Genomic DNA, 56,672 nt, shown 5'->3' on the forward strand with positions numbered 1-56,672 from the left:
AAGGCGGGCGGAGCCCGTTCACGCCCTCGCGAGTTTAGCGGCGTTTCGCTCCCCGCGAATGCGAGTCCACCCCATCGGACAGGCTTGGTGGGGCGCGTTGCGGTTGGGCGGGTGGGCGCGTTGCGGTTGGGTGGTGGGTGGGTGGGTTGCTTAGGGGGTGTGGGTTGCTGTTGCTGTTGCTGTTGCTCGGTGGAGCAGGGTGGCGAAGGTGACTGCGATGGCGGACCAGAGGACTGTGCTGGTGCCTAGGGAGGCTATGCGGAAGTCCCAGAGGAGGTCTGCGGGGAAGGTTGGGGGGATCTCGTTGTAGGTGGGGAGGAGTTTGGCGATCGTGGTGATCAGGGCTGCGTAGGTGGTTGCGGCTAGGAGGGTGGTGGGCCAGGAGTTGCGTTTGGCCGCGAAGGTTGTTGCGAGGATCGCCGCGATCGTGGATATGGCGATCATGGTGAAGTACAGGGTGGTTCGTTCCTCGATGGTGGAGCCCTGGCCCACCGCTGGGGGGTTGGGTGGGTAGGTGAGGAACGGGACCAGGGTGACGGTGAGGAAGCCGAGGGCGGCCAGGGAGAGGGCGGTTGCCCTGGGGGTGAGGGTGCCTAGGCGGCCGTGGGTGAAGGCGTAGGTGATGGCGAACAGGCCGCCTAGGGCTAGGCCGAAGGCGATGGTGCCGATGGCCAGGCCCGCGGTGGCTTGGAAGGGGCGGGAGACCGGCTCCTCGCCGTGGGAGTGGGTTTGGCCGTTGGAATTGGGCTCGCCGTGGGTGTGGGGGGTGGGTTCCTCCAGGGCGATGGCCTGTTCCACCGGGGGTTCGCCGAAGGCGGTGGCGAAGGCGAAGGCGAGGATGCCGCCGACCAGGCCTGCCAGCAGGCCCCAGACGAGCAGCGAGCGGACGGTCAGGGGGCGCGGCCGGGTCAGTGGCACGGGAAGCCCAGCAGGTGCCGCGCGTCGTGGACCAGCTCGTGGACGGTGGTTCCGTCGAAGAGGGCGATCGCGCCCTGCTCGGTGCTGACGAAGTACATCACCAGCAGCGACAGGACGCCGACGAACACGGCGTAGGGCAGGATTTCGCGGATCGGGATGCGCAGCGGCGATGGGGTGGCGACGGCGTGCGTCATGAGGACCTCCGTCCGGGCAGCCCGCGGCCCGGTGTCAGGGGGAAGATGGCAGGGGGTCTGACTGGGGCCCGCGAGCGGACCAACACAGTGGCGCGGCCGTGCCGGAATCGCACCGGCTTCCTCGTACCATCAGGGTCGATCTAGAAACGTATGGGAGCGGTGGTCGTGGTGTCAACGCGGCAGTTCCCCACGGCGACGCTCGTTCTCATCGCCCACCTGCCGACCGCGGCGACGCGGGTCGCGGCCTTCCCCGATGACGAGCCGGTCGAGCGGCCGGTGGCGGTGGCCGCGCCGCGGGTCGATCTGGCGGTGCGGGGGCCGGAGGTGCGGTGCGCCGACACCGCGCGCTGCCTGGGATTGGCGGCCGAACCCGTGGCCGCACTCCGGGATCTGGACGCCGGGGCGTGGCGGGGGCGGGAGCTGGCGCAGGTCGACGCGGCGGAGGTGGGGCGGTGGGTGGCCGATCCCGCGGTGCGGGCGCCCGGTGGGGAGTCGGTGGCCGATGTCGTCGCGCGGGTCGCCACCTGGTTGGCCCAGCCGCCTCTCGCGCGGCGGGTGGCGGCCATAACCCATCCGGCGGTGATGCGCGCGGCACTCCTGCACACGATCTCCGCAACCGATCGCTCATTCTGGCGAATCGATGTCTCCCCCGGGGCGCAGATCGTTCTACGCGGGGGTCCTGGGCGGTGGACTGCGCTTTTCCGTTGATTTCGGGCACGAATTGAAACCGTGCGGGCAGAGCGCGCGCACATCCTGGGGGTAGAGGCGGAAGACCTCGACCGGGGCAGGCGGATTCCCCGTCCGGGCGAACGATCGGCACGCGCAGTCACCCTCGTCTGACGCACGGTGGCCGCGGTCGGGCGATCACACCACCGCCGCGCAACCGGGAAATCGTCAACCATGCGGAGTGACGAATTCGTCCGATTGGGGACGGAAATGGCTCGGGGGTGTATCAATCGTGGCATTGCGAACGATCCCATCAACAGGTGCACCCCGGCAGGCGGGCGCGATGGTCGAGTGGAGGCCGAGCTGGACACCGACGTGCGTGACGCGAGCGGGCCGGGGGCGGTCGCCGTCCGGGCCCGCCGAGCGAGCGATCCCCTGCTGTCCGCGGTGCTGGCCATCGGGCGCGAGCTGTCCGCGGGCACCGTCCTCGACCAGGCCGTCACCGCGGCGCTGGAGCTGACCCACGCCACCCGCGCCGAGCTGACCGTGCTCGGGCGCGACGGCGAGGTCGCCGACCGGGCCGCCGCGGGCCCCGCCCTGCCCGGGCTCGCGGGGCTCACCGAGCCGATCACCCTCGCGGGGACCGCGGTGGGCGCGCTGCGCGTGGTGCGCACGGCCGAGGAGCCCGCCTTCACCGACGCCGACGCTGACACGCTGGCCGTGCTGGCCGAGGCCGTCGGGGCGGCGCTGGCCAACGCCCACCGCTACGAGCGCGGGCACCGCCGCGAGGAGTGGCTGCGCGCCACCAACGAGGTCACCGCGGTGCTGCGCACCGGCCCGCCCGCCGCGGAGGGGTTCGGCCTGCTGGCCCGCCGGGCCCGGGAGATCCCGGGCGCGGTGCTGGCCATCGTCATGGTCCCCGACGGCCCCGAGACGCTGGTCATGCACACCGTCGACGGGATACTGGCCGAGGAGCTGACCGGCGCGCGGCTGGGCATGACCGACAGCATCTCCGGCGACGTCTACAGCACCGGCCGCCCGCGCGCCTTCGAGGCCGTCGCCGAGGCGACGCTGCGCCGGTCGGCGCGCACCTTCCGCACGCTGGGCGCGGGCATCGGCGTGCTCGGCCCCGCGGCCTTCATCCCGCTGGGGCAGCAGCCCATCGGCGTGCTCATCGTCGCCAAGGGGCACGGCGCCGCCCCCTTCGACGCCGACGACATCGCCATGATCGCCAGCTACGCCGGGCACGCCGCGCTGGCCGTGGAGTTCGCCGAGGCCCAGCAGGACCGCCAGCGGCTGGCGCTCTACGAGGAGCGCGACCGCATCGCGCGCGACCTGCACGACCTGGTCATCCAGCGGCTGTTCGCGATCGGCCTCGGCCTGCAGGGCCTGGGCCGCACCGGGCCGGGCGCGCCGGTCGCGGACGCGCTGGCCGGGTTCGTCGGCGAGATCGACACCACCATCCGCGACATCCGGCGCAGCATCTTCTCCCTGCAGCAGCCCGCCAACGGCCCCTACAGCCTGCGCGGGGAGATCCTGCGGGCGATCTCCGAGGCCACCGTCACCCTCGGCTTCGAGCCCAGCGTCAGCCTGGACGGCCCGCTGGACTCGGTGGTGCCGCCGGAGATCCAGCTCGACCTCATCGCAACCCTGCGCGAGACCCTGTCCAATGTGGTGCGCCACGCGCTGGCCAGCCAGGTGGTGGTCAGCGTCGTCGTCGACCGCACCGCGACCCGGCTGGTGCTGGGCGTGCGCGACGACGGCGCGGGCCTGCCCGCCGAGGTCGGGCACCGCGGCGGGCTGACCAACATCGCCCGGCGGGCCGACCGCTGGGGCGGGCGCTGCCTGGTCGACAGCCCGGGCGGGCGCGGCACACGCATCGACTGGCAGGTCCCCTTGCGCGGACGGGAGAACTGATGGCGATCTCGGTGTTCGTGCTCGACGACCACGAGGTGGTCCGGCGCGGCCTGCGGCAGCTGCTGGAGGCCGAGCCCGACATCGACGTCGTCGGGGAGGCGGCCACGGCGGCCCAGGCGCTGGCCAGGGTGCCCGCGCTACGGCCTGCGGTGGCCATCCTGGACGTGCGGCTGCCCGACGGCGAGGGCGTCTCGGTGTGCCGGGACCTGCGCTCGGCGGTCAGCCCGCCGCCCGCCTGCCTGATGCTGACCTCGTTCTCCGACGACGAGGCCCTGTTCGGGGCGATCATGGCGGGCGCGGCGGGGTACATGCTCAAGCAGGTCAGCGGTAACGACTTGGTATCGGCGGTGCGGACGCTGGCGGGCGGGGGCTCGCTGCTGGACGCGGGCGTCACCGCGACCGTCCTGGACCGGCTGCGCGCAGGTCGGGTCGAGGACCCGAGGTACGCCACGCTGAGCCCGCAGGAGCGCAAGATCCTCGACCTCATCGCCGAGGGCATGACCAACCGGCAGATCGCCATGCAGCTCTACCTGGCCGAGAAGACGGTCAAGAACTACGTGTCCACGCTGCTGCACAAGCTGGGCTTCGACCGGCGCACCGAGGCCGCGGTCTACGCGACGCGGCTGCGCTCGGGCAGGCGCGTGCCCTGAGGCGGCGTGTCGGCTGCGGGGTGCGCGCACCGGAGGTACCGTCGGTGGCCAGTGGAAAGGGGGCGCCGTGGCACCGTGCACTTTGGTCCCCCTCCCCGCGCTGGCGCGCGCGGAACCGCTGGTGTGCCTGGTGGCCACCGACGCGGCCGCCGCGGTCCGGCTGTCCCCCCTGGCGCTGCGCCTGCGCGCGCACGGTCGCGTGCGCGTGCTGCTGACCGCCTGCGGCCCGGCCGCGGCCGACACCGTCTCCGCCCTCGGCGCCGCGCCCGATGCGGTGGTGCCGCTGGCGGAGCAGAACCTGCACAGCGCGCCCGCGCTCATGTCCGCTGTGGACCGTGTGCTCGCCGACAGCGACGCGGACGCGGTGGTGGTGGCCGGGGACTCGGCCGTCGCGTTCGGAGCGGCGCTGGCGGCGTTCTGGCGGCGCATCCCCGTGGTCCACCTCGACGCCGGGGTGCGCTCGCACGACCTCACCGCGCCCTTCCCCGAGGAGGGCCACCGCAGGCTCATCGCCCAGGTCGCCTCCCTGCACCTGACCTCGACGCCGGAGGCGAGCGCGAACCTGGCCGCCGAGGCCCATGCCGGGCGGACGGTCGTGACCGTCGGCAGCACCGCGGTCGACGCCGCCCGGCTCGCGCTGGCCCGCCGCAGCCGCTCGTCGTTCGCCGACCTCGAAGACGCCGCGCGCCGCGGGGACTGCCGGGTCGCCCTGGTCGCCCTCGATCCGCTGCGCCACGGCGAGCGCGGCCTGTCCCGGGTGCTGCCCGCGGTGTCGGACCTGGTCCTGGCCACCCCCGACCTGGAGGTGGTGCTGCCCGCGCCGCGCGACAGCGCGCTGCGGACGCTGGCCGAGGCCGCGCTCGGCCGCCTGGTCCGGATCGTGGTGACCGACGCGCTGCCCCCGCCGGACCTCGTCGGCCTGCTCTCGGTCGCCTCGGCCGCGGTCTGCGACCCGGGGCCGCTGGTGGAGCAGGCCGCCGCGCTCGGCGTGCCGACGCTGCTGCTCAGCGGCGCCCGCGGGAGCTGGACCGAGCCCGAGCACCACGGCGAGCCGTGGACCGCGGGGCTGGACCGGGCGGTCATCGCCCGCATCGCCGAGAAGCTGGTGCTGACCGGCGCGCGCACCCCGGCCACGCTCGGCGACGGGCACGCCGCCGAGCGCTGCGAGCAGGCGGTGGAGTGGCTGCTGGGCATGGCCGAGCGGCCGCGGGAGTTCGCGGGCTGAGGGGCTATCGGCGGACCCGTCGAGTTCGTATGCTGACGCGAACTTCCTTCATGTCTGGGGGTCGCGGTGGGTGTGCGCACGGTCGGGGCCGGGGTGTCCGCGCGGTGGACGGCCGCGCTCGTCCTGACCACGACCGCGACCTTCGTCGGCTGGTACGGGCCGCTGCAGATCCTGCTGGCCAAGCAGGCCGACCTCATCGACCCGTTCGGCAAGGAGGCGCTGCTGGCCACCGTCGCGGCGCTGGGCGCGATCTGCTCGATGGTCGCCAACCCGCTGTGGGGCGCGCTGTCGGACCGCACGACCGGCCGGTGGGGCAGGCGGGCGCCGTGGGTGCTCGGCGGCTCGGTGGCCGGGGCGGCCGGGCTGGTCGTGCTGTCGCTGGCGACCTCGGCGGCGGGCATGGTCCTGGGCTGGTGCCTGGTGCAGGTCGCGCTGAACGCCCCGCTGGCCGCGCTGAGCGCCGCGATCCCCGACCAGGTGCCGCAGGAGCGGCGCGGGGTGGTCGGCGGCTGGTTCGGCCTGGCCCAGACCGTCGGCATCATGGCCGGGACGGGGCTGGCCGTGGCGGGCGGGACCATCGCGGGCGGGTACCTGGTCTGCGCGGCCGTCGTGGTGGTCGGCGCGCTGCCGTTCACCCTGGTCAGGGACGCGCCCGCGGTCGAGCGCCCGCGCGGGCCGCTGCTGCGCGGCTTCATGATCAACCCGCGGCGGCACCCGGACTTCGGGTGGGCCTGGCTGACCCGGTTCCTGATGAACCTGGGCAACGCCATCGCCCTGCTCTACCTGCTGTACTTCCTGGACGACGCCGTGGGCATCGAGGACCCCGAGGGCGGCGTGCTGGTGCTGACCGTGCTCTACGCCCTGGCGCTGCTGGCCACGGTGGTCGTCGCCGGGCTGTGGTCGGACCGGGCGGGGTCGCGGCGGGTGTTCGTGGCGGGCTCGGGCGCGGTGATGGCCGCGGCCTCGGTGCTGCTGGCCGCCTGGCCGACCTGGCCGGGCGCGGTGACCGCCGCCCTGGTGCTCGGCGTCGGGTTCGGCGCCTACACCGCGGTCGACTTCGCGCTGGTCACCCAGGTGCTGCCCGCCGCGGCCGACCGGGGCAAGGACCTCGGCCTGGTCAACATCGCCAACACGCTGCCGCAGGTGCTCGCCCCGGTGATCGCCGCGCCGATCGTGCGCACCTACGGTGGGTACCCGGTGCTGTACGCGGTCGCCGCGCTCGTCGGGCTGCTCGGCGCCGTGCTCGTGTTCCGCATCCGTTCGGTCCGATGAGGAGTGGTGGCATGTTTCCCGAAGGCTTCCTGTGGGGCGCGGCGTCGGCCGCCTACCAGGTCGAGGGCGCGGTGGCCGAGGACGGGCGCGCGCCGTCGGTGTGGGACGCCTTCACCGCCCGGCCGGGCGCGGTCCGCAACGGCGAGACCGGCGCGGTGGCCTGCGACCACTACCACCGCTACCGCGAGGACGTCGCCCTGCTGCGCGACCTGGGCGTCGACGCCTACCGGTTCTCCGTGTCGTGGCCGCGGGTGCTCCCCCACGGCGAGGTGAACCCCGCGGGTCTGGACTTCTACGACCGGCTGGTGGACGAGCTGGTGGCCGCGGGCATCGCGCCCGCGGTGACGCTGTTCCACTGGGACCTGCCCCAGGAGCTGGAGGACGCGGGCGGCTGGCGCAGCCGCGACACCGCCTTCCGCCTCGCCGAGTACGCCGCCGTCGTGGCCGAGCGGCTCGGCGACCGGGTGCGCCTGTGGATGCCGCTCAACGAGCCGGTCGTGGTGACGATGTTCGGCTACGCCCTGGGCAGCCACGCCCCCGGCCACAGCCTGGGCCTGGCGGCGCTGCCCACGGTCCACCACCAGCTGCTCGGCCACGGCCTGGCCGTGCAGGCGCTGCGCGCGGCGGGCTGCACGGGCATCGGCATCGCCAACAACCACGGCCCGGTGTGGCCCGCCTCCGACGACCCGGCCGACGTCGACGCCGCCGACACCTACCGCACGCTGGTGAACTGGCTGTTCGCCGACCCGGTCCTGCGCGGGGCGTACCCGGCGCCCGAGCTGGCCGCGGCCATGCCCGGCCCGGTCGCCGCGGACCTGAAGACCATCGCCGAGCCGCTGGACTTCTACGGGATCAACTACTACCAGCCGTCGCTGGTCGGCGCGCCCAGCGGCGAGCCGGTCGCGGTGGAGGGCGCGCTGCTGCCCCCGGGCCTGCCGTTCGAGCCCCGTCCCATCGACGCCCCCAAGACCGACTTCGGCTGGCCGATCGTCCCGTCCGGCCTGCGCGAGACGGTGACTATGTTCGCCGAGCGCTACGGCGCGGACCTGCCGCCGATCTACATCACCGAGAGCGGCTGCTCGGTGCACGACCCGGACCCGGTGGACGGGCGGGTGCCCGACCAGGCCCGGATCGACTACCACGCCGCGCACCTGGCCGAGCTGTCCGCGGCGATCGAGGCCGGAGTGGACGTGCGCGGCTACTTCGTCTGGTCGGCGACGGACAACTTCGAGTGGGCTGCGGGCTACACCGAGCGGTTCGGCCTGGTGCACGTCGACTACGAGACCCAGCAGCGCACGCCCAAGGACTCCTACCACTGGTACCGCGACCACATCCGCCGCCACCGCGGGGCGTGACCGGTCAGCGGGCGGCCAGCACCTGCGCGTCCGCGGGCACCCGCACCGGCAGCCGGACGACCTGGGCGGCGTAGGTCAGGCCCGCGCCGAAGCCGACCAGCAGGGCCAGCCCGCCCGGTGCGGCCGCGCCGTCGGCCAGCAGGCGGTCGATGGCCATCGGGATGCTGGCCGCGGAGGTGTTGCCCGCGTCCACCACGTCGGTGGCCACGGCCGCGCCCGGCGCGCCGATCTTGGCCGCCAGCGCGGTGATGATCCGCAGGTTGGCCTGGTGCGGCACGATCGCGGCCAGGTCGGCGGGCCGCACGCCCGCGCGCTCGCACGCCTGCAGGGCGATCGGGTGGATCTCGGTGGTGGCCCAGCGGAAGACCGACTGGCCCGCCATGTGCATCAGGCCGCCCGCGGGGATGTGGATGAGGTCGGCTGCCGAGCCGTCGCTGCCCCACACCACCGGGCCGATGCCCGGCTCGTCGGCCGCGGTCACCACCGCCGCGCCCGCACCGTCGCCGAAGATGATGCTGGTCCCCAGGTCGGCCGGGTCCACCCAGGCGGTCATCCGCTCGGTGCCCACGACCAGCACGGTGCCTGCCGAGCCCGCCCGGATCGAGTCCGCGGCTACGCCGAGGGCGTAGCAGAACCCGGCGCAGGCGGCGTTGAGGTCGAACCCGGCCGCGTGCCCGGCCCCCACCGCGGCGGCGACCCCGGCGGCCAGGCCGGGGATCGGCGCCTCGGCGCTGCACGTCGCCACGATCACGAGGTCGACGTCAGCCGGGCTCAGTCCACTGTGGTCCAACGCCCGGCGGCCTGCGGCGGCGGCCATGGCCGCCGCCGACTCCGATTCGCCCGCCACGCGGCGGGACACGATGCCGGTGCGCTCGCGCACCCACTCCCCGGTCCGGCCGAAGCGGCTGGCGATGCCCGCGCTGTCCACGGCGCGATCGGGCCGGTACGACCCGACCCCGACCAGTTGCGCTCCTGCGGCGCCCGTGGTCCGGCGCAATGCGATGACTGCCACCCGTGCAAGGTTGGACAACTACCACCCGGTAGCGCGCAGCTTGTGACTAGGTTCTCATCGAATGCCTACGCACTGGTGAGTAGGTTTCGCCGCCGGCCCATCATGTCGCGTGTGACCTATCGCGACCCAGACCACGAACGCGCCACCCGCATGGCCGTCGCCGCCAACGCCGCGGGCGACCGGCACTGGTTCGAGCGGCTGTACGAGGAGGCCGACGGCGGCGGCCCCGCGGTGCCGTGGCACCGCACCGAGCCCAACCCGCGGTTGCGGGAGTGGTCGGGCGGGCGGGCGCTGGTGGTCGGCTGCGGCTACGGCCACGACGCCGCGCACCTGGCCGCGCGCGGCTACCGCGTCACCGCCTTCGACCTGTCCCCCACCGCCATCGCCACCGCCCGCGAGACCTACCCGGAGATCGACTTCCACGCCGCAGACGTGCTGGACCCGCGCGCGGAGTGGACGGGCGCGTTCGACGTGGTCTTCGAGGCCTACACCATCCAGGTCCTGCGCGGGGCCGACCGCGAGCGGGCCATCGCCGCGATCGCGGGCTTCGTCGCCCCGGGCGGACGACTGCTGGTCGTCGGCTTCCGCGCCCGCCCAGACGACGAACCCGACCGCATCGCCCTGGCCCTGACCGCCGCGGAACTGGCCGCCTTCACCACCCACGGCCTCACCCTGCTCTCCCTAACCGAAGAACCCCCACGCGACGACGCCCCACCACCACGCTGGCACTACATCGCCGAGTACCGCCGCCCCTGACCGGCCAGGGCGTTCCCCGGCGATCTGGATGTTGTCCACAATGGCCGAGACCACCACTATGCGGACGATGCGGGACGGCTCAAACCGCGGGGGTGACCTCGACCTCCGTCGTCAGGACCCGGTCGTGGCCGACGGGGCGGGTGGGGCCCGTGAGGTGGAGTGTGGCGGTCAGGCGGAGGTCGGTGCTGGAGGCGCCTACGTGCACGCCCAGCTCCCCCGGCTCGACGATCAGCCCGCCGCCCACGCCCGCGAATGCGGTTCGGTCGGCGTGCACGTGCATGGTGACGCGCTTCGCCTCGCCCGGGGCGAGTGGGACGCGGGTGAAGCCCGTCAGCCAGCGGACCGGGCGGGCGACCGAGGCGACCGGGTCGCTGAGGTAGAGCTGGGCGACCTCCGTGCCCGCGCGCTCCCCGGTGTTGCGCACCGTCCACGAGACGGTGAACGCACCGTCGGTGGGCACCTCGGTCGCGTCGACGGCCAGGTCGGCGTACTCGAAGGTCGTGTAGGACAGGCCGTGGCCGAAGGCGTAGGCCGGGGTGGTGTCGGCGGCGGTGATGCCGCTGGGCGCGTCGAGCCGGGTGTGCAGGTAGCCGTGGGGCTGGCCGCCGGGGTGCCGCGGCACCTGGATGGGCAGCCGCCCGGACGGGTTGATCCGCCCCGACAGCACGCCCGCGACCGCGGCCCCGCCCGCCTCGCCCGGGAAGAACGCCTGGACGACGGCCGCCCGCCCGGCCACGTCCAGCGCGTAGGGCCTGCCGGAGAGCACGACCAGCACCACCGGGGTGCCGGTGGCCAGCACCTGCTCCAGCAGCTCGCCCTGGCAGCCGGGCAGCGCCAGGTCGGCGGCGTCGCAGCCCTCGCCGGAGGTGCCCCGGCCGAACAGGCCGGACACATCGCCCAGCACGGCGACGCACACCTCCGCCGACGCCGCCAGCTCGACCGCGGCGGGGATGCCCGAGCGGTCGTCGCCGTCGACGGCGCAGCCGGGCTCGTGACGCACCTGGGCCGCGGGGAACTCCGCGCGCAGGGCCGCCAGCACCGTCGGCGCGTCCACCCCCAGCGGGACGTCCGGGTGCTGGGTGCCGACGTGGTTGGGGAAGGCGTAGCAGCCGAACAGCGAGAGCACCTCGTCGGCGCACGGTCCGACCACGGCGAGGCTGGCGGGCGCGGCCAGCGGCAGCGTGCCGTTGCCGTCGAGCAGCACGACGGACTTCTCGGCCAGCTCGCGGGCCACCGCGGCCAGCGCGGGCGGGGCCAGGTCCACGGCGTCGGCCGACGCGGGCTCCCAGTCCGCGTCGAGCAGGCCCAGCTCGCACTTCTGCCGCAGCACCCGGGTCAGCGCCCGGTCGACCAGCTCCTCGGCGACCGCGCCGGAGCGCACCAGCTCGGCCAGCGGCTCGCCGTAGCAGCGCACGCTGGGCAGCTCGACGTCGATCCCCGCGGCCAGCGCCAGCCCGGCCGCCGCGCCCGGCGAGTCGGCCACCCCGTGCATGGTCTCCAGGAACGACACCGCGAAGTAGTCGGCGACGACCACCCCGGTGAAGCCCCACTCCTCGCGCAGCAGCGCGGTCAGCAAGCCCGGGTCGGCGGCGGGCGGCACCCCGTCCACGGCCGCGTAGGAGTTCATCACCGACCGGGCCCCGCCCAGCCGCAGCGCCATCTCGAACGGCGGCAGCAGCACGTCGCGGAACTCGCGCGCGCCCACCGAGACCGGCGCGTGGTTGCGCCCGCCGCGCGAGGCCGAGTACCCGGCGAAGTGCTTGAGCGTGGCGACGATCCCGGCCGACTCCAGCCCGCGGGTGTAGGCCGCGCCGATCGAGCCGACCAGGTAGGGGTCCTCGCCGATGGTCTCCTCGGTGCGCCCCCACCGCGGGTCGCGGGCGACGTCGAGCACCGGGGCCAGGCCCTGGTGCACGCCGACCTCGCGCATGGTCGCGCCGATGAGCGCGGCCATCCGCTCGACGGCCGCCGGGTCGAAGGCCGCGCCCCAGGCCAGCGGGACCGGGCAGACCGTGGCCTGCCACGCGGTGAAGCCCGCCAGGCACTCCTCGTGGGCCATCGCCGGGATGCCGTGGCGGGAGTTGGCCACCAGCCGCCGCTGCGTCTCGGCGAGCACCTTGGCCCCGACCGCGGGCTCGACCGGGCGGGTGCCGAAGACCCGGGTGAGCTGGCCGAGGCCGGGCCGGGTCAGCACGTCCCACGGCGGCAGCGGCTCGGCGAACTCGTGCTGGGCGGGGGCGACCTCCTGGTCGGTGTCGGACACGCCGACCCACACCCCCACGAGTTGGGCCAGCTTCTCCTCCAGCGTCAGCTCGGCGACGAGCAGCGCGACGCGCTCGTCGACCGGACGGGCCGGGTCGGCCCACGCGGCGCCGCTGGTGCGGGCGGGGATGGTCACAGCACTCCTCGGGCAGGGCGGATGCAGGCGCGGTCGGGTGGACCGCGCCTTGCATCCGCGTCGATCGGTCGTTCTAGGCGGGCTGGGGCGGCGCGGTGGTGGCGCGCACGATGAGCGGCGTGGCCAGCTCCAGGCGGTGGCTGCGCGGCGGGGTGCCCGCGATCAGGTCGGCGAGCATGCGCCCGGCCAGCCTGCCCATCTCGGCCAGCGGCTGGCGCACGGTGGTCAGCGGCGGCGCCGACCAGCGGGCCACCGGCAGGTCGTCGAAGCCGACCACGCTCAGCGCGCCGGGCACGTCGAGGCCGAGGCCGCGCGCGGCCTCGATCACCCCCATCGCCTGCTCGTCGTTCCCGGCGAAGATCGCCGTGGGCGGCGCGGGCAGGGCCAGCAGCTCCAGGGCGTGCCGGTAGCCGCTCTCGTGGTGGAAGTCGCCGTGGCGCACCAGGTCGGGGTCCACGGCGATGCCCGCGCGCTCCAGCGCGGTGCGGTAGCCGTCGATGCGCGCCTTGCTGCACAGGAAGCCGAACGGGCCGCCGATGACGGCCACGCGCCGGTGGCCCAGCTCCAGCAGGTGCTCGGTCGCGGCCAGCCCGCCCGCCCAGTTCGTCGCGCCGACGCTGGGCACGTCCGGGCTGGGCAGGTCGGCGGGGTCGACGACCACCAGCGGCACCCGGGCGCGTTCGAGCAGCCGCAGGTCGGCCTTGGTCAGCTCGGAGGTGACCAGCAGCGCGCCCGCGCGCCGGGAGCGGACCAGCTTGGCCGCCCAGTCGCGGTTGCTGGACATCGCCGAGACCACCGGCTCCACACCGGACTCGACCACGCCGCGGATTATCTCCACCGCCCACGGGCTGTCCAGCGCGGTGAACACCAGGTCGACCACGATCGTGTCGGTGGCGGCCCGCCGCGCGCCGACCGGGACGTAGGCGTGCTCCTCCAGCAGCCTGCGCACCCGGGCGCGCGTCTCGGCGGCCACGTCGTCCTTGCCGTTGAGCACCTTCGACACCGTGGGCAGGGACACCCCGGCGGCCTGCGCGATGGTGGCCAGCGTGGGCCGTCGCGAGCGCGGTCCGGTCATCGCTGCGCCTCCCCGAAAACGTCCATCGCTCCTCCTCGCGGATCTGGAAGGGGAGTTTTCTCGAAACCTCTCCGAAACACAAGGGCCAAGAGTTTCGGCTGCCGCAACCGCCAGGAACCTGCGAAATTAGCCCTGAGCAGGGGATACCCGAAACTGTTGCGAGACCATGTGAGTCTTGACACGCTATTTCGACGGTCATAGGTTCCCAGCCGAGTCGGGGTTGTATCGAAATACTTTCGGAAGGTGGGCGGTGCGATGAGGCGCCGAATTGGGACACGGCTCAGGGCCGTCGGCGCGGTGGTCGCCGCAGCCGCGCTCGCGGCGTGCGGCACGGCCGGTCCGGGCGCGGGTGGGGGCGGGGCCCAGGAGCCGGTGGTCGTCTGGGCGCTGCAGGACGAGGCGCTCAACAAGATCGAGCAGGACTCGATCACCCGCTTCGGCGCCGACCGCGCCAAGCTGGAGACCTTCGCCAACGACCCGTACAAGCAGAAGCTGCGGGTGGCCCTGGGCTCCCCCCAGGCCCCGGACGTGTTCTTCAACTGGGGCGGCGGCAACCTCAAGGAGTACGTCGACGCGGGCAAGGTGGCCGACCTGACCGGGCTGCTCGACGGCAACCCGGAGCTGAAGGCGGCGTTCCTGCCCAGCGTGCTGGACGGGGCGAAGATCAACGGCAAGCACTACGGCATCCCGATGCGGGGCATGCAGCCGGTGGTGCTCTTCTACAACAAGAAGCTGTTCGCCGAGGCGGGCGCGCAGCCGCCGAAGACCTGGGACGACCTGCTGTCCCTGGTCGACACCTTCAAGGCCAAGGGCGTCACCCCCATCGCGCTGGCCGGGTCGCAGGCGTGGACCGAGCTGATGTGGGCCGAGTACGTGCTCGACCGCATCGCCGGGCCCGAGGTGTTCCAGAACATCCGCGACAACGGCCCGCAGGGCTGGAAGGACCCCAAGGTCGTCGAGGCGATGACCGTCCTCAAGGGCCTGATCGACAAGGGCGCCTTCGGCGACAACTTCGCCTCGGTCGGCTACGACATCGGCGGCGCGTCCACCCTGCTGGCCCAGGGCCGCGCGGCCATGCACCTGATGGGCTCCTGGGAGTACACCAACCAGCTGAGCCAGAGCCCGGACTTCGTCAAGGCCGGTGACCTCGGCTGGGTGGCGTTCCCGTCGATCGCGGGCGGCAAGGGCGACCCGGGCAACGTCGTGGGCAACGCGACCAACTACTACTCGCTGACCGAGGGCTCGGCGCAGCTCGACGCCGCCAAGGAGTTCGTCTCCACCCAGCTGACCACGCCGGAGTACGTCAAGGCGCTCATCGACGCAGGCGACGTCCCCGCGGTGGCGGGCATCGAGGAGCAGCTGAAGTCCGCGCCGAACGCCGACTACACCACGTGGGTCTACGAGCTGGCCAAGGACGCGCCGGTCTTCCAGCTGTCCTGGGACCAGGACCTGCCCGCCGACCAGGCGGAGTTCATGCTGACCCAGCTGCAGGAGTTCTTCCTGGGCAAGCTGACCCCGCAGGCGTTCGCCGACTCGCTGGCGAACCGCGCCTGACCGATCACCACCTCCGCGCAAAGAGGCGACACAGATGACCACCGCCCGCCCGTCCCCGGCCTACGCGCTCCCTGCGTTCGCGTTCTTCGGGATCTTCGCCGCCCTGCCGATGGCCCTGGTCGTGTACCTGAGCCTGACGGCGTGGGACGGCCTGGGCACGCCCGAGTTCCTGGGCCTGGACAACTGGTCCCGGCTGCTCACCGACGCCGCCGCCCGGGACTCGCTGGGGCGCACGGCGGTGTTCATCGTGCTCACCTGGGCCGTCCAGACCCCCGTCGCGCTGCTGATGGGGGCCTGGTCGGCGGGCAAGCAGCGCAACCGGGCCGTCCTCAGCGCCCTGTTCTTCATCCCGCTGCTGCTGTCCACCGCCGCGATCGCCCTGCTGTGGCAGGTCCTGCTCGACCCGAACTTCGGCCTGCCGCAGTCGGTCACCGCCCTGCAGTCGATCGGCTTCCTCGGCGACCCCGAGATCGCGCTCTACACGGTGGTGTTCGTGGTGAGCTGGCAGTACATCCCGTTCCACGCGCTGCTGTACCAGGGCGCGGCCCGCAACATCCCGGCCGTGCTCTACGACGCCGCCCTGATCGACGGCGCCTCGCGCTGGGGCCGCTTCCGGTTCGTCACGCTGCCCCAGCTGCGCTACACCGTGGTCACCTCGTCGATCCTGATGGTCGTCGGCTCGCTGACCACGTTCGACACGGTGCTGATCCTGACCGGCGGCGGGCCCGGCACCGCCACCCGGATCGCCCCGCTGTACATGTACGACACCGGGTTCGCCGGGTTCCAGATGGGCTATGCGAGCACGGTCGCCGTGCTGCTGCTCGTGCTGGGCACCGCCCTGTCGCTGATCACGATGAAGGTGACCCGGTTCCGGTCGATGCAGAGCCAGCAGGAGGGCCAGTGACCGCGCTGCAGACCCGTCCGGCGGCGCGGTCCGCGCCCCCGGTCCACCCCCGCCGCCGCGCGCGGCCCAACGTCGTGGCGGGCGTCGGCGCCGCGCTGTGGCTGGTCGTGGTGGTCGTCCCGCTCTACTACCTGCTCAGCGGGAGCCTGCGCGGCCGGGGCGAGTACCTGACCGGCGACTCGCTGTCGCTGCCCGCGAACCCGACGCTGGACAACTACGCCACGGTGCTGGAGGGCGGGTTCGGCACGTACCTGCTCAACAACATCATCGTCACCGTCGGCACGGTCGCCCTGGTGATCGGGCTGTCGGTCCCCTGCGCCTACGCCGTCGCCCGCAGCACCAGCCCGATCGTGCGCTACGGGTTCACGCTGCTGCTGATGGGCCTGGCGATCCCGGCGCAGGCGACGATCATCCCGGTGTACCTGCTCATCACCAGGCTGCACCTCTACGACAGCCTGACCGCGATCATCCTGCCGACCGCGGCCTTCGCCCTGCCGGTGGCCACCCTGGTGATGGTCAACAGCCTGCGGGACGTGCCGCGCGAGCTGTACGAGGCGCAGGAGCTCGACGGGGCGACCCCGCTGCAGACGCTGCGCAGCCTCGTGCTGCCGCTGGCCAAGCCCGCGGTGATGACGGTGATGATCTACACCGCGCTGACGGCGTGGAACGGGTTCCTGTTCCCGCTGGTGCTCACGCAGTCGACCGACACCCGCGTGCTGACCCTGGGGTTGTGGGAGTTCCAGGGCCAGTTCGGGGCGAACGTCCCCGGGCTGCTGGCCGCGGTGACGCTGTCCGTGCTGCCGATCTTCGTGGTGTACCTGATCGGGCGGCGGTTCCTGCTGACCGGCCTCACCGCCGGGTTCGGCAAGTAGCCGGGCCGCCCGGTCGCGCGAGCAGGCAGGCGGGTCGGGTCGCCCCCCGACCCGCCTGCCCCCGCCCGCAACTGATCCACAACCCGGCCACAACCCCGGTCCGGTCTCCTCGGGAGGTCCCTGATCCCCGTGGAGGAGACCCATGAAGCTCACCCGCAGGCTCGTCCTGGCCGCCGCCGTGACCACGGCGCTCGGCGGCATCGCAGGCCCGGTGTCGGCCGCACCCGGCGACCTCAGGCTGGCCGACGCAGGCCCCGGCCGGATCAGCGCGGCGGCCGATGCCGAGCCGATCGCCGACAGCTACCTCGCCCTGCTCGCCGACGAGCAGGCCCCCGCCGACCTGGTCAAGAAGACCGCCGACGAGGTGGCCCGCGAGTACGGCATCGGCATCACCCAGCTCTACACCAGCGCGCTCAAGGGCTTCGCCGTCAAGGCCGACGCCGAGCAGGCCCAGAAGCTCGCCCTCGACCGCCGCTTCCGCTCCATCTGGCAGGACGCCGAGGTGCGCACCACGGCGCTGCAGGTGCAGACCAGCCCGCCGTCGTGGGGCCTCAACCGCATCGACCAGCGCTCGCTGCCCTTCGACACCAAGTACCACCACCCCAACACCGCCTCGTCGGTGAAGGCGTACATCATCGACACCGGCATCCGCTACACCCACCAGGAGTTCAACGGCCAGGCCATCTACGGCATCGACACCGTCGGCGGGGTCTTCCCGCCCGGCAACGACTGCAACGGCCACGGCACGCACGTCGCGGGCACGGTCGGCGGGCAGACCGTCGGCGTGGCCAAGGACGTGCAGCTGGTGTCGGTCCGCGTGCTCAACTGCGCGGGGGCGGGCTCCTACGCCGGGGTCATCGCGGGCGTGGACTGGGTGACCAACAACGCGATCATGAACCCGGGCACCCGGGCGGTGGCCAACATGAGCCTGGGCGGCGGGGCGTTCGCGCCGCTGAACACCGCCGTGGCCAACTCCATCGCCTCGAACGTGCACTACTCGGTCTCGGCGGGCAACACCAACGCCAACGCCTGCGCGCTCTCGCCCGCGAGCACGCCCGCGGCGACGACGGTCGGCTCGACGAACAACAACGACACCCGCTCGCCGTTCTCCAGCTACGGCCCCTGCCTGGACCTGTTCGCCCCGGGCGGGTCGATCTACTCGGCGTGGGGCACCGCGGACAACGCCTACGCCACGCTCAGCGGCACCTCGATGGCCGCACCGCACGTGACGGGCACCGCCGCGCTGTGGCGCCACCGCTTCCCCGGTGACACCGCGTGGCAGACGGCCGCGGCGCTGGCCGACAACGCCACCCCCGGCGTCGTGATCAACCCCGGCCTGGGGTCGCCCAACAAGCTGCTCTTCATGGGCATGGTCCCGGCGTAGGGCGGGGACGGGGGGCCGGGTCCGGGTGTCCGGGCCCGGCCCCCTGCCGCGTCAGTACTGGTAGAAGCCCCGGCCGGACTTCTTGCCCATGAGCCCGGCGTCCACCATGCGCAGCAGGAGCGGGGGCGCGGAGTACAGCGGCTCCTTGAACTCCTCGTACAGCGAGTCCGCGATCGCCTTGGTGGTGTCCAGGCCGATGAGGTCGGTCAGGCGCAGCGGGCCCATCGGGTGGGCGCAGCCGAGGATCATGCCCTTGTCGATGTCCTCGGCGGAGGCGAAGCCGGACTCCAGCATCCGGATCGCCGAGAGCAGGTAGGGCACCAGCAGGGCGTTGACGACGAAGCCGGCGCGGTCCTGGGAGGCGATGACCTCCTTGCCGAGCACCCCCTCGACGAACGCCTTCGCCCGCTCCTTGGTCTGCTCGGCGGTCAGCAGCGACGGGACCAGCTCGACCAGCTTCAGCACCGGCACCGGGTTGAAGAAGTGCACGCCGATGACCTGCTGCGGGCGGGCGGTGGCCATGCCCAGCTTCATGATCGGGATGGACGAGGTGTTGGAGGCGAAGACGGCCTCGGGGTCCTCGACCACCTTGTCCAGGGTGGCGAAGACCTCGGTCTTGACCGACTCGACCTCGGCGACGGCCTCGACGACGAACTGCCGGTCGGCGAAGTCGTCCAGCGAGGTGGTGAAGCGCAGCCTGCCGAGGGCGGCGTCGCGCTCGTCGGCGGTCAGCTTCCCGCTGCGCACGCCGCGCTCCAGCGACTTCTCGACCCGGGCCCGCCCCGCCTCCGCGGCCGCGCCGCTGACCTCGGCGACGACGACGTCCACCCCGGCGCGGGCGCACACCTCCGCGATGCCCGAGCCCATCAGGCCCGACCCGACCACTCCGACGCGGCTGATCACCGGTTCCCCTTTCGTTCGCGCCCGCTGGTGACCGGGCATGGCCCCAGTATGGCTCAGACGTTGCGGCGGTACTGCCCGCCGACCTCGAAGAACGCCTCGGTGATCTGGCCCAGGGTGCAGACCCGGGCGGCGTCCATCAGCACGTCGAAGACGTTGCCGTCGGTGCAGGCGACCGCGCGCAGCCGGGCCAGCGCGTCGGCGGCCTCGGCCTGGTGGGCCTGCTGGTAGGCCCGCGTCCTGGCGACCTGGGACTCCTTCTCCGCCTCGGTCGCGCGGGCCAGCTCGATCTCGGCGACCTGGTCCTCGTCGCCCTCGGGCGGCAGGAAGGTGTTGACCCCGATCAGCGGCAGCGAGCCGTCGTGCTTGCGGTGCTCGTAGAGCATCGACTCGTCCTGGATGCGCCCGCGCTGGTAGCCGGTCTCCATCGCGCCGAGCACGCCGCCGCGGTCGGAGAGGCGGTCGAACTCGGCGAGCACGGCCTCCTCCACCAGGTCGGTCAGCTCGTCGATGATGAACGACCCCTGCAGGGGGTTCTCGTTCATCGACAGGCCCCACTCCCGGTTGATGATCAGCTGGATCGCCATGGCGCGGCGGACGCTGGACTCGGTCGGGGTGGTGATCGCCTCGTCGTAGGCGTTGGTGTGCAGCGAGTTGGCGTTGTCGTACAGCGCGCACAGCGCCTGCAGGGTCGTGCGGATGTCGTTGAAGTTCATCTCCTGGGCGTGCAGCGAACGCCCGGAGGTCTGGACGTGGTACTTCAGCTTCTGCGAGCGCTCGTTGGCCCCGTAGCGCTCCTTCATCGCCACCGCCCAGATGCGGCGGGCGACGCGGCCGATGACCGAGTACTCCGCGTCCATGCCGTTGGAGAAGAAGAACGACAGGTTCGGGGCGAAGTCGTCGATGTGCATGCCGCGGGCGAGGTAGGACTCGACGTAGGTGAAGCCGTTGGCCAGGGTGAACGCCAGCTGGCTGATGGGGTTGGCGCCCGCCTCGGCGATGTGGTAGCCCGAGATCGACACCGAGTAGAAGTTGCGGACCTTGTTGCGGATGAACCACTCCTGGATGTCGGCCATCATCCGCAGGCTGAACTCGGTGGAGAAGATGCAGGTGTTCTGGCCCTGGTCCTCCTTGAGGATGTCGGCCTGCACCGTGCCGCGCACGTTGGCCAGCGCCCAGGCGGCCAGCTCCTTGCGCTCGTCCTCGTCGGGCTGCCTGCCGTGCTCCTCGACGAAGGCGTCGACGCGCTGATCGATGGCGGTGTTGAGGAAGTACGCCAGGATCGTGGGGGCCGGGCCGTTGATCGTCATCGACACCGAGGTCGTCGGCGCGGTGAGGTCGAAGCCCGCGTAGAGCGCCTTCATGTCGTCCAGGCTGGCGATCGAGACCCCGGAGGTGCCGATCTTGCCGTAGATGTCCGGCGGGGTGTCGGGGTCGCGGCCGTAGAGGGTCACCGAGTCGAACGCGGTGGACAGGCGGGTCGCCGGGTTGCCCTCGGAGAGCAGCTTGAACCGGCGGTTCGTGCGGAAGGCGTCGCCCTCGCCCGCGAACATCCGGGCCGGGTCCTCGCCATCGCGCTTGAACGGGAACACCCCGGCGGTGAAGGGGAAGCGGCCGGGCAGGTTCTCCTTGCGCAGGAACCGGACCAGGGAGGCCTCGTCGTCGAAGCGCGGCAGGGCCACGCGCGGGACCTTGTTGCCCGAGAGCGTCTCCCGCCACAGCGGGGTGTGCAGCTCCTTGTCGCGGACCTTGACGACCAGCTCGTCGGCCCGGTACTGCTCGACGGTCTTGGGCCACTCCGCCAGCGCGACCCGCACCTCGGGGTCGACCGCCTCGGCCGCGGCCGCCGCCACCTCGTCCAGGTCGGCCGACGGGGTGTCCTTGAGGGCGTCGCGGGCGGTCTCCAGCGCGCGGTGCTTGCGGACCGCGGCGACCTGCTCGTCGGTGCGGCGGTGGTAGGCGCGCACGGTGTCGGCGATGTCGGAGAGGTAGCGCTGGCGGGCGAGCGGGACGACGCTGGCCGCGTGCCCGGAGGTCTTGGTCTCCACCCGCGGGAGCACGCCCTCGGCGAAGGGGACGCCCTTGGCCGCGAGCAGGCCGCGCAGCTCCTGGTAGAGGGCGGTGACGCCGTCGTCGTTGAAGGTGGCCGCGCTGGTGCCGAACACCGGCATGTCCGACCACTGCGCGCCGAACGCCTCGCGGTTGCGCACCAGCTGGCGGGCCACGTCCCTGCGGGCGTCCTCGGCGCCGCGGCGCTCGAACTTGTTGATCGCCACCGCGTCGGCGTAGTCGAGCATGTCGATCTTCTCCAGCTGCGACGCCGCGCCGAACTCCGGGGTCATCACGTAGAGGGAGACGTCGACGAACGGCACGATCGCCGCGTCGCCCTGGCCGATGCCGGGGGTCTCGACGATCACCAGGTCGTGCCCGGCCGCCTTGCAGGCGGCGATGGCGTCAGCCAGGCCCGCGGGGACCTCGGTGTCGGCGCCGCGGGTGGCCAGCGAGCGGAAGAAGACCGGGCCGCCGTCGATGCTGTTCATCCGGATGCGGTCGCCGAGCAGCGCGCCGCCGCCCTTGCGCCGGGTCGGGTCGACGGCGATGACCGCCACCCGCAGCTTGTCCTGCTGGTCGACGCGCAGCCTGCGGACCAGCTCGTCGGTCAGCGACGACTTGCCGGAGCCGCCGGTGCCGGTGATGCCCAGCACGGGCACGGTCCTGGCCGCGGCCGCCTCGGCGACCAGGGCCAGCAGGTCGGCGGGGGCGCGGCCGGACTCGATGAGGGTGATGGCCCTGGCCAGGGCGCGCTGGTCGCCCGCGAGCAGGGCCTCGGCGGAGACGTCGGCGGGCAGGGCGTGGTCGCACGCCTCGACCATGGTGTTGATCATGCGGGCCAGGCCGAGCCGCTGGCCGTCCTCCGGGGAGAAGATCCGGGCGACGCCGCGCTCGTGCAGCAGGGCGATCTCGGCGGGCACGATGACCCCGCCACCGCCGCCGTAGACCTTGATGTGGCCCGCGCCCTCCTCCTTCAGGAGGTCGACCAGGTAGGTGAAGTACTCGACGTGACCGCCCTGGTAGGCGCTGATCGCCACGCCCTGGACGTCCTCCTGCAGGGCGGCGGTCACCACCTCGCGCACCGAGCGGTTGTGACCCAGGTGCACCACCTCGGCGCCCTGGCTCTGCAGGATGCGCCGCATGATGTTGATGGCGGCGTCGTGGCCGTCGAACAGGCTCGCCGCGGTCACGAACCGGACCGGGTTCACGGGGCGGTGCAGCGGTGCGGTCATCGTCAGCCTCCAGCGGTGCGGGTGCCGCATTTAGTTTGACGTCCTACTTTCGGAAGGGCAACCAAGGTGTGGGTAGCATCTCCCCGTGATCCCTGAACCCGTAGCCCGCATGATGGCCGATGACCTGGCCTCCTCCGCGCTGGGGATCCAGGTCGCCGACGCGGGCCCCGGCTGGGCCGAGCTCACGATGACCGTCACCGAGACGATGGTCAACGGGCACGGCATCGGCCACGGCGGCTACGTCTTCCTCTTCGCCGACACCGCGTTCGCCTGCGCGTGCAACAGCCACGGGCCGGTGACCGTCGCCGCGGGCGCGGACGTGACATTCGTCGCTCCGGTGTACCAGGGCGACCGCTTGACGGCCCGCGCGGTCGAGCGCACCCGCTATGGCCGCAGCGGGATCTACGACGTGACGGTCACCCGCGGTGACGAGGTGGTGGCGGAGTTCCGCGGCCGCAGCCGCACGCTGAACGGCTAGGTTCTGGCGCTATGCGCATCGAGGTAGTCGGGATCGGCGCGGGCGACCCGGACCAGCTAACCCTCCAGGCCGTCGGCGTGCTCAACCGGGTCGACGTGGTGTTCCTGCTCGACAAGCCCGACGCGGCGGGCGAGCTGATGGCCCTGCGCGAGGCGCTGATCAGCCGCCACGCCCCGCAGGCCAGGGTCGTGCGCGGCGCCGACCCCGCCCGCGACCGGGTGTCGCCGGGGTACACCGCCGCCGTCGACGACTGGCGGGCCCGGCGCGCGGACGTGTGCGCGGAGATGGTCGCCGACCTGCGCCCCGGCGAGGTCGGCGCGTTCCTGGTGTGGGGCGACCCGTCGCTCTACGACAGCGTCATCGCGGTCCTGGCCGACGTGCGCGAGCGCGGGGTGGACTTCGAGCTGGGCGTGGTGCCGGGCATAAGCAGCGTCTCCGCCCTGGCCGCCCGGCACGCCACGACCCTCAACCAGGTCGGCGGGGCGGTGCAGATCACCACCGGCCGGCGGCTGGCGCAGGGCTGGCCGGAAGGGGTGGACGACCTGGTGGTCATGCTCGACGCCCGGTGCGCGTTCCTGGCCTACCCGGAGGCGGAGATCCGGTGGGGGGCGTACGTGAGCACCCCGGACGAGATCCTGATCAGCGGGCGGGTGTCGGAGGTCGGCGAGCTGATCAAGCGGGAGCGGGAGCGGGCGCGGGCGGCCAAGGGCTGGGTGATGGACGTCTACCTGTTGCGCAGGTGAGGCGGCCGGCTGGTGGGAGCTCTGTCGCTAGTGGCCGGTACTGCGCGATGATGCGCGGCATGCGCATGATCGCCCTTCTCGGCGCACTCGTGCTCACCGCGTGCGCGCCGGTGGCCGAGCAGCCGACCCCGCCCGGCCAGTCCTGCGTGAAGGCGTCGCTGCCCACGCTCACCCCCGGCAAGCTCACCTTCGCCACCGACGAGCCGGTGTACGAGCCGTGGTACGTGGACAACGACCCGACCAACGGCCGCGGCTTCGAGTCCGCCGTGGCCTACGCCCTGGCCGAGTACATGGGCTACGCCCCCACCGACGTCGTCTGGACCCGCGTCCCCTTCAACGCCGCGATCCAACCCGGCAAGAAGCCCTTCGACGCCAACCTGACCGAATTCTCGATCACCGAGGAACGCCGCCAGGCCGTCGATTTCTCGGCGCCCTACTACGACGTCGCTCAAGCGGTCATCACCCTCAACTCCTCCCCCGCCGCCGAGGTGAAGACCCTCCAGGCCCTCCGCGGGATGAAGCTGGGCGCTCAGGTCGGCACCACGTCATACTCCGCCGCCGTCGCCCTGGGCCCCACCAAGGACGTCGCCGTCTACAACACCAATGACGACGCCAAGGCCGCCCTCACCACCGGCCAGATCGACGCCCTGGTAGTGGACCTCCCCACCGCCTTCTACATCACCTCAGCCGAGCTGACCAACGGCAAGATCGTCGGCCAACTCCCCCGGGGCAACGGCAAACCCGAGCAATTCGGCATCGTCCTCGACAAGGGCAGCCCCCTGACCAACTGCGTCTCCACCTCCATCGAAGCCCTCCGCACCAACGGCATCCTCGCCCGCCTCGAACAGGAGTGGCTCACCACCTCCACCACCGCCCCAGAACTGCGGTGACCGTCCAACCCCGCCTCTCCCTGCGGAGCCGCCGACCCCCAGCACCCGTCCACACCTCGCCCCGCGCTACCACCTCGGCCTCGCGCCACCACCTCGGCCTCGCGCCACCGCAGGGAACACCTGCGCTCGCGCCTCAGTCGGTCAACCGCTCACCGGCGCGCGGAGCTGTCGTCGCTCGGTCGACGGCCGCCCCGTCGACCCTCCGCTGCCGTCGACGGCTTCGCGAGCCAAAGCCAGACACGGCTTCCGTTTCGACGGGTCGGTCGGACCTGCGCAACCCGCGAGGCGTTGGGTTGACTTGGCAGCCCACGAGCGGTCACCGCTCGGCGGCCCGCAGGGTTGTCGGTGACGTGGCCGCCCTGCGGGCCGACTGGAGCCTTCTCGCCCCGCAGGGCGATCGGCGGCTCGGCGTCCGCGGGGCGGTCCATTGCTCAGCGGCCTGCGGGGACGGTCGCGGCTTGGCAGCCCACGGATCGGTCGCGCCCCTCTCAACCCAGGCGGTCGACCGCTTGGCTGCCCACAGGACAGTCCGCCGCTCAGCGGCCCCCGGGGGCGGTCGCGGCTTGGCAGCCCACGGATCGGTCGCGCCCTTCCCAACCCCAGGGCCGTCGACCGCTTGGCTGCCCACAGGACAGTCCGCCGCTCAGCGGTCCACAGGGCGGTTGGCGGCTTGGTAGCCCGCGAAGTCGGTCGGCCCTTCTCGACGCGCAAGACGGTTGACCACTTGGCGGCCTCTGGGGCGGCCCACCGCTCAGCGACCCCGGGGCGGTCGATCACTTGGCGGCCTGCGGGGCAGCTCACCGCTCAGCGGCCAGCGGGGGTGGTCGGCGGGTTGGCGGCTGCAGGGCGGTCGCCGCTTGCCGGTTCGTGGGGCGGTCGCCGCTTGGCGGTTCGTGGGTTGGTGGGTGGCTTGGCGGGGCATAGGGGCGGTGGGTGGTCGGTTGGTGGGTCGTAGGGTGTTGGTGGATTGGCGGGTGGGGGCGTGATGGTGAGCGAAGTGCAGCGGGGGCGGCTGGCTTATCGGCGGTCGCGGGCTCGGCGGTCGACTGCGGTGGCGTTGGGGTCGACTGTGGTGTTTGCGGGGGTCGCGTACTTCGTGGTCACCGGGTCGCCGGGGTGGCCGCGGGTGCGGGAGTCGTTCCTTGACTGGGATGTGGCGGTGGCGTCGCTGCCGTCGGTGGCGGCGGGGTTGTGGCTGAACCTGCGGGTACTGGTGGTGTGCGCGGCGGTGATCCTGGTGATGGGGTTGCTGATCGCGTTCCTGCGGTCGCTGCGCGGGCCGGTGTGGTTTCCGGTGCGGGTGATGGCGACGGTGTACGTGGACCTCTTCCGCGGGCTGCCGCTGCTGATCTGCCTGTACCTGGTCGGGTTCGGCCTGCCCGGGCTGCGGCTGACCGGGGTGCCGAACGATCCGGTGCTGCTCGGCGGGATCGCGTTGGTGCTGGTGTACTCGGCGTACGTCGCGGAGGTATTCCGGGCCGGGATCGAGTCGATCCACCCGTCGCAGCTGGCTGCGGCCCGGTCGCTGGGGCTCGACCACCGCCGGACCATGCGGCTGGTGGTCCTGCCCCAGGCGGTTCGGCGGGTGACCCCGGCGCTGCTCAACGACTTCGTGGCCCTGCAGAAGGACTGCGGCCTCATCTCGGTCCTCGGCGCGGTGGACGCCGTGCGGGCCGCGCAGATCTCGGCGGCCACCGCCTACGACTTCACCCCGTACGTGGTGGCCGGACTGCTGTTCGTCCTGCTGGCCATCCCCTCGGCCCGGCTCGCCGACTTCGTGTCGCGTCGGGCCGCTGAGCGGCAGGGGGCGCTGTGAGCCTGCTGTCCGTGCGCAACCTGACCAAGTCCTACGGCGGTCGACGGGTCCTCGACGGCATCGACCTCGACGTCGCCGAGCACGAGGTGGTGGTCCTGATCGGCCCGTCCGGCTCCGGCAAGTCCACCCTTCTGCGCTGCGTGAACCTCCTCGAAGACCTCGACGACGGCCAGATCATGCTTGACGGCGAGGACATCTCCGACCCGCGGGTCAACCCCGACGTCGCGCGCCGCTCGATGGGGGTGGTGTTCCAAGCGTTCAACCTGTTCCCGCACATGACGGTGCTGGACAACATCACCCTCGCCCCGCGCGTGGTCCACGGCGTCGCCCGCGATGAGGCCGAAGCCGACGCCCACGCCCTCCTGGAGCGCGTCGGCCTCCCGGAGAAGGCCGCGGCCTACCCCAACCACCTCTCGGGCGGCCAGCAGCAACGGGTGGCCATCGCCCGCGCGCTGGCCTACCACCCGCGCCTGCTCCTGCTGGACGAGATCACCAGCGCCCTCGACCCCGAACTCGTCGGCGAGGTCCTGTCCCTGGTCCGCGACCTCGCCACCACCGGCCGCACCATCCTCATGGCGACCCACGAGATGGGCTTCGCCAAGCAGGTCGCCGACCGCGTCTGCTTCCTGGACGAGGGCAGGCTGGTGGAGCAAGGCCCGCCGTCGCAACTGCTGGTGAACCCCACCCACCCCCGCACCCGCCAGTTCCTGCACCGCATCATCGACGCAGGTCGCCTCTGACGCCTTGGCAGGACGGTTGGCCGACGCTTGGACTGAGGCAATCCAGCACCACACTGCGCCGCAATGCGGTTGGATGCCCACATGCGACTCACCCGCCGCACGGCGCTCGGCCTGGGCACGACGACCGCGACGACCGCACTGCTCGGAGCCGTCACCGGCCGAGCGCACGCCACCCCTTCCTCCCCCGCCCCCACCCCCTCCCCCTCGGGCCTCGACGTGGCCGATGACGGCGTCGACCGAAGCGCGGAGCCCGACGCGCAGCCGCCGACCACGTTGGCCCAAGCCCACCACGCCATCGCCTGGCGCTACGCGCGGGAGACCTACCGCGCGGGCGGTGTGTGGTCCTCGGTTGTGGCGATGGCCGACGCAGACGGACAGTTCGACGACGTCGTCGCCGTCGAGGCGGATCGGGTGGTCGAGGCGTACAGCGTCAACAAGATCGCTGTGGCCGTGGCCGTCCTGGACAAGGTCGACCGCGGTTTGCTGCGACTCGACCAGCGGGTCGAGGTCACCGCCGACATCGTCATCCGGGACACCGACGGGATCTTCGGGCTGGATGGCGCCTACCCCAGCTCGGTCACCCTCGGCCATGCCTTAGCCACCCTGCTGACGGTGTCGGACAACACCGCCGTCCGCCTGTGCGGCCTGGTCTGTCCGGCCCTGGAGCTGAACGACATCCTGCGCGCCAAGGGCTTCACCCACACGCAGGTCGTGCCGGTCACCAACCCGAACCGCTTCTTCCTGGGCACCACCACCCCCCGTGAGACGACTTCCCTGCTGCACCGCCTGGCGGCGGGCGAACTCCTCACCGAGTCATCGACCCAGTACCTGCTCAACGCATTGCGCTCCCTCACTTCCTTCACCGACGGAATCCGACTCCAGCTCACCTCCCCCGAACGCCTGCGCGTGGCGACGAAGGCGGGCTGGTTCAACGACGGCCGCAACGAAGCCGGCCTGATCTTCACCCCCGAGGGCGCCCCGGTCGTCAGCTACGCCCTCTTCGCCTCCGGCCCCTTCACCGGCGACGCAGCAACCAACGACGCCGACTTCGGCGCAACCCACCCAGCCCTCCGCGCCCGATCCGCCCTGGGCCGCACCCTGATGAACGCCACCATCCACAACAGCTCCACCACCCGTCGTCCCCACCGCGTCACCTATACGCCCCGCAACGGCGGCTGATCTGGGCACAGGGGCTTCGATCACGGCTGGTTGACCCGAGCGCAGTTGAGTTGCGCTCGGGTCAATCCATGCAGGGCAGCAACCACCTAGCCGTGTCGTGCGCACGGCGGAATGGGGTGTGGGAACTGACGGGCTGGTGTCAGCTCGGGACGGCGAAGGACGGCCGTCTTCGGCACGACTCGAGTTTGCGCCGAGGTCGCACTGGTCGTACCGCGAGCTGATGTCTGGCCGTGCGGTACCACTGCTGGCGAGCGGTCACATGCGGGCCCGTGGGCTCGATTCGGCGTTCGAGGCAGGAGGCGCTGTACTTAGTGGACACTGGGTGGAGGTGCGGAAGGGTTGGTAGACGGGCGAGTCGGCGGGCTGGGGGCTTGAGAGTAGCCGTGTGCTGGCGGCGCAGAACCGCGCGGGTCGGGTTGGGCGGGCTGGGTGGGGTCGAGACGTGGGTGAGGGCTGGTGTGGGTGGATATGGGCTCATGGCAGTGAGGGGTGGAGAGACGGGTGGGCGTGAACTGGTGGCGGGTCGACTGGCGGAGGGGTGGCTGGAATCAGCCGATGGGTAGATGGCGACGGAGTGGCTGAAGCTGGCGAAGGGAGCGGTCGGACTAATGGCCAAGGGGTGGAACCGGCGGGCAGGGGGCTGGAACACCTGAAGAGGTGAGCGGACCGAGCAGAGGGGCGGGAGGGGCAGGAAGACGGGCGGGCGGAGTGGTGGGCGGGACGAGCGGGAGGGGTAGGCGCGGTGGGTAGAGGTCCGCGGAGCGGCTTGAGGGGGTGGGGCGAGTTGCGAAGGAGCGGGCGGAGGGGTCGTGAGGTTGAGTGTCGGCGGGTGGGGTGGGTGCGGGCCGCCTGGGGTGGGGGTGGGGTGGGCGGATTGGGTGGTTGGGGTGCGGGGTGGGGTGTTGATGAGGGCTGGGGTGGGTAGGAGGGAGTGGGTGCGGGTTGGGCGGGACATGGAGGGCTCCTTCGGCTAGAATCGGGGCGGGCGTTCCGGTTTGACTATACGGAACTCGCGCTCCGGGTGTCGAGTGGTCTCAGCTAGTTCTCAGAGAAGAGAGGTGTCGTGGGCGAGAAGCCGATGCGGGCCGATGCTGCGCGGAATCGGGCGCGGTTGTTGGAGGTGGCGTACGAGACGTTCGCTGCTGAGGGGATCTCGGTGCCGGTGGATGAGATCGCGCGGCGGGCCGGGGTGGGGCCGGGGACGCTGTACCGGCACTTCCCGACCAAGGAGGTGCTGTTCCGGGCGATCGTGGCGCATCGGCTGGATCAGATGGCGGAGCAGGGGCGGGCGCTGAGCGAGTCGGCTGAGCCTGGGGAGGCGTTGTTCCAGTTCATCGGGCGGGTGGTCGAGGAGGGGGCGTCCGATCAGGGGCTGGTCGAGGCGCTGGCGGGGAGTGATCCGGTGGGGGTCGAGGACCGGTTCATCGCGATGCTGGGCGAGTTGGTCGACCGAGCCAAGCAGGCGGGGGCAATTCGGGCCGACGTCACCGTTCGGGATGTGAAGACGCTGCTGGTGGGGTGCCAGGCGATGCAGCGGTACAGCAAGGACAAGGGGACGACCGACCGAGTACTCGACGTGGTTCGGTCCGGGCTCGCGCAGCCTGCTGGGGACTAGCAGGGCCCGCGGCCCGCGGCCCGCGGACGGGGGCGCGGCGGGCACACCGGCCGCGGGAGCGCGGACGGTCGTGTGGGCAAGCAGGCGTGGGCAGGGGCTCGTGCGACAGCGGGGTCGCCGAGGCGGCTCGCACGGCAGGGCGCGGGAACCGGCGGAGGTGGGGGCGCCAGCGGAGGCGACGAGGGGCAGGCGCCGAGAGCCAGGGGCCGGACGCCAGGGACCAGGTGCCGGGGGCACGCGGACCCGGACCCGGGGGCCGGGGCCAAGGCCAAGGCCGAGGCCGGGCCGGGGCCGAAGCCGGGCCGGGGCCGAAGCCGGGCCGGGGCCGAGACCGAGACCGAGACCGAAGCCGGGCCGGGCCGGGGCCGAAGCCGGGCCGGGGCCGGGGCCGGGGCCGGGGCCGGGAAGCAGAGCAAGCGCAGGCGGCCGGGTGGAAGGTCGGCGGATCCGGGGGTGGCAGGCGCGGACCGCTGGGCTGATTCGCCCGTGCTGAGGGCAGGCGCTCGCATGACCAGTGGCACCGCCAGGGGCGCGAGTAGCGGCAGGCTCGGGGACCTGCATCGTCAGGGGGAGGTCAGTCTGCCGTCAGGGTGGGCGGGCAGAGTTGTGGGTAGCTGGACGAGGAGAGGTGCCCGGAGTGGCTTAACGGGTTCCTGTTCGCAGGAAGGGTCTTGATGGCCCGCGCAGGTTCGAATCCTGCCCTCTCCGCCGGGCGGCCCCCGCCGCCCGGCCACTGGGAGTCAGGCGGGTTCGAGTTCGAAGATGATCGAGCCTGCCGGGGTGTCTACCGGGTGGGTGTGGACGCAGGTCCAGCCGCCCTCGGCGAAGACGCCGTGCCAGTCGGCGAGGGTGGGCAGGTGCACGCCCATCAGGGCGTGGCCGAGCTCGAAGCCCAAGGTGAAGACCGGCAGGTCGGTGTCCTTGTGCTCGGTGTTGCGGGCCGTCTCGCCGATGAGGAAGCGGCGGGCGTTGGGGAAGAGCGTGCGCAGGTTGCGCAGGGTGGCGACGCAGTTCGGGCGGGGCCAGAAGTCGTGGCCCATCATGAAGCAGGTCAGCAGCTCGACGTCGGTGAACTCCGGACGGGGCTGCAGGGCGAGCACGTCGGCCTCGACGAACGTCACGCGGTCGGCCAGGCCGGAGGCGTTCAGCTCGCCGTCGGCGAACTCCAGGACCGGGGCGGCGACGTCGACGCCGATGCCGGTCGCCTCAGGGAAGGCGCGCATGAGGTCCAGCAGCCGCTGGCCGCTGCCGCTGCCCAGGTCCGCCACCCGCCGCACCGGGAAGTCCAGGCCCGAGATCACCGACCAGAACACCGGGTCGAAGAACCGGGCGTTGATCTCCCGGCAGGCGAAGCCGATCGCCGCGGCGTCGCGGGTGTAGTAGCGGCCGTGGCGGTTGGCGCGGCGCAGCACCGACGACATCGCCGAGAACAACGCGCCGCTGCCCTGGACCAGCCAGTGGAACAGCGAGCGCGTCCGCAGGGTCTCGGCGAACAGCGGGCCGGTCAGCACGTGCGCCTCGGAGCGCTCCACGATCCCCACCGAGGCCAGCGCCTGGAACATCGCGCGGGTCGAGTCGAGATCGAGGTCGTTGTCCTCGGCGAACTGGGCGATCTCCAGTTTCCCGTGCTCGTTCAATTGGTCTAATGCACCGATTTCCCACGCCGCGCCGATGGCCGAAGCCGCGACCGCGGAGTTGAATACGTGCGCCATGGCTCGGCGCGCGTCGAGGTCAATGTCCGTCATTGTCTACCTTTCCGCCCAGTGTCATGCGTCACTGTTTCCCAAGGACTGCGATGCACTGCCGTCGGCAAGCTCCTACCTGCGATTACCACGGCTCAGCAGGGCCGGTGAAATGGGCTGGCACCCGGAACAATCGGACCTCCGTGAAGATCCGGAGCGGACGCTAGTGGCAGCCGTGAGCGACTGTCAAGCCAACTCGACAGTATTTGCGGGAATCCCAGAACCCACTAAAACTCATTCACGGAAAGCGACGGAAACAGTTTCCGCGACTAGGCCGAAAGAGTGATCACAACCGCCGTCCGAATGGTTTCACAGCTCGGTGACCTGGCCGTCGCGCACGGCGATGCGCCGGGTCACGTGCACGGCGTCGAGCATGCGGCGGTCGTGGGTGACCAGCAGCAGGGCGCCCGCGAAGGCGTCCAGCGCCGACTCCAGCTGCTCGATCGCGGCCAGGTCGAGGTGGTTGGTCGGCTCGTCCAGCACCAGCAGGTTGACCCCGCGCGCCTGCAGCAGGGCCAGGCCCGCGCGGGTCCGCTCCCCCGGCGAGAGCGTCGTGGCGGGCCGCAGCACGTGCTCGGCGGTCAGCCCGAACTTGGCCAGCAGGGTCCGCACCTCCGCGGTCGGCCAGTCCGGCACCTCCCGGCCGAAGGCGTCGACCAGCAGCTCGTCGCCCAGGAACCGGGCCCGCGCCTGGTCGACCTCGCCGACGCGCACGCCCGGGCCGACGTAGGACTCGCCCTCGTCCAGTTCGAGGCGGCCGAGCAGCGCGGCCAGCAGGGTCGACTTGCCCGAGCCGTTCGCGCCGGTGATCGCCACCCGGTCCGGCCAGCCGATCTCCAGCGACACCGGCCCCAGGGTGAACGCCCCGCGGCGCACCACGGCGTCGCGCACCGCGGCCACCACCGCGCCCGGTCGCGGCGCCGAGGCGATGGTCATGCGCAGCTCCCACTCCTTGCGGGGCTCCTCCACGACCTCCAGCCGCTCCAGCGCGCGCTCGGTCTGCCGGGCCTTCGCGGCCTGGTTCTCCGAGGTCTCGGCCCGGTAGTTGCGGACGAACTTGTCCTTGTCGGTCGCCTTGCGCCGGGCGTTGCGCACGCCCTTCTCCATCCAGTTGCGCTGCATCCGCGCGCGGGCCTCCAGCGCGGCCTTGGTGGAGGCGAACTCCTCGTACTCCTCGCGCGCGTGCTGGCGGGCGCGCTCGCGCTCCTCCAGGTAGGCGGTGTAGCCGCCGCCGAACTCGGCGACCTGGTTCTGGTGCAGGTCCAGCTCCAGCACCCGGTCCACCGTGCGCGCGAGGAACTCGCGGTCGTGGCTGACCAGCACGGTGGCCGAGCGCAGCCCGGCGATGAACTGCTCCAGCCGCTCCAGCCCGGCGAGGTCGAGGTCGTTGGTCGGCTCGTCGAGCAGCATCACGTCGTAGCGGCTCAGCAGCAGCGACGCCAGGCTCGCGCGCGCGGCCTGCCCGCCCGACAGCGACACCATCTCCTGGTCCAGCCGCAGGTCGGCGGCGATCTCCTCGGCGCGCTCGGCGAAGTCCGCGCCGCCGAGCGCCAGCCAGCGGTCCAGGGCGGCGGCGTACTCGTCGTCGGCGCCGGGCGCGCCCGCGGCCAGCCGCTCGGCGGCGGCGTCCATCACGGCCTGGGCCTCGGCGACGCCGGTGCGGCGGGCCAGGAACGCCCGGACGGTCTCCCCGGGGCGCCGGTCGGGCTCCTGCGGCAGGTAGCCGACGGTCGCCGTCGCCGGGGTGAGGGTCACCGCCCCCTCCTCCGGCGCCTGCAGGCCCGCCAGGGTGCGCAGCAGGGTCGACTTGCCCGCGCCGTTGACGCCCACCAGGCCGACGACGTCGCCCGGGGCGACCACGAGGTCGAGGCCGGAGAACAGGACGCGGTCACCCGGGCCGGCGGCGAGTCCCTTGGCCACCACTGTCGCACTCATACCCCCATGATTACTTACGGTGGCTACCGATTTTCCGGCAGGGCACGCGCGCGGTGTCCGGCGCGGCCCGCGGTGGGCCAGCATGGAGGGGTGGAGCTGGTCTGGGCGCAGCCGTACGAGCGCGACGGGGTCACCGTGCTGCGCGCCGCCGCGGTGACCGGGGGTGGCGGCGGCGGGCACGACGGCCGCCTGCGCGGCCACGGCCTGGGCATGATCAGCAGGCCGGTGGGCGCGTTCGTGGTGCGCGGGGGCGAGGCGCGGTGGGTCCCGGCCGTGGACGTCACCCGAATCGCGTTCGGAGTTCTGGCCGCCGCGGTGCTGGTGGCACGGCTGCGACGGAGTTGACCACGCCCGGCATCGTGGGCAGGGTGGGGCGCATGAGCGGCGAGGAGCGGGACGGCGTCCCGCTGACCAATCTCGACCAGGCCCTGTTCGACGGCGCGGGCGCGACCAAGCGGGACCTGGTCGACTACGTGGACGCCATGCGCGACCGGATGATCCCCGTGCTGCGCGACCGACCGCTGTCGGTGGTGCGGGTGCTGCGCGGGCAGGGGCCGTTCATGCAGAAGAACGTCCCCAAGTACACCCCGGACTTCGTCAAGACGGTCAAGGTGTGGGCCGAGGCGTCCAAACGGGAGGTCTCCTACGCCGTCTGCGACGACCGCAAGACGCTGCTGTGGTTCGCCAACCAGCGCGCCATCGAGTACCACACGACGCTGATCTACGCCGGGACCTGGGACCAGACCCACATCTGCATCGACCTCGACCCGCCGGAGGGCGCGGGCTTCGCCACGGTCGTGGCCGCGGCGCGGCTGGTGCGCCAGGCGCTGGCCGACTCCGGGCTCGAAGGCGTGGTGAAGACCAGCGGCGCCAAGGGCGTGCACATCTTCGTGCCCATCGACAAGCACGAGGTCGACGACGTGGCCGCCGCGACGCGCGCCATCGCCGCCCGCGCCGAGCGGGTCGACCCCGCGCTGGCCACGACCGCGTTCATCCGCGAGGACCGCGGCGGCAAGGTCTTCCTCGACGCGACCCGCTCCGGCGGCGTCACCGTGGTAACCGCCTACAGCCCGCGGCTGCGGCCGGGCACCCCGGTGTCCTTCCCCGTGGCGTGGTCCGATCTGGACTCGGTGACGCCCGCGGACTTCACCATCCACACCGTGCCGAAGCTGATCAGCGGCGACCCGTGGGCCGAGTCGATGCCCGCGCCGCAGCGCCTGCCCGACGACCTGATCGCCGAAGGCCACACGATCCCCGTCGCGCGCGTGCAGGCGATGCACGAGGGCAAGCGGCGCGCGAAGGCCCGCCGGGAGGCCCAGGCCGAGTAGCCCTACGCGCGGAACGTGCGCCGGTAGGACTGCGGCGAGGTGCCGACCACCCGGGTGAAGTGGTGGCGCAGGGTGACCGCCGTGGCGAACCCGGACTCGGCGGCGACCCGGTCCACGGCCAGGTCGGTGGTCTCCAGCAGGTGCTGGGCCCGCCGCACCCGCTCGCGCAGCAGCCAGCGCAGCGGCGGCGCGCCGACCTCGGCCTGGAACCGCCTGGTCAGCGCGCGCGGGCTCAGCCCGGCGTGGCGGGCGATCGCGGCGACGGTGACGGGCGCGGCCAAGTCGGCGCGCAGCCAGTCCAGCGTGGGGCGCAGGCTGCGGTCGGGGTCGGCCGGATCGGGGTGGCGCAGGTACTGGGCCTGCCCGCCGTCGCGCTGCGGCGGGGCGACGATCACGCGCGCCACCTCGGCGGCGAAGGCCGCGCCGTGGTCGCGGCGGACCAGGTGCAGGCACAGGTCGATGCCCGCGGCCGCGCCCGCCGAGGTGAGCACCGGGCCCTCGTCGACGAACAGCACGGCCGGGTCGACGGTGACCGCGGGGTGGCGGCGGGCGAGGTCGTCGGCGAAGCGCCAGTGCGTGGTGGCGCGCCTGCCGTCGAGCAGGCCGGTGCGGGCCAGGTCGAAGGCCCCGGTGCAGATGGAGGCGATGCGCGCCCCGCGGTCGGCGGCGGCGTCGACGGCGGCCAGCACGCCCGGGGGCGGCTCGTCGGCGAAGTCGCGGCGGGCGGGGAGGATGAGCGTGTCGGCGGCGGCCAGCTCGTCGAGGCCGCAGTCGGCCTGGATCGCGTAGCGGCCCGCCTCGGCGGTGGCCGCCCGCGTCGGGGCGCAGACGCGGACGGCGTAGCGGGGCTCGCCGATGAAGTGGACGGCGGTGGCGAAGACCAGCGCGGGGATGCCCAGCTCGAAGCCGACCACCCCGTCGACGGCCAGGACGGCGATGCGGTGCACGTCCGAAACTTAGCGGTAGGCGGCGTTCAGGCCACTCGTGCGGGCACCGGCCGCGCACCACGATGGCGGGCATGTATGACGAACTGGGACTGCCCGACACCGAATTGGCCCGCGGCGCTTGGGAATTCGTCCGCGCCACCCACCCCGAGTACCTCTTCAACCACGCCGTGCGGACCTTCGTGTACGCGCGGGAGATCGGGCGGGGCGCCCAGGTCGACCTGGAGGTGCTGTTCCTGGGCTGCGTGCTGCACGACGTCGGGCTGACGCTCTCGACCGGGCAGCGGTTCGAGGTCGACGGGGCCGACGAGGCCCGGCGGTTCCTGCGCGAGCGCGGCGTCGACGAGGCCGTCGCCGAGGTGGTCTGGCAGGCGATCGCGCTGCACACCAGCGTCGGCATCGCGGGCCGGATGCGCCCGGAGGTCGCCTTGGTGCAGGCCGGTTCGGGCGCGGACGTGTTGGGGGTCAACGGGATCCCGCCGCAGCTGCGGGCGGACACCGAGCGCGTGCTGCCCTGGTTGGACCTGAGCACCGCCATCACCGAGGCCGTGGTCGCCCGGGCGCGGGCCGACGCGCGCACCGCGCCGCCGCTGAGCTTCCCCGCGCAGGTCTACGCCGAGTGGACCGGCGCGGCGGTGCCGGGCTGGCGGGAGCTGATCGCTATGGACAAGCGCGGACAATTGGTCTAGACAATACCCCGAGGCGGCGCTTCCCTGCGCGCCGCTGGAGGAGGTCGTCGATGAACCACGTCCTCGTTCGCCGCCGGAGCGCCGCGGTCGCCGCGGTGCTGGCGCTGACCGCTGGCGGCCTCGCAGCCGCCCCGGGTCTGGCGAACGCCGCCAATCTGCTGGTCAACCCCGGGTTCGAGGACGGGACGCTCAGCGGCTGGACCTGCACGTCCGCGTCGGTGAGCAGCACCGCGCGCACCGGCAGCCACGCGCTGGCGGGCAACGCCACCCCGTCGGACAACGCCCGCTGCACCCAGACCGTCTCCGTCGTGCCGAACACGACCTACGAGGTGTCGGCCTGGGTGCGCGGGAACCCGGTGTACCTCGGGGTCACCGGCGGCCCGTCCACCTGGACGGGCGCGTCGGCCTACACCAAGCTGACGGTCAGCTTCACCACCGGCGCCAACCAGACCAGCGCGCAGCTGTTCCTGCACGGCTGGTACGGCTCGGGCACCTACTACGCCGACGACATCAGCTTCGACGGCCCCGGCGGCGGTCCCGGCGCGCCCGCGGCCCCCGGCAGGCCGACGGCGGGCGCGGTCACCGACACCTCGATCGCCCTGTCGTGGCCGTCGGTCACCGGCGCCGCGGGCTACCGGGTGTACGAGGGCTCGACGCTGCGCGCCACCACCACCGGGACGTCCACGACGATCAGCGGCCTGGGCGCCTGCGAGACCCACACCTTCACCGTCACCGCCCACAACGCCAACGGCGAGTCCGCGCGCAGCCCCGAGGCGAGCGCGACCACGACCGGGTGCGTCGACACCGGACTGCCCAAGCACGCGCTCATCGGCTACCTGCACACCAGCTTCGCCAACGGCTCCGGCTACGTGCGCATGGCCGACGTCCCCGACGCCTGGGACATCATCAACCTCGCCTTCGGCGAGCCGACGAGCGTGACCTCAGGCGACATCCGCTTCACCCTCTGCCCGGTGGCCGAGTGCGCCAACGTGGAGAGCGAGGCGGAGTTCATCGCCGCCATCCGCGCCAAGCAGGCCAAGGGCAAGAAGGTCCTCATCTCCATCGGCGGCCAGAACGGCCAGGTGCAGCTGACCACGACCGCCGCGCGCGACCGCTTCGTCAGCTCGGTGTCGGCCATCATCGACCGCTACGGCCTCGACGGGCTGGACATCGACTTCGAGGGCCACTCGCTCTACCTCAACGCGGGCGACACCGACTTCCGCAACCCCACCACCCCGGTGATCGTCAACCTGATCTCGGCGCTGAAGAGCCTCAAGGCCCGCTACGGCAGCAAGTTCGTGCTGACGATGGCCCCGGAGACGTTCTTCGTCCAGGTCGGCTACCAGTTCTACGGCGGGGCGGGCGGCGGCGACAACCGCACCGGCTCCTACCTGCCGGTCATCCACGCCATGCGCGACGCGCTGACCGTGCTGCACGTGCAGGACTACAACTCCGGACCGGTCATGGGCCTGGACAACCAGTACCACAACATGGGCGGCGCGGACTTCCACATCGCCATGACCGACATGATCAAGGCCGGGTTCACCGTGGCCAACACCGGCCACCGCTTCCCCGGCCTGCGCGAGGACCAGATCGCCTTCGGCCTGCCCGCCGCCGTCAGCGCGGGCAACGGCTACACCCCGCCCCCGGCTGTGCACCAGGCGCTGAACTGCCTGGCGCGCAACCAGAACTGCGGCGGCTACACGCTGCGCGGCGGGCCGTCGCCGTCGATCCGCGGGTTGATGACGTGGTCGATCAACTGGGACCGCTACTACGGCTGGGAGTTCCAGAACAACCACGAGCCGTTCCTCAACGCGCTGCCCTGACCGCCCTGGCGCGGACGGCCCTCGCGCGAACAACGAGGACGGCGGCCAGCGCGCCCAGCAGGAGGCCGCCGATCCCCCACTCCCAGCGGGCGTCGGTCCCCGGCTCGACCGGGACCGGCGCCTGCTGGGCTGCCGGGACCACCGGCGCGGCGACGGCCTGCGTGCCCGCGGGCGTGGCCTCGCCGGTGAAGCCCAGCCTCCCCAACACCTCGGTGAGCCGCTCGGGCTGCCGCAGCGCGCGGCGCACCGGCTCGGCGCCTTCCGGCGCACCCATGATCAGCGTCGTCTCCACAATGCCCTCGGCGAGCAGGATGCGGTCGGTCCGCCAGACGCTCACGTCGTGCACGAGCCAGGTCACGGTCACATACGGGCCGCTGTCGAAGTCGCTGGCGCCCTCGATCTCCGCGCCGTCGTCCAAGAGGGACTGCAGGGCGGTGTAGTCGGCGTCGGTGTGGTAGAGCGCCGCCACGCGGGCTTCGGAGGGCGCGGCGAGCAGGACGCTGGTCGGCCCGCCCGCGGCGGCCGGGCCCGCGCCGAGCGCGAGGCCGATGGCGACGAGGAACACCAGGGCAAGGGATCGCATGCCCCTCATACACCGCAGGCCCCGACCGGGTTCCCGGATCAGGATTCGGCGATCGCCAGGGCCTCGGCCAGGGTCAGCTCGCCCTCCAGTCGGAAGGTGACCCCGCCGGACTGCCAGATCAGCGTGGCCCCGGCCAGCCGGGGCGGCTCGACGCGCTCCCCCGACGGGGCCACGACCACCAGCTCGTGCGGCGTCGCCAGCCACAGCGCCGCCTCGCCGCGCACGGTCGTGTGCCGCACGCGGTCGTAGACCAGCTTCGTGAAGTACGGGGCCAGCGTCCCGGCCACCTGGTCGAGCCGGATCGCGCCGTCGCGCCAGGACAGGGACACGACGTGGCCGTCGGCGGACACCGCGGCCGAATCGGGCTCGCCCAGCCGCGCTGGCACGGCCACCGGGAAGCCCGCCAGGGCGCGGGCCTCGGCCAGGGACAGCCCGGCGGCCGTCGGCGGCGGCGGGGCCGAGGTGGGCGGGTCGCCCACGCCGGGCTGGATCTGGACCGCGCCGATGCCGAGCCACTCCACGACGGCCGCGCGCACCGGCGGGGTCAGCGCGCCCGCCAGCACGAGCGCGGCGAGCCCGCCAGCGACGGCCCGCCTGCGCAGCGCCCGCAGCCGCAGGCGGGCGGGCCGGGGCTCGGCGGCCACCCGCGCCATCACGGCCGCGGTGAGGTCGGGGGGCGCCGGGGGGTTGATGGACCGGCCCAGCTCGCGGAGCTCGTCGGCCAGGGGATCAGACACGGGCGCCCTCCGGCAGGGTCTCCCGGAGGGCGCGCAGCGCCCGCGACAGGCGGGACTTGACGGTGCCGCGCGGCAGGCCCAGCACGGTCGCCGTCTCGCGTTCGTCCAGGTCGAGCAGGTACCGGCAGGTGACGACCTGCCGGTACCGCTCGGGCAGCGCGGCGACCGCGCCGAGCAGCTCGGCGCGGCGGGCCCGCTCGGCGGCCGAGGCCGCCGGGTCGGCCAGCAGCTCCGGCTCGGCCGCGGCGGCCTCGGTCAGCCCCCGCCTGCGGCGCGACCGCACGAGGTTGCGCGTCTCGTTGGCGACGATGCGCAGCAGCCAGGGGCGGAAGGCCGCGCCGTCGCGGAAGCCGCCGAGGGCCCGGAACGCCTTGACCAGCGATTCCTGCACCACGTCCTCCGCGTCCGCGCCCGCCCCGAAGAGCAGGGCGGCGCGCAGGGCCGCGCCGGTGTGGGCGCGCACCAGTTCGGCGTACGCGCCCACGTCCCCGGCGCGCACCCTGGCCACCGCGTCATCGCCGTCGATCCGACCCGCTCCCGTCTGCCGTGCTCAGCACTGTCTACACCGCAGACGGGAGATCGGTTCCACTCAGCCGCGCAGACCCCGGTGCAGGGCCCGGATCAGCTCGCCGTCGGCGGTGTCGCCGTCCAGCGACCAGATCATCGCCCCGCCCAGGCCCCGGCTGTTGATGTAGCGGGCCTTGCGGTTCATCTCGACCGGGTCGTCCCAGGTCCAGAAGGTGGTGCCGTCGAACAGCCAGGCGTGCCCGGCGCGGTTGTCCCGGTAGACGGTGAACTCCCCGAGCTTGGGCTTGAGGTTCTTGTAGTCCTCGTAGCCCGGCTCCCAGGTGGCCGGGGCGGGCCCGGCCGCCGGCTGGAACAGCCCGTCTCCGCCGCCGGTGACGCCGGTCCAGCCGCGGCTGAAGAACGGCACCCCGAGCACGACCTTGTCCCGGGGCGCGCCCCGGGTGAGGTAGGCGTCGACGGCGACCTGGGAGCTGAAGTCGGGGTTGGTCGGCCCGTTGCGCGGGGTGAGCACCGACGACTGCTGGTTGGTCACCGACTCCCACGTGCCGTGGTAGTCGTAGCCCTGGATGGTCGCGAAGGTCAACTCCTTGAACACCTTCTTGACCTCGAACCCGCGCTCCACCATGCCCGGGTTGGCAGGCAGGAAGGCGGTCAGGTCCGCGCGCTTGCCCAGCTGCTTGCGGTACTCCTTCACCAGCAGGGTGAAGTTCTCCCGGTCCTGCGGCCGCACGACGTTGCCGGGCGCGGCCTCGCTCGCGGGCCACTCCCAGTCCAGGTCGATGCCGTCGAAGATCCCCGCGGCCGCGCCCGGCGCCGCCCCGGGCAGGTTGCCCTTGATCCACATGTCGATGCACGAGCGGACGTGCTCGGCGCGCGACTGCCGGGTGAGGGCGGCGTTGGAGAAGTACTTCGACCCCGTCCACCCGCCCAGGGAGATGAGCACGCGCAGCTTGGGGTAGCGCTTCTTGAGCTGGCGCAACTGGTTGAGGTTGCCCGCCAGCGGCTGGCCCTCCACGTCGGCGACGCCGCTGACGCTCTGCTCGGCGCTGAACGGGCGCTGGTAGTCCGCCCAGGGGTCGGAGCTGACGCAGCGGCCCTGCTCGTCGAGGAAGCCGAAGGCGTAGTTCAGGTGCGTCAGCCGGGGCGCGGTTCCGTTCTTGACCAGGTCGCTGACCAGGAAGTTCCGGCCGTAGCCACTCCACTGGGTGTAGTACCCGACGACGCGGTCGCCGTGGTGCTGGCCGTGGTTGCCGTGGTGGTGGCCGTGGCCGCCGCGGTGCGCCTGGGCAGGCGCGGTGGCGAACGCGGAGGCGAGCAGCGCGGCGGCCACCGCGCCCGCTGCCCATCTGGCTCGGGTCATGCCACTCCTCTCGTATGGTCTGGACCACACTAGGAGTTGGTCTATACCACCGCATACCGCCCGAATGGCCTATCTCACAACGTGCGCAGTCACTGCAAACTTGCACAACGCGCACTTTTCTCCGCTACCCTGGTCGGGTGAACCTCCGCGACCGCAAGAAGCGCCAGACGCGCTCGGCGCTGATGCGCGCGGCCCTGGAGCTGGTTCACGAGCGCGGCGTCGACCACGTGACGGTGGAGGACATCGCCCGCCGGGCCGACGTGGCCCCGCGGACGTTCTTCAACTACTTCGCCACCAAGGAAGACGCCCTGGTCGGGCCCGACCCGGAGTCCGCTGAGCGGCTCAGGGCGGGCATCGGCGACGCGCCCGCGCACCTCTCGCCGGTCGAGGCGCTGCGGCAGGCGCTGCAGGCCGAGATCACCGAGCTGGCCAGCGACCACAAGCTGTGGACGCTGCAGATCGCGGTGTTCGACCGGCACCCGGAGCTGCTGGCCAAGGCGTTCGCGGGCGGCGCCGAGGCCGAGCGGCAGATCGTGGCCGCGATCGCCGAGCGCACCGGCCAGGGCCGCACCGACACCTACCCGCTGCTGCTGGCCGCCGCTGGGGGCGCGGCCTTCCGGGTCGCCCTGACCCGCTGGTCCACCCTGGCCGACCCGCCGCCCCTCGCCGAGCTGCTCGACGAGTCCTTCCTGCTGCTCGCGGCGGGCCTGCCCGACCCGCGCTGAGAACCCCTGTCGAAACACCCACACCCGAGGACGCGCATGTCCATCACGCAAGACCCGCCCGCGGCCGCGCCCGCGTCGCGCCGGGACATCCTCCAGGCCATGTCCGGGCTCATGCTCGGCATGTTCATGGCGATCCTGGCCTCGACGATCGTGGCGAACGCGCTGCCGCGCATCGTCGCCGACCTCCACGGCTCGCAGTCGGTCTACACCTGGATCGTCACCACCGAGCTGCTGGCCATGACGGCGACCGTGCCGCTGTGGGGCAAGCTCGCCGACCTCTACAGCCGCAAGCTGCTCATCCAGCTCTCGCTCGGGCTGTTCGTGGTGGGCTCGCTCATCGCCGGGCTCGCGCCCAACGTCGAGGTGCTCATCGCCAGCCGCATCGCCCAGGGCCTGGGCGCGGGCGGCATGACCGCGCTGGCCACGATCGTGATGGCGGCGATGATCCCGCCGCGCGAGCTGGGCCGCTACGCGGGCATCTTCGGCGCGGTCTTCGGCGTGGGCACCATCGCCGGTCCGCTGATCGGCGGCGTCATCGTCGACACCTCCTGGCTGGGCTGGCGCTGGTGCTTCCTCATCGGCGTGCCGTTCACCCTGGCCTCGATCGTGCTGCTGCAGCGCACGCTGCACCTGCCGGTCGTGCGCAAGGAGGTCAAGATCGACTACCTGGGCGCGGCGCTGATCGTCGGCGGCGTCTCCACGCTGCTGGTGTGGTCGACGCTGGCGGGCAACCAGTTCCCCTGGGCGTCGGGCTGGACCGCGCTGCTGGTCTCGGTCGGCGTGGTGCTGCTGGCCCTGGCGGTGTGGGTGGAGACCCGCGCGGCCGACCCGATCGTGCCGCTGACGATCTTCCGCAACCGCACGGTCACGCTCACCACCGTGGCCAGCACGCTGGTCGGCGTGGCGATGTTCGGCGGCACGGTGTTCCTGTCGCAGTACTTCCAGATCGCCCTGGGCAAGACGCCGACGCAGGCGGGCCTGATGAGCCTGCCGATGATCCTGGGCCTGCTGGTCTCCTCCACCGTCGCGGGCCAGCTGATCTCCCGCTACGGCCGGTGGAAGGTCTACCTGGTCGCGGGCGGCGCGGTGATGGTGGCGGGCATGGTGCTGCTGTCGACCATCAACGCCCAGACCAGCGTGCTGCTGGTGTCGGTGCACATGGGCGTGCTGGGCGTCGGCGTCGGCATGCTGATGCAGAACCTGGTGGTCGCCGCGCAGAACGACGTCCCGGCCAAGGACCTGGGCGCCACCACCTCGACGCTGACCTTCTTCCGCAGCCTCGGCGGCGCGGTCGGGGTCAGCGCGCTGGGCGCGGTGCTGGCCAACTCGGTGACCCGGCAGATGACCGAGCGCTTCGGCCCCGCGGCCGCAGGCGGCGGGACCAGCGAGGTGCCCGACCTGACCACCCTGCCGGAGCCGGTGCGCGCGGTGGTCGCCGAGATCTACGCATCGGCGACCGCGGAGCTGTTCCTCATCGGCGCGCCGTTCGCCGTCGCCGCCCTGGTCGCGGTGCTGTTCATCAAGGAGAAGCCGCTCAAGACCCAGAGCGGCGACGAGCGCCTGGCCGCCGAGTTGGCGCACTGAACCCGGGCTCGGGATCGGTCAGACCGCCTGGCCGATCCCGAGCAGATTCCCCTCGCTGTCGCGGAACCAGGCCGCCCGCTCCCCCGTGCCCTTCCCGGGGTAGTGGCCCGCCACCTCCGCAATTCCGTCCACAGTGAACGGATAATCGAGGAATTCGACCCCGCGCGAGCGCAGCAGGGCCATCGCCGCGTCGAGGTCGTCGACCTCCCACGCCAGCTGCGTGTGCTCCCCCGACGCCGCCCCGGCCGAGCGGAAGAGCGCGAACTCCGCGCCACCGCACCGGTACAGCAGGCCCCCGGGCCGCTCGGCGACCGGCCGCAGGCCCAGCTTCTCGGCGTAGAAGGCGCGGGCCCGGTCCAGATCGGCCGCCGGAATCCGGGCGGCCACCCGGGAATGCTCCAACATGGTCCCTCCATTGGTGCCAACGTCCCAGTGGCAATACTGGCAATGGTTTTCTGCGTTTACCTCGTCTAACGTGCAAATCGTCCGCGCGGACGTTCCACACCCTGTTGCCTGCGGGCAGGCTGCTCCCCGCCCGCGGGTCTCGCACCCGACCAGGGAGACGATTCCATGGGACGACCTGACCGCCGCGCCCTGCCCAGGAGATGGACCGGGGCGGGCGTCGCCGCCGCCACCGCGATCGCCGTGCTCGCCCCGCCCGCCGCCGCTGCCGAGGGCGTCGTGCTGGGCGCCGACCGCCCGGGCGCCATCCCGAACAGCTACCTCGTCGTCTTCAAGGACGCTGCCGCAGCCAGCGTGGACGGCCTGGCGCGCAAGTACGGCGCGAGCGTCGAGCACACCTTCCGGCACGCGGTACGCGGCTTCGCCGGGACGCTCCCGGCGAAGGCGGCCCGGCAGCTGGCCGCCGACCCCGGCGTGGCCTACGTCGAGCAGAACGCCACCGTGCGGATCGCCGGTGTGCAGCCCAACCCGCCGTCGTGGGGCCTGGACCGCATCGATCAGCGGGATCTGCCGCTGGACAACAGCTACACCTCCCCCAACGACGGCGCCGGGGTGACCGCGTACATCATCGACACCGGCATCCGGACCACGCACAGCGACTTCGGCGGCCGGGCGAGCTGGGGCACCAACACCGTCGACAGCAACAACACCGACTGCAACGGCCACGGCACCCACGTCGCAGGCACCGTCGGCGGCAGCGCCCACGGCGTGGCCAAGGCCACGCGGCTGGTCGCGGTGAAGGTCCTCGACTGCCAGGGCTCGGGCACCCTCGCCGGGGTCACCGCGGGCGTGGACTGGGTGACGGGCAACGCGAACCGGCCCGCCGTGGCGAACATGAGCCTGGGCGCGTCCGGCACCAACGCGACGCTGGAGAACGCCGTCCGCAACTCCATCTCCTCCGGGGTCACCTACGCCATCGCCTCGGGCAACTCCAACGCCGACGCCTGCAACTTCACCCCGGCCCGCATGCCGGAGGCCATCACGGTCAACGCCAGCACCAACGGGGACGCGCGGGCGTCGTTCTCCAACTACGGCACCTGCACCGACATCTTCGCGCCCGGGCAGGACATCACCGCGCCGTGGAACACCAGCGACACCGCGACCAACACCATCAGCGGCACCTCGATGGCGTCCCCGCACGTCGCTGGCGCCGCGGCGCTCATCCTGGCCGCCTCCCCGTCGCTGACCCCGGCGCAGGTGGCCACCGCGATGACCTCGGCGTCGACCCCCAACAAGATCAGCAACCCGGGCACCGGCTCCCCCAACCGGCTGCTCTACGTCACCCCCGGTGAGCCGCCGACCGGGCCGACCATCACCGACCCGGGCCAGCAGCAGGACGTCATCGGCACCCCGGTGAGCCTGCAGCTGAGCGCCGCGGGCGGCGCGACGCCCTACACCTGGTCGGCCACCGGCCTGCCCACCGGGCTCTCGATCAACTCCGCAACCGGCCTGATCTCCGGCACGCCGACGGTGGCCGACGCCTACTCGGTCACCGCGACCGTGACCGACAGCCGGGGCGGCAGCGACAGCACCTCCTTCACCTGGATCATCGAGAAGGAGGACGGGGGCGGCGGCGACTGCGTCAGCCCCGGCCAGAAGCTGGTCAACCCCGGCTTCGAGAGCGGCACCACCGGCTGGTCCGACGCCACGTGGACCATCCACAGCTGGTCCGGCGCAGGCGCGCCGCGCTCGGGCACCCGGTCGGCGTGGATCAGCGGGTACGGCTACAGCGAGTCCGAGACCCTGACCCAGACGGTGGCGATCCCGGAGGGCTGCACCGAGTCCACCCTGTCGATGTACCTGAAGATCGACTCCGCGGAGTCCGGCTCGACGGTGTACGACACGTTCACGGTGAAGATCGGCTCGACCACGCTGGCGACCTACTCCAATGTGGACGAGTCCGGCTACGCGCTGCGGACCTTCGACGTGGGCGCCTACGCGGGCCAGACGGTGTCGATCAGCTTCACCGGCAGCGAGGACTGGTCCCTGCAGACCTCGTTCGTGCTCGACGACCTCGCGCTGAACGCAGGATGATCGGATGCCTGCCCGGTGGGTTCCGCCGGGCAGGCACACCATCGGGCGAGCCAGGCAACCCCCCGGGCCGCCCCTCCCGTCCTCCGCGCATGAAGACCTTCCTCGGAGCACTGGTCCTGCTGGCGGCCGCGACGGCCTGCGGAGGCGGCGCGACGCCCGTCGGCGTCGGCCCCGGCGCGGGCGGGCCGTCCGGGGCCTACCTCAGCGAGTCCGGCCGCGACCTGGTCGAGGGCACCCGGGTCCGGCTGGAGTTCACCGGCGACGGCAGGCTGCTGGCCAGCGCCGGGTGCAACACCATCAGCGGCCCGGTCGAGACCGGGGGCGGCAAGGTCGTGGTCACCGACCTGGCCGTCACCGAGATGGGCTGCGACCCCGACCGCCACGCCCAGGACGAGTGGCTGGCGGGCTGGCTGGCCGCCGCCCCGACGTGGCGGCTGGACGGCGAGCGCCTGGTGCTCGCCGCCGAGGGCGTGGAGCTCGTGCTGGCCCGGCCCGCCGTCCCGCCGCTGCTGGGCACGACCTGGGTGGTCGACACCCTCATCGACGGCGAGGTCGCCGCCTCCGTGCCCGCCCGCGCGACCCTGGTGTTCAGCGCCGACCGGGTGGCCGTCGACACCGGCTGCAACACCGGCTCGGCGGGCTACCGGCTCAGCGGCGCGGCGATCGTCTTCGAGCCGCCCGTGCTCACCCGGATGGCGTGCGCGCCGGAGGTGATGGCCGTCGAGGACGCCATCGTCGCGGTGCTCTCGGGCAAGGCCGCAGTGAGCACGGAGGGAGAAGCGATGACCTTGTCCAACGGCCCCAAGGGAATCCGGCTGACGGCGGCCTGACGGCCACATCGGATCGCCCCCCGGTCGGTGGAACCAGGCGTTTGGCCGGTACCGGCCGGGGTAGATTCCCGACATGATGTGACTTCCGCATCGAGGAGGGAGCGTCTCGGGTGAGCGGCCGCGTAGGGGTCATCGACATCGGCTCGACATCGGCGTGCCTGCAACTGGCCGATGACGGGCCGCAGACTGCTGCGTACAAGTTCCCGACCCGGCTCGGCCGCGAGATCCGGCCGGACGGCGTGCTCAGCAAGCGCGGCGTCCGCCAGGTCGTGCGGGCCGCCCGGGCGACCGTCGGCGCGGCCCGTGACCTGCGCGTGCAGGAGCTGTTCTGCTTCGCCACCTCCTGCGTGCGGGACGCGGCCAACCGCGACGAGGTCGTGGAGGCCGTCTACGACTCGGTGGGGGTGCGGCCGCAGTTCCTCACCGGCGCCCAGGAGGGCTGGCTCACCTACCACGCGGCCCGGCACTGGGCGGGCGAGTCCGGCCGGATGCTGCTGCTCGACGTCGGCGGCGGGACCAGCGAGATCGTCCTCGGCGCGGACCCCCGCCCCGAGCTGGCCCTGTCGCTCCCGCTCGGCGCGGGCACGCTGACCAGGGCGTTCCTGCAGAAGGACCCGCCGTCGGAGAAGGACCTGCGCAGGCTCAAGCGGCACGTGCGGCGCTCGCTGGACGAGCTGGTGGCCGACGCCGACGTCGAGCGCGCCGTCGCCGCGTCGCGGATCCTGCAGCAGCTCGGCAGGCTCGCGGGGGCCCGGCCGCCGGGCAAGGGCCGCGGCGCCGTGCTGACGCTGTCCGATTTGGACAAGTGGATCCCCCGGCTGGCCGACCTGCCCGCGTCGCGCCGGGCCCGGCTGCGCGGCATCTCCGCCGCCCGCGCGCCCTACGTGCTCGCGGGCGCGATCGTGGCCAGGACCATGATGCGCACGCTTGGGGTGTCCGAAGTGGAGCTGTGCCCGTGGACGCTGCGCGAGGGCATCCTGCTGCGCCACCGCAACGGCGATGAACCGCTGCCGCTGGCGCCGCTGCGCCTGCGCTGAGAGGAGACCGCCATGATCGCCCCGCTGCCCGGCGACCGGCGCGGCGCGCCGCAGCGCGCCCTGGTCACCGGATCGGACTCCGGGATCGGCCGGGCGACCGCGGCCGTGTTCGCCCGCGCCGGGGTGGACGTGGCGATCACCTGGCACCGGGACGAGGCCGGGGCCGAGCAGACCGCGCGCGAGGTGGAGGCCGCGGGCGCCCGCTCCTTCGTGACCCGCATGGACCTGACCGACCTGCCGACGGCGGCGAGCGCGGTCGACGCGGCCGCCGACGCCCTCGGCGGGCTGGACGTGCTGGTGAACGCCTCCGGCACCGGCACGTCCACCCCGCTGCTGGACATGGACTTCGACGACTGGCGGGCGGTGCTCGACGTCGACCTCAACGGCGCGTTCCTGTGCGCCCAGCGCGCCGCCCGGCACATGATCGACGGTGGACGGGGCGGGCGGATCATCAACGTCACCAGCGTGCACGAGCACGCCCCGCTGATGGGTGCCGGTCCGTACTGCGTGGCCAAGGCAGGCCTGGGCATGCTGACCAAGGTGCTGGCGATGGAGCTGTCCCCGCACGGCATCACGGTCAACTCCGTGGCCCCCGGCGAGATCTCCACGCCGATGACCGGCCAGGAGGACGTCGACCCCCGCGAGCAGCCCCGCCCCGGCTACCCGCTGGGCAGGCCGGGGCACGCCCACGAGGTGGCCTCGGTCATCGCCTTCCTGGCCACCCCGGCCGCGGGCTACGTCACCGGCGCGTCCTACGTCGTCGACGGCGGCATGCTGCTCATGGGGCCGCAGGCCAGCGCCGCGCTCCAGGACGAGGGCTGGCGCTCCCCCTAGCCCGCCGCCACCCGCAGGTCGGCGACGAGCCCCGCGTACACCTCCTCGCGCTCGCGGGAGCGCAGCACGGCCGACGGGTGGGTCGTGGCGAGGATGCCCCGGCCTGCGAAGGGGCCGTCCGGGGCGGACAGGACGCGGCCGTGGTCGGCGGTGATCCGGAACTTCGGGCCGTGCACCGCCTTGGCCGCGGTCGCGCCGAGGCAGACCACCAGCTCCGGGTCCACCCGCTCGACCTCGGCGACCAGCCACGGCGTGCAGGCGACGACCTCCGTGCGGCCCGGCGTCTTGTGGATGCGCTGCTTGCCCCGCTCCGAGCGCTGGAACTTGAAGTGCTTGACGGCGTTGGTCAGGTACACCTCGTCGCGGTCGATGCCCGCGTCGGCCAGCGCCTTGTCCAGGATGCGCCCCGCCGGGCCGACGAACGGCTCGCCCTCGACGTCCTCGCGGTCGCCGGGCTGCTCGCCGACAAGCAGCAGCCGCGCGGACTCCGGGCCCGCGCCGAACACCGCCTGCGTGGCGTCGCGGTAGAGGTCGCAGCCGCGGCAGGCGCCCACCGCGGCGCGCAGGTCGTCCAGGCTCCCCCGGTCGGGGACGTAGGGCTCGGCGGTCATGGTCATACCGGGGTGTATCCCGCTTCGACCGGCGTCAACCCCGCGGTGTGCGCGGCGAGCACGGCCGCGACGGCCGCGGGCCCGCCGGGGGCCGCGGCGCGCTGCAGGTCGGCCCCGGTGCCGCGGCGGGTCAGCTCGGCGAGCCCGGCGGTGACGGCGCGCAGCTCGCCGAACTCGGCCAGCGCGGGCCGCACGCGCTCCATGAGGGCGGCCAGCCTGCGGCGGGCGGTGGTGCGGGCCAGGGTGACCGGGTCGACGGCCGGGCCGCGGGTGCCGTGGCGGGCCGCGGCCCACATGGCCGCCGACAGCGCCCGGGGGTCCGGCCGGGGCGCGGGCACGCCCGCGGCCAGCTCGGCCGCCGCGGTCACCACGATGGCCCGGCACAGGGCGGCCAGCAGCAGCGCGTCGGCGGGGGTGGGCACGCTGTCGGCGACCCGGATCTCGATGGTCGGCAGGTGCGGGGAGAGCCGGGCCTGCCAGAAGGTGATGCGGTCGTCGACGAGCACCCCGCAGTCGATCAGCCGGGCGATGTGGCGGTCGTGGTCGGCTGCGGAGTCCACCCAGGGCGGCGGCCCGCTGGCCGGGAAGCCCGCCTGGGTCAGCGCGCGCAGGCTGGCGAAGCCCAGGTCGTTGCCCTGCCGCAGCGGCGAGTTGGTCGACAGCGCCAGCAGCGTCGGCAGCCAGGGCGTGACGTAGTTGAGCAGGGCGGCGGCCACGTCCCGGTCCGGCACGCCGACGTGGACGTGCAGGCCGCAGCACAGGTAGTCGGCGAACATGGCGCCGTAGTGCTCGGCGATGCGCGCGTACCGGGCGCCGGGGGTCAGCGACAGCGGCCGCGGTGCCACTATCGCCGAGCCGGAGGCCACCAGCAGCGCGCCGTGGCCGCGGGCCTGCTCGGCCAGCCGGGCGCGGGCGTCGGCGAGCTGGGCGGCGGCGTCGGCGGCCGACTCGCAGACCCCGGTGGCCACCTCCACCTGGCTGCGGGCGAACTCGTACTGCGGGGTCCACGGCGCGCCGTGGCACCGGTCCACGATGGCGGGCCCGCAGTCGACCGGCTCCGCGGTCCGCGGGTCGACCAGCAGGAACTCCTCCTCCACGCCGATGGTCGCGCCTGCCTCGACGCGGCTTCGGGGGTCGGTCGTACGCATGGGCTGCTCCGATCGCGGCCGAAGGCGGGCTTCCCCCTATGGTGCGGCGGCCGGGGGTCACCGGCACACCAAGCATGAGATTCATCGACGCCAGCGTGTGCGCGCAGCCACCGAATGGGTCGGTTTGCGTGACCAGTGCGGGAGGTACCCGCCCTCATGACACGGACGGCCGTGCCGCGGACTACAACGGCGCTCTCCAGGACCGACGCAGCACTTCTGGGTCTGCGCGTCGTGTCTCCGCTGGTCGCAAGCGGTCTCATCGTGCGCAGACCGCGGATGGTCGGCCTGCTGGACCGGGTCGGCGCCTACCAGGCGATGCTCAACGAGCTGCGCAGGCTGCGCCTGCGCTACGGGCCCGGTCCCGCGGTGGCGCAGCTCGGCGGTCGCCGGTTCGTGGTGCCGCTGGCCGCCGAGGACGCCGCCGCGGTGCTGGCCGAGACGCCGGTGCCGTTCTCCCCGGCGAACCGGGAGAAGGTGGCCGCGCTCAGCCGCTTCCAGCCGCACGGCCTGCTCATCTCCCGGCCCGGCGCGCGGCGGGACCGGCGCCGCTTCACCGAGCACGTGCTCGACACCCCGCTGCCCCTGCACCGGCTGTCCGCGCCGTTCGCCGCAGCGGTCAGCGCCGAGGCCGAGGCGATGCTCGACAGCAGGCGGCTGGACTGGCCCACCTTCGCCGACGGCTGGTGGCGGCTGGTCCGGCGGGTCACCCTCGGCAAGGGCGCGCGCGACGACGTCGAGCTGATCGATCTGCTGCACACGCTGCGGTCGGACGCGAACTGGTCCTACCTGCACCCGCGCCGCCCGCGGCGGCGGCAGCGCTTCGCCGAGCGCCTGCAGGACCACCTGGACCGGGCCGAGCCGGGCAGCCTGGCGGGGATGACCGCCGCCCAGGGGTCGCAGGCGGTCCAGCAGTTCCCGCAGTGGCTGTTCGCCTTCGACGCGACCGGGATGACGGTCATGCGGACCCTGGCGCTGGTGACCAGCCACCCCGAGGTGCTGGCCAGGGTGCGCGACGAGGAGGACCGGCGGCCGGTGCTGCGGGCGTGCGTGCTGGAGTCGCTGCGGCTGTGGCCGACCACGCCCGCGATCCTGCGGGACACCACCGAGGCCACCGCGTGGGGCCCGGCCGGGACGACGGTCGCGGTGCTGACCCCGCTGTTCCACCGCGACTCCGGCGACCGCTTCGACCCGGACCTGTGGCTGGACGGCCGGGCGGCGCTCAACCCCGCCCTGCTGCCCTTCAGCGCGGGTCCGGCAGGTTGCCCCGGCCGCAACCTCGCCCTGTTCCTGGCCTCCACGCTGGTGCACGCCCTGATCTCGCGGGCGGAACTGACCCCGCGCAAGCCGCTGAGCGCGGGCCCGATGCCTGCCAACCTCAACCCGTTCAAGCTGGCCTTCGACCACCGCCCGCTGACCCAGCGCCCCTAGCCCTGGTGCTCCTAGCCGAGTGCACAGGCCGCGACGACCACGTCCAGCAGCGCCACCGCCATCACCGCCGTGAACGGGGCGCGCCCGCCCCGGGCCACGCCCACGGCCACCACCGCCGCGGACACCGCGATCGCGGCCACGGCGAGCGCGGGCACCGGACCGGGCGGGCCGACGGCGACGATCACCCCCGTCACCAGGACCAGGGCGGCCGCGACAGCGGTCGAGGCGCGGGCGCCCAGGCGGTGGGGCAGGCCGCGCACGCCGGTGGCCGCGTCGTCGGCCAGGTCCGGCAGGGCGTTGGCGAAGTGCGCCCCGCTGCCCAGCGTCGCCGCCGCGGCGACCAGCCACGCCGGGGCCAGCCCGGCGATCACCGGCAGCAGCCCGAACGCGACCGCGTACGGCAGGACCGAGAACGCCGTGGCCTTCACCCCCAGGTCGTAGGCCCAGGCGGCGGCCAGCGCCACCGCGTGGGCGAGCAGGGCGACCGGGCCGAACAGCGCCGTGAGCGCGAGCGCGGCCACCGCGGCGACCGCCACCCCGATGCCGACGGTCCGCCGCGGCACCCGGCCGTCGGCCACCGGCTTGCCCGCCCGGCCCACCGCCGCGTCGCGCGGGGCGTCCACCAGGTCGTTGAGCCAGCCGACCGAGAGCTGTCCACAGAGGACGGCGCCGGCGATGCCCGCCACCCCCGCCGCGGAGCGGCCCGCGGCCGCGGCCAGGGCGGCGGCGAGCGCGGTCACGGTGAGGCTGGGCGCGGGGTGGCACGCCAGCGCGAGGGCGGCCCCGGTCCGCACGGCCTGCTGCACGGGCCCGAGTGTGCCAGCCTGGAGCACGTGCCACCGACCGAGCAGTTGCCGAGGAACGACATCCGCCTCTACGACCGGCTCGCCGACCAGTGGTGGCGACCCCGGGGGGCCTTCGCCATGCTGCACTGGCTGGCCGCCGCCCGCGGCGCTGCCGTGCCGCCGCCGCAGCGCCCCGGCGCGGTCCTGGTGGACCTCGGCTGCGGGGCCGGGCTGCTGGCCCCGCACGTGCGCGGCTACCGCCACGTCGGGGTGGACCTGTCGGCCAGCGGGCTGGCGCAGGCCCGCGCGCACGGGGTGGCCGCCGTGCGCGGGGACGTGCTGCGGGTGCCGCTGCGCGACGGGTGCGCCGACGTGGTGGCCGCCGGGGAGATCCTGGAGCACGTCACCGACCTGGGCGCCGCGGTGCGCGAGATCGGGCGCGTGCTGGCCCCGGGCGGGCTGCTGGTGCTCGACACCCTCGCGGCCACCCGGCGGGCCCGCTTCCTGGCGATCACCGTGGCCGAGCGGGTCCCCGGCCTGGCCCCGCCCGGGGTGCACGACCCGCGGCTGCTGGTGGACCGGGTGGCGTTGGTCAGGTTCGCCCGGGAAGCGGGTATCCGGCTTCGGCTGCGCGGCATCCGACCCGTCCTGACCGACGTCGTGGGCTGGCTGCTGGGCAGGCGCGGGACCGTCCGGATGCGACCGGTGCGGGACACGGGTGTGCTGTTCCAAGGCGTCGGGCGGAAGGTGGGGTGAACCGTGCAGCGACAGGCCGTCGTCCGCGGGATCGGGGTGGCCGTGCCCCCGGCCGTCGACCAGCAGGCGGTGTGGGACAGCCACTTCAGCCCGCGGCTGGGAGGCAGCCGGGCCGCCGGGCGGATCTTCGCCGCCGCCGGGGTGCGGCGGCGGCACGCGGTGGCCGACCCGCGCACCGAGGACGTCGCGCACTGGTCGACCGCCGCCCGGATGCGCCGCTACGCCGACGCCGCCCCGCCGCTGGCCCACCGGGCGGTGGCCGCCGCGCTGACCGACGCCGGGCTGGACGCCGCCGACGTCGGGCTGCTCGCGGTCGCCTCCTGCACCGGCTACGGCACGCCCGGGGTGGACATCGCGCTGGCCGGATCGCTGCCGCTGGACCCGCGGGCGCGCAGGCTGCTCGTCGGGCACATGGGCTGCTACGCGGCCCTGCCCGGCCTGGACAGCGCCTGCGACTACGTCACCGCCAACGGCAGGCCCGCGGTGCTGCTGTGCCTGGAGCTGACCTCCCTGCACGCCCAGCCGACCACCGACGACCCCGAGCAGATCGTCTGCCACGCCCTCTTCGGCGACGCGGCCGTCGCGCTGGTGCTGGTGCCCGACAGCGGCCCGGGCCTGCGGATCGTGGACACCGCCTGGCGCACCCACCCGGACACCAGCGACCACATGACCTGGCAGGTGACCGACCTGGGCTTCCGCATGGGCCTGTCCCGCCGGGTGCCCGACGTGCTCGGCGTCGAGGTCGAGCTGCTGGCCAAGGACCTGCTGGCCCCGCACGGGCTCTCCCCGGCCGACGTCGACCGGTGGGCGGTGCACCCGGGCGGCCCGCGCATCCTGACCGCCGTCGAGCGCGGCCTGGGGCTGCCCGGTGACGCGCTCGCCCAGTCCCGCCAGGTGCTGGCCGACTACGGCAACTGCTCGTCGGCGACGGTGCCGCTGATCCTGCGGGAGTTACGGCCCGACCCCGGCGACACCGTGGTCGCGCTGGCGTTCGGGCCGGGGCTGACGCTCTCCGGCGCGCTGCTGGTGGCCGAGCCCTGAGCGTCGTCATCGTCGGCGCCGGGCCGGTGGGGATGACCGCCGCCCTGCTGCTGGCCGGGCGCGGGCTGGCGGTGACCGTGCTGGAGCGCCACCCGCTGCCCTACCCGCTCCCCCGCGCGGTGCACCTCGACGGCGAGGCGGTCGACATCCTGCGGGCGGCGGGCGTGCTGGAGGGGTTCCTGGGCATCAGCCGGGCGATGCCCGGGCTGCGGCTGGTCGACCCCGAGCACCGGGTGCTCGCCGAGTTCCCGCGCGCGGCGACCGGGCGCTTCGGCCACCCGGACGCCTCCCTGTTCGACCAGCCCGAGCTGGACGCCGTGCTGGCCGCGGCGCTGCCGCCCGGGGTGCTGCGGCGCGGGGTCGAGGTCACCGGGGTCGAGCCCGGCCCAGTGGTCGTGTGCGCGGACGGCACGCGGATCGCCGCGGACGCGGTGCTGGGCTGCGACGGCGCGGACAGCGTCGTGCGGCGCTCGCTCGGCATCGGCGTCCGCGAGCTGCGCCCGCCGGAGCGGTGGCTGGTGGTGGACGCCGTGGCGAGCACGCGGCTGCCGATGTGGGACGGCGTGCACCAAGTGTGCGCGCCGCGGCCCGCCACGTTCATGCGGGTGGTGGGCAACCGGTACCGGTGGGAGCGGCGGCTGGTCGGCGGCGACGACGACCTGCCGCTGCCCGACGGCTGCACCGCCATCCGCCGGGCCTGCTACACCTTCCACGCGCGGGTGGCCCGGCAGTGGCGGCGCGGCCGGGTGTTCCTGCTGGGCGACGCCGCGCACCTGACACCGCCGTTCGCGGGCCAGGGGCTCGGCGCGGGCCTGCGCGACGCGGTGAACCTGGCGTGGAAGCTCGACCACGTGCTCACCCGCGGCGCCCCCGACGCCCTGCTCGACACCTACCAGGCCGAACGCCTCCCGCACGCGCTGGCCACCATCCGGGCCGCCCGGCTGCTCGGCTGGGCGATGACGGGCGGCCGCGCCCGCCAGCGCCTGCTCGCCGCCGCGGCGCACCTGCCGGTGGCCGAGGTCGCGCCCCGGCTGCCCCGCGGCCCGCTGGTCCGCCGCGGCGGCGGCCGGGTCCTGCCCGGGACGGGCTACGCCGGGTTCACCGCGGTCGGCAACCGGCTGGTGCGCCCCGACGGGGTCGTCGCGGGCACGGCGCGCACCGCGGCGGGGCTGGCCGCCCTCACGCGGTCGGTCACCCAGTTCGCCCGTGCATGAGGATCCAGGAGTCGAGGTAGCCGGTGTCGCCTGCGGACACGTCCTGCACCCGCAAGCGCCACTCCCCCACGGCGTCCTCATCCGAGAGGTTCACCGTGTAGGTGGTGTCGATGTTGTCGCGGGAGTCGCCGCTGTTGGGCGCCTTGAGCAGGTAGTACGAACCGTCCGGCGCGAGCAGATGGATCATCAGGTCGCCGATGTAGGTGTGCCGGATCTTCACCGGGACCTTGGCCGTGGCGGATGCCTTGCCGGGGCAGTCGACGACGGTGACCGCGCTGGTCACGCCGCTCCCCGCATCAGGGATGGGCACGTCGGTGTAGTTGCCGACCCCGTAGCAGGGCGGCGGGTCGTCGATGGCGCGGGAGTACAGCATGCGGTTGGGCGAACCGGGGCCGAGGTTGGTGAGGACCTGCGGCGTCGCCTTGTTCACCAGAGCGCCGAGCACGCCGTGGTGGCCCGCGTACGGGTGGCGCTCCAGCTCCAGCGCCGCCGCGCCCGCGACGTGCGCCGCCGCCATCGAGGTGCCGCTCGCGGTGGTCGTGCCGGTGGCGCTGTCGTGCGCGGCGGAGGCGATGCCCTCGCCCGGGGCCCAGATGTCCACGCACCAGCCGTAGTTCGACGTCCAGTACTGGTTGGCGACCCGGGCGTCGTCGCGGCCGGTCGCGCCGACGGTGATCGCCTCGCGCGCCCCTGCCGGGGAGCGGCCGCAGGCGT

51 protein-coding genes and 1 tRNA gene (1 of these 52 running past the window's edge) are annotated in these 56,672 nt (G+C 73.3%); 33 read left to right on the top strand and 19 right to left on the bottom strand.

All coding sequences use genetic code 11. The annotated features are described in order from the left end of the window. Nucleotides 1-150 precede the first annotated feature (150 nt). Together ACWEPX_RS29255 and ACWEPX_RS29260 are read right to left on the bottom strand one after the other, a co-directional pair. Complete coding sequence (locus ACWEPX_RS29255) at nt 151-918, bottom strand: CbtA family protein (protein WP_451900479.1); 768 nt, start codon at nt 916-918, stop codon at nt 151-153. Next, entirely contained in the window at nt 909-1,112 is a 204-nt protein-coding gene (locus ACWEPX_RS29260) for a CbtB domain-containing protein (RefSeq protein ID WP_451900480.1), read from the bottom strand. Before ACWEPX_RS29260 ends, ACWEPX_RS29255 begins: the two co-directional genes overlap by 10 nt. A gap of 168 nt (nt 1,113-1,280) precedes the next feature. On the opposite strand from ACWEPX_RS29260, the gene ACWEPX_RS29265 reads away from it, so the two are divergent. The 6 genes from ACWEPX_RS29265 to ACWEPX_RS29290 all read left to right on the top strand — a co-directional run bounded on the left by ACWEPX_RS29265 (nt 1,281) and on the right by ACWEPX_RS29290 (nt 8,197). Further along, complete coding sequence (locus ACWEPX_RS29265; protein WP_451900481.1) at nt 1,281-1,820, top strand: histidine phosphatase family protein; 540 nt, start codon at nt 1,281-1,283, stop codon at nt 1,818-1,820. Between the two features lie 309 nt (nt 1,821-2,129). Then, complete coding sequence (locus tag ACWEPX_RS29270; RefSeq protein ID WP_451900482.1) at nt 2,130-3,695, top strand: GAF domain-containing sensor histidine kinase; 1,566 nt, start codon at nt 2,130-2,132, stop codon at nt 3,693-3,695. Beyond that, nucleotides 3,695-4,345: a response regulator gene (locus tag ACWEPX_RS29275; RefSeq protein WP_451900483.1), complete on the top strand. Its 651-nt coding sequence runs from the start codon at nt 3,695-3,697 to the stop codon at nt 4,343-4,345. The genes ACWEPX_RS29270 and ACWEPX_RS29275 overlap by 1 nt, the downstream gene beginning before the upstream one ends. Before the next feature lie 67 nt (nt 4,346-4,412). Next, entirely contained in the window at nt 4,413-5,570 is a 1,158-nt protein-coding gene (locus ACWEPX_RS29280) for a UDP-N-acetylglucosamine 2-epimerase (protein WP_451900484.1), read from the top strand. A gap of 66 nt (nt 5,571-5,636) precedes the next feature. Next, on the top strand, nt 5,637-6,842 hold the full coding sequence (locus tag ACWEPX_RS29285) for an MFS transporter (protein ID WP_451900485.1): 1,206 nt from the start codon (nt 5,637-5,639) through the stop codon (nt 6,840-6,842). An 11-nt stretch (nt 6,843-6,853) separates the two neighbouring features. Beyond that, complete coding sequence (locus ACWEPX_RS29290; protein ID WP_451900486.1) at nt 6,854-8,197, top strand: GH1 family beta-glucosidase; 1,344 nt, start codon at nt 6,854-6,856, stop codon at nt 8,195-8,197. A 4-nt stretch (nt 8,198-8,201) separates the two neighbouring features. Here the strand turns inward: ACWEPX_RS29290 and ACWEPX_RS29295 are convergent, their stop codons facing one another. Then, nucleotides 8,202-9,209: a beta-ketoacyl-ACP synthase 3 gene (locus ACWEPX_RS29295; RefSeq protein WP_451900487.1), complete on the bottom strand. Its 1,008-nt coding sequence runs from the start codon at nt 9,207-9,209 to the stop codon at nt 8,202-8,204. A gap of 111 nt (nt 9,210-9,320) precedes the next feature. On the opposite strand from ACWEPX_RS29295, the gene ACWEPX_RS29300 reads away from it, so the two are divergent. Further along, the gene (locus ACWEPX_RS29300; RefSeq protein ID WP_451900488.1) at nt 9,321-9,965 is read left to right on the top strand and encodes a class I SAM-dependent methyltransferase; all 645 of its coding nucleotides are present in this window, start codon (nt 9,321-9,323) and stop codon (nt 9,963-9,965) included. 79 nt (nt 9,966-10,044) lie between these two features. Here the strand turns inward: ACWEPX_RS29300 and ACWEPX_RS29305 are convergent, their stop codons facing one another. Then, on the bottom strand, nt 10,045-12,363 hold the full coding sequence (locus ACWEPX_RS29305; RefSeq protein WP_451900489.1) for a beta-xylosidase/alpha-l-arabinosidase: 2,319 nt from the start codon (nt 12,361-12,363) through the stop codon (nt 10,045-10,047). A gap of 73 nt (nt 12,364-12,436) precedes the next feature. Then, on the bottom strand, nt 12,437-13,438 hold the full coding sequence (locus tag ACWEPX_RS29310) for a LacI family DNA-binding transcriptional regulator (RefSeq protein ID WP_451900490.1): 1,002 nt from the start codon (nt 13,436-13,438) through the stop codon (nt 12,437-12,439). Between the two features lie 255 nt (nt 13,439-13,693). Between ACWEPX_RS29310 and ACWEPX_RS29315 the strand changes: the two genes are divergently transcribed. The 4 genes from ACWEPX_RS29315 to ACWEPX_RS29330 all read left to right on the top strand — a co-directional run bounded on the left by ACWEPX_RS29315 (nt 13,694) and on the right by ACWEPX_RS29330 (nt 18,152). Beyond that, the gene (locus tag ACWEPX_RS29315) at nt 13,694-14,992 is read left to right on the top strand and encodes an extracellular solute-binding protein (RefSeq protein WP_451900491.1); all 1,299 of its coding nucleotides are present in this window, start codon (nt 13,694-13,696) and stop codon (nt 14,990-14,992) included. 34 nt (nt 14,993-15,026) lie between these two features. Then, complete coding sequence (locus ACWEPX_RS29320; RefSeq protein ID WP_451900492.1) at nt 15,027-15,896, top strand: carbohydrate ABC transporter permease; 870 nt, start codon at nt 15,027-15,029, stop codon at nt 15,894-15,896. Continuing rightward, nucleotides 15,893-16,768, top strand: a complete 876-nt coding sequence (locus ACWEPX_RS29325) for a carbohydrate ABC transporter permease (protein WP_451900493.1) — start codon at nt 15,893-15,895, stop codon at nt 16,766-16,768. The genes ACWEPX_RS29320 and ACWEPX_RS29325 overlap by 4 nt, the downstream gene beginning before the upstream one ends. 142 nt (nt 16,769-16,910) lie before the next feature. Beyond that, nucleotides 16,911-18,152 (top strand): S8 family serine peptidase, encoded by a 1,242-nt coding sequence (locus ACWEPX_RS29330; protein WP_451900494.1) that lies wholly within the window; start codon nt 16,911-16,913, stop codon nt 18,150-18,152. 51 nt (nt 18,153-18,203) lie between these two features. On the opposite strand, the gene ACWEPX_RS29335 is transcribed toward ACWEPX_RS29330, so the two are convergent. Both ACWEPX_RS29335 and icmF read right to left on the bottom strand, forming a co-directional pair. Next, a complete protein-coding gene (locus ACWEPX_RS29335) occupies nt 18,204-19,094 on the bottom strand; it encodes a 3-hydroxybutyryl-CoA dehydrogenase (RefSeq protein ID WP_451900495.1) in 891 nt (296 codons plus the stop codon). Nucleotides 19,095-19,108: 14 nt separating this feature from the next. Beyond that, the gene (gene icmF / locus ACWEPX_RS29340; protein WP_451900496.1) at nt 19,109-22,336 is read right to left on the bottom strand and encodes a fused isobutyryl-CoA mutase/GTPase IcmF; all 3,228 of its coding nucleotides are present in this window, start codon (nt 22,334-22,336) and stop codon (nt 19,109-19,111) included. 109 nt (nt 22,337-22,445) lie between these two features. Between icmF and paaI the strand changes: the two genes are divergently transcribed. The 8 genes from paaI to ACWEPX_RS29380 all read left to right on the top strand — a co-directional run bounded on the left by paaI (nt 22,446) and on the right by ACWEPX_RS29380 (nt 30,505). Next, nucleotides 22,446-22,814: a hydroxyphenylacetyl-CoA thioesterase PaaI gene (gene paaI, locus ACWEPX_RS29345; protein ID WP_451900562.1), complete on the top strand. Its 369-nt coding sequence runs from the start codon at nt 22,446-22,448 to the stop codon at nt 22,812-22,814. Nucleotides 22,815-22,825: 11 nt separating this feature from the next. Next, complete coding sequence (gene cobF / locus ACWEPX_RS29350; RefSeq protein ID WP_451900497.1) at nt 22,826-23,557, top strand: precorrin-6A synthase (deacetylating); 732 nt, start codon at nt 22,826-22,828, stop codon at nt 23,555-23,557. 59 nt (nt 23,558-23,616) lie between these two features. Continuing rightward, the gene (locus ACWEPX_RS29355) at nt 23,617-24,447 is read left to right on the top strand and encodes an ABC transporter substrate-binding protein (RefSeq protein ID WP_451900498.1); all 831 of its coding nucleotides are present in this window, start codon (nt 23,617-23,619) and stop codon (nt 24,445-24,447) included. A gap of 1,072 nt (nt 24,448-25,519) precedes the next feature. Next, nucleotides 25,520-26,263, top strand: coding sequence for an amino acid ABC transporter permease (locus ACWEPX_RS29360; protein WP_451900499.1), 744 nt, complete (start codon nt 25,520-25,522; stop codon nt 26,261-26,263). Then, a complete protein-coding gene (locus ACWEPX_RS29365) occupies nt 26,260-27,003 on the top strand; it encodes an amino acid ABC transporter ATP-binding protein (RefSeq protein WP_451900500.1) in 744 nt (247 codons plus the stop codon). The genes ACWEPX_RS29360 and ACWEPX_RS29365 overlap by 4 nt, the downstream gene beginning before the upstream one ends. An 81-nt stretch (nt 27,004-27,084) precedes the next feature. Beyond that, entirely contained in the window at nt 27,085-28,182 is a 1,098-nt protein-coding gene (locus ACWEPX_RS29370; protein ID WP_451900501.1) for a serine hydrolase, read from the top strand. A 1,063-nt stretch (nt 28,183-29,245) separates the two neighbouring features. Beyond that, complete coding sequence (locus ACWEPX_RS29375) at nt 29,246-29,797, top strand: TetR/AcrR family transcriptional regulator (protein ID WP_451900502.1); 552 nt, start codon at nt 29,246-29,248, stop codon at nt 29,795-29,797. 622 nt (nt 29,798-30,419) lie between these two features. After that, a tRNA-OTHER gene (locus tag ACWEPX_RS29380) sits at nt 30,420-30,505 on the top strand. Nucleotides 30,506-30,537: 32 nt separating this feature from the next. Here ACWEPX_RS29380 and ACWEPX_RS29385 read toward each other — a convergent pair. Together ACWEPX_RS29385 and ACWEPX_RS29390 are read right to left on the bottom strand one after the other, a co-directional pair. After that, nucleotides 30,538-31,542 (bottom strand): methyltransferase domain-containing protein, encoded by a 1,005-nt coding sequence (locus tag ACWEPX_RS29385; protein WP_451900503.1) that lies wholly within the window; start codon nt 31,540-31,542, stop codon nt 30,538-30,540. A 306-nt stretch (nt 31,543-31,848) separates the two neighbouring features. After that, on the bottom strand, nt 31,849-33,474 hold the full coding sequence (locus ACWEPX_RS29390) for an ABC-F family ATP-binding cassette domain-containing protein (RefSeq protein ID WP_451900504.1): 1,626 nt from the start codon (nt 33,472-33,474) through the stop codon (nt 31,849-31,851). Between the two features lie 90 nt (nt 33,475-33,564). Here ACWEPX_RS29390 and ACWEPX_RS29395 point away from each other — a divergent pair, with 90 nt between their 5' ends. Next, a complete protein-coding gene (locus ACWEPX_RS29395; protein WP_451900505.1) occupies nt 33,565-33,819 on the top strand; it encodes a hypothetical protein in 255 nt (84 codons plus the stop codon). 32 nt (nt 33,820-33,851) lie between these two features. Further along, nucleotides 33,852-34,802, top strand: a complete 951-nt coding sequence (locus ACWEPX_RS29400; RefSeq protein ID WP_451900506.1) for a DNA polymerase domain-containing protein — start codon at nt 33,852-33,854, stop codon at nt 34,800-34,802. Nucleotides 34,803-34,804: 2 nt separating this feature from the next. On the opposite strand, the gene ACWEPX_RS29405 is transcribed toward ACWEPX_RS29400, so the two are convergent. Further along, on the bottom strand, nt 34,805-35,749 hold the full coding sequence (locus ACWEPX_RS29405) for a GlxA family transcriptional regulator (protein ID WP_451900507.1): 945 nt from the start codon (nt 35,747-35,749) through the stop codon (nt 34,805-34,807). 71 nt (nt 35,750-35,820) lie between these two features. Between ACWEPX_RS29405 and ACWEPX_RS29410 the strand changes: the two genes are divergently transcribed. Together ACWEPX_RS29410 and ACWEPX_RS29415 are read left to right on the top strand one after the other, a co-directional pair. Further along, complete coding sequence (locus tag ACWEPX_RS29410; protein ID WP_451900508.1) at nt 35,821-36,435, top strand: HD domain-containing protein; 615 nt, start codon at nt 35,821-35,823, stop codon at nt 36,433-36,435. Between the two features lie 50 nt (nt 36,436-36,485). Further along, nucleotides 36,486-38,261 carry a chitinase gene (locus tag ACWEPX_RS29415; RefSeq protein ID WP_451900509.1) on the top strand — a complete coding sequence of 592 codons (1,776 nt, stop codon included), beginning with the start codon at nt 36,486-36,488 and terminating at the stop codon, nt 38,259-38,261. Here the strand turns inward: ACWEPX_RS29415 and ACWEPX_RS29420 are convergent. From ACWEPX_RS29420 to ACWEPX_RS29435, 4 genes are all read right to left on the bottom strand, one after another. Continuing rightward, nucleotides 38,245-38,844 (bottom strand): hypothetical protein, encoded by a 600-nt coding sequence (locus ACWEPX_RS29420; RefSeq protein ID WP_451900510.1) that lies wholly within the window; start codon nt 38,842-38,844, stop codon nt 38,245-38,247. The two genes, ACWEPX_RS29415 and ACWEPX_RS29420, sit on opposite strands and share 17 nt — an antisense overlap. Nucleotides 38,845-38,882: 38 nt before the next feature. Next, the gene (locus ACWEPX_RS29425) at nt 38,883-39,581 is read right to left on the bottom strand and encodes a hypothetical protein (RefSeq protein WP_451900511.1); all 699 of its coding nucleotides are present in this window, start codon (nt 39,579-39,581) and stop codon (nt 38,883-38,885) included. After that, a complete protein-coding gene (locus ACWEPX_RS29430; protein ID WP_451900512.1) occupies nt 39,574-40,089 on the bottom strand; it encodes an RNA polymerase sigma factor in 516 nt (171 codons plus the stop codon). Before ACWEPX_RS29430 ends, ACWEPX_RS29425 begins: the two co-directional genes overlap by 8 nt. An 81-nt stretch (nt 40,090-40,170) precedes the next feature. Continuing rightward, nucleotides 40,171-41,469: a glycoside hydrolase family 18 protein gene (locus ACWEPX_RS29435; RefSeq protein ID WP_451900513.1), complete on the bottom strand. Its 1,299-nt coding sequence runs from the start codon at nt 41,467-41,469 to the stop codon at nt 40,171-40,173. Between the two features lie 137 nt (nt 41,470-41,606). Here ACWEPX_RS29435 and ACWEPX_RS29440 point away from each other — a divergent pair, with 137 nt between their 5' ends. Together ACWEPX_RS29440 and ACWEPX_RS29445 are read left to right on the top strand one after the other, a co-directional pair. Further along, entirely contained in the window at nt 41,607-42,194 is a 588-nt protein-coding gene (locus tag ACWEPX_RS29440; RefSeq protein WP_451900514.1) for a TetR/AcrR family transcriptional regulator, read from the top strand. A 36-nt stretch (nt 42,195-42,230) separates the two neighbouring features. Continuing rightward, nucleotides 42,231-43,778, top strand: a complete 1,548-nt coding sequence (locus ACWEPX_RS29445; protein ID WP_451900515.1) for an MDR family MFS transporter — start codon at nt 42,231-42,233, stop codon at nt 43,776-43,778. 18 nt (nt 43,779-43,796) lie between these two features. Here ACWEPX_RS29445 and ACWEPX_RS29450 read toward each other — a convergent pair whose 3' ends face one another. Continuing rightward, the gene (locus ACWEPX_RS29450; RefSeq protein ID WP_451900516.1) at nt 43,797-44,183 is read right to left on the bottom strand and encodes a VOC family protein; all 387 of its coding nucleotides are present in this window, start codon (nt 44,181-44,183) and stop codon (nt 43,797-43,799) included. A gap of 165 nt (nt 44,184-44,348) precedes the next feature. Between ACWEPX_RS29450 and ACWEPX_RS29455 the strand changes: the two genes are divergently transcribed. The 4 genes from ACWEPX_RS29455 to ACWEPX_RS29470 all read left to right on the top strand — a co-directional run bounded on the left by ACWEPX_RS29455 (nt 44,349) and on the right by ACWEPX_RS29470 (nt 48,975). Continuing rightward, on the top strand, nt 44,349-46,274 hold the full coding sequence (locus ACWEPX_RS29455) for a S8 family serine peptidase (RefSeq protein WP_451900517.1): 1,926 nt from the start codon (nt 44,349-44,351) through the stop codon (nt 46,272-46,274). Between the two features lie 89 nt (nt 46,275-46,363). Further along, a complete protein-coding gene (locus ACWEPX_RS29460) occupies nt 46,364-47,104 on the top strand; it encodes an META domain-containing protein (protein WP_451900518.1) in 741 nt (246 codons plus the stop codon). A 110-nt stretch (nt 47,105-47,214) separates the two neighbouring features. Further along, nucleotides 47,215-48,141 (top strand): Ppx/GppA phosphatase family protein, encoded by a 927-nt coding sequence (locus ACWEPX_RS29465; protein WP_451900519.1) that lies wholly within the window; start codon nt 47,215-47,217, stop codon nt 48,139-48,141. A 12-nt stretch (nt 48,142-48,153) separates the two neighbouring features. After that, a complete protein-coding gene (locus ACWEPX_RS29470; protein WP_451900520.1) occupies nt 48,154-48,975 on the top strand; it encodes an SDR family oxidoreductase in 822 nt (273 codons plus the stop codon). Here the strand turns inward: ACWEPX_RS29470 and ACWEPX_RS29475 are convergent. Continuing rightward, nucleotides 48,972-49,592, bottom strand: coding sequence for a UdgX family uracil-DNA binding protein (locus ACWEPX_RS29475; protein WP_451900521.1), 621 nt, complete (start codon nt 49,590-49,592; stop codon nt 48,972-48,974). The genes ACWEPX_RS29470 and ACWEPX_RS29475 overlap by 4 nt on opposite strands. Further along, nucleotides 49,589-50,734: a carboxylate-amine ligase gene (locus ACWEPX_RS29480; RefSeq protein ID WP_451900522.1), complete on the bottom strand. Its 1,146-nt coding sequence runs from the start codon at nt 50,732-50,734 to the stop codon at nt 49,589-49,591. Before ACWEPX_RS29480 ends, ACWEPX_RS29475 begins: the two co-directional genes overlap by 4 nt. A gap of 261 nt (nt 50,735-50,995) precedes the next feature. On the opposite strand from ACWEPX_RS29480, the gene ACWEPX_RS29485 reads away from it, so the two are divergent. Then, nucleotides 50,996-52,162 carry a cytochrome P450 gene (locus tag ACWEPX_RS29485; protein ID WP_451900523.1) on the top strand — a complete coding sequence of 389 codons (1,167 nt, stop codon included), beginning with the start codon at nt 50,996-50,998 and terminating at the stop codon, nt 52,160-52,162. Between the two features lie 11 nt (nt 52,163-52,173). Here ACWEPX_RS29485 and ACWEPX_RS29490 read toward each other — a convergent pair whose 3' ends face one another. Further along, nucleotides 52,174-52,968, bottom strand: a complete 795-nt coding sequence (locus ACWEPX_RS29490; RefSeq protein ID WP_451900524.1) for a UbiA family prenyltransferase — start codon at nt 52,966-52,968, stop codon at nt 52,174-52,176. A gap of 27 nt (nt 52,969-52,995) precedes the next feature. Here ACWEPX_RS29490 and ACWEPX_RS29495 point away from each other — a divergent pair, with 27 nt between their 5' ends. The 3 genes from ACWEPX_RS29495 to ACWEPX_RS29505 are packed head-to-tail and all read left to right on the top strand — an operon-like array spanning nt 52,996 to nt 55,958. Further along, complete coding sequence (locus ACWEPX_RS29495) at nt 52,996-53,703, top strand: methyltransferase domain-containing protein (RefSeq protein ID WP_451900525.1); 708 nt, start codon at nt 52,996-52,998, stop codon at nt 53,701-53,703. A gap of 3 nt (nt 53,704-53,706) precedes the next feature. Next, nucleotides 53,707-54,744 (top strand): type III polyketide synthase, encoded by a 1,038-nt coding sequence (locus ACWEPX_RS29500; protein WP_451900526.1) that lies wholly within the window; start codon nt 53,707-53,709, stop codon nt 54,742-54,744. Nucleotides 54,745-54,752: 8 nt separating this feature from the next. Beyond that, nucleotides 54,753-55,958: an FAD-dependent monooxygenase gene (locus tag ACWEPX_RS29505; RefSeq protein ID WP_451900563.1), complete on the top strand. Its 1,206-nt coding sequence runs from the start codon at nt 54,753-54,755 to the stop codon at nt 55,956-55,958. Here ACWEPX_RS29505 and ACWEPX_RS29510 read toward each other — a convergent pair. Further along, a protein-coding gene (locus tag ACWEPX_RS29510) for a S8 family serine peptidase (protein ID WP_451900527.1) crosses the window boundary here: on the bottom strand, nt 55,936-56,672 show its 3' portion. It continues 766 nt past the right edge of the window; the window shows 737 of its 1,503 coding nt (coding positions 767-1,503); its start codon lies off the right edge, out of view; the stop codon is at nt 55,936-55,938. The two genes, ACWEPX_RS29505 and ACWEPX_RS29510, sit on opposite strands and share 23 nt — an antisense overlap.

This window comes from Actinokineospora sp. NPDC004072 (assembly GCF_053604195.1).

What these genes read in the sequence shown, in the direction of transcription:
- ACWEPX_RS29290 (WP_451900486.1), top strand. Translation starts at nt 6,854, where the DNA reads ATGTTTCCCGAAGGCTTCCTGTGGGGCGCGGCGTCGGCCGCCTACCAG.
- ACWEPX_RS29480 (WP_451900522.1), bottom strand. Translation starts at nt 50,734, where the DNA reads ATGCGTACGACCGACCCCCGAAGCCGCGTCGAGGCAGGCGCGACCATC.
- ACWEPX_RS29475 (WP_451900521.1), bottom strand. Translation starts at nt 49,592, where the DNA reads ATGACCATGACCGCCGAGCCCTACGTCCCCGACCGGGGGAGCCTGGAC.
- ACWEPX_RS29460 (WP_451900518.1), top strand. Translation starts at nt 46,364, where the DNA reads ATGAAGACCTTCCTCGGAGCACTGGTCCTGCTGGCGGCCGCGACGGCC.
- ACWEPX_RS29335 (WP_451900495.1), bottom strand. Translation starts at nt 19,094, where the DNA reads ATGCCCGGTCACCAGCGGGCGCGAACGAAAGGGGAACCGGTGATCAGC.
- paaI (WP_451900562.1), top strand. Translation starts at nt 22,446, where the DNA reads ATGATGGCCGATGACCTGGCCTCCTCCGCGCTGGGGATCCAGGTCGCC.
- ACWEPX_RS29310 (WP_451900490.1), bottom strand. Translation starts at nt 13,438, where the DNA reads ATGACCGGACCGCGCTCGCGACGGCCCACGCTGGCCACCATCGCGCAG.
- ACWEPX_RS29435 (WP_451900513.1), bottom strand. Translation starts at nt 41,469, where the DNA reads ATGACCCGAGCCAGATGGGCAGCGGGCGCGGTGGCCGCCGCGCTGCTC.
- ACWEPX_RS29410 (WP_451900508.1), top strand. Translation starts at nt 35,821, where the DNA reads ATGTATGACGAACTGGGACTGCCCGACACCGAATTGGCCCGCGGCGCT.
- ACWEPX_RS29400 (WP_451900506.1), top strand. Translation starts at nt 33,852, where the DNA reads ATGAGCGGCGAGGAGCGGGACGGCGTCCCGCTGACCAATCTCGACCAG.
- ACWEPX_RS29370 (WP_451900501.1), top strand. Translation starts at nt 27,085, where the DNA reads ATGCGACTCACCCGCCGCACGGCGCTCGGCCTGGGCACGACGACCGCG.
- icmF (WP_451900496.1), bottom strand. Translation starts at nt 22,336, where the DNA reads ATGACCGCACCGCTGCACCGCCCCGTGAACCCGGTCCGGTTCGTGACC.
- ACWEPX_RS29390 (WP_451900504.1), bottom strand. Translation starts at nt 33,474, where the DNA reads ATGAGTGCGACAGTGGTGGCCAAGGGACTCGCCGCCGGCCCGGGTGAC.
- ACWEPX_RS29330 (WP_451900494.1), top strand. Translation starts at nt 16,911, where the DNA reads ATGAAGCTCACCCGCAGGCTCGTCCTGGCCGCCGCCGTGACCACGGCG.
- ACWEPX_RS29260 (WP_451900480.1), bottom strand. Translation starts at nt 1,112, where the DNA reads ATGACGCACGCCGTCGCCACCCCATCGCCGCTGCGCATCCCGATCCGC.
- ACWEPX_RS29320 (WP_451900492.1), top strand. Translation starts at nt 15,027, where the DNA reads ATGACCACCGCCCGCCCGTCCCCGGCCTACGCGCTCCCTGCGTTCGCG.
- cobF (WP_451900497.1), top strand. Translation starts at nt 22,826, where the DNA reads ATGCGCATCGAGGTAGTCGGGATCGGCGCGGGCGACCCGGACCAGCTA.
- ACWEPX_RS29450 (WP_451900516.1), bottom strand. Translation starts at nt 44,183, where the DNA reads ATGTTGGAGCATTCCCGGGTGGCCGCCCGGATTCCGGCGGCCGATCTG.
- ACWEPX_RS29315 (WP_451900491.1), top strand. Translation starts at nt 13,694, where the DNA reads ATGAGGCGCCGAATTGGGACACGGCTCAGGGCCGTCGGCGCGGTGGTC.
- ACWEPX_RS29445 (WP_451900515.1), top strand. Translation starts at nt 42,231, where the DNA reads ATGTCCATCACGCAAGACCCGCCCGCGGCCGCGCCCGCGTCGCGCCGG.
- ACWEPX_RS29355 (WP_451900498.1), top strand. Translation starts at nt 23,617, where the DNA reads ATGCGCATGATCGCCCTTCTCGGCGCACTCGTGCTCACCGCGTGCGCG.
- ACWEPX_RS29455 (WP_451900517.1), top strand. Translation starts at nt 44,349, where the DNA reads ATGGGACGACCTGACCGCCGCGCCCTGCCCAGGAGATGGACCGGGGCG.
- ACWEPX_RS29415 (WP_451900509.1), top strand. Translation starts at nt 36,486, where the DNA reads ATGAACCACGTCCTCGTTCGCCGCCGGAGCGCCGCGGTCGCCGCGGTG.
- ACWEPX_RS29420 (WP_451900510.1), bottom strand. Translation starts at nt 38,844, where the DNA reads ATGCGATCCCTTGCCCTGGTGTTCCTCGTCGCCATCGGCCTCGCGCTC.
- ACWEPX_RS29470 (WP_451900520.1), top strand. Translation starts at nt 48,154, where the DNA reads ATGATCGCCCCGCTGCCCGGCGACCGGCGCGGCGCGCCGCAGCGCGCC.
- ACWEPX_RS29275 (WP_451900483.1), top strand. Translation starts at nt 3,695, where the DNA reads ATGGCGATCTCGGTGTTCGTGCTCGACGACCACGAGGTGGTCCGGCGC.
- ACWEPX_RS29385 (WP_451900503.1), bottom strand. Translation starts at nt 31,542, where the DNA reads ATGACGGACATTGACCTCGACGCGCGCCGAGCCATGGCGCACGTATTC.